Source organism: Streptomyces sp. NPDC006544, assembly GCF_040611715.1.
GTDB lineage: Bacteria > Actinomycetota > Actinomycetes > Streptomycetales > Streptomycetaceae > Streptomyces.
This window is the reverse complement of the sequence record NZ_JBEXOV010000055.1, coordinates 1-50,073: the sequence shown is the minus strand read 5'-3', so window position 1 is coordinate 50,073 and position 50,073 is coordinate 1. Positions and strand designations below refer to the sequence as shown.

Below are 50,073 nucleotides of genomic sequence, written 5' to 3'. Positions count from 1 at the left end.
GAGCTACCTCGCCGGCCTCCACCTCCGCGCCGCAATGATCTGGATCGACGACCTGCTGAAGGCTCCCGAATGATCACGACATCACACAGGCCCTAGCACGGCGGTGACACCGTTCTCCCGTCGGCTACAGGGCCGTCGGGAGCTTGCGCCACAGCTCCGGCCGGTCCGCGGACTCCCGCAGGGCCCGCACCACGGCCGGATGCGGGGCGGCATGGACCCCGGGGTAGTCGACCTCGCCGATGTCCGGGCGTACGGGGAAGGCCAGTTGCTCCTGGCCGAGGCTGAACCGGGCGTCCACGCCGGGCTTGTTGCCGCGCGGGTCCTGGCGGGACCAGTGCGCGCCGCCCGGCAGGCGCAGCGCGATCAGGCCGTGCACGAGCGGTGCGGAGCCGTCGTCATCGGCGAGCACCTGGTAGCAGAAGCCGGCCGGGACGCCCCGGGCCCGCAACAGGGCCACCAGCGCGTGGGACTTGGCGTGACAGATGCCGGTGCGCGTGCTCAGGACGTCGGAGGCGCGCCAGGTGACGCGCATGTCGCCGGAGTCGGCGGAGTGCGCGATCGTGTCGCGGACGAACTCGAAGGCCGCTCCGGCGTAGGCGTACGGGTCCCCGTGGGTGGCGGCCCACAGGGCGTCGGCGGTCTCGTGGACCACGGGGTGCCCGTGGTCCACGACGTCGTCCGCCGCGAGATAGTCGGCAAGGTCGGGCTGCTCCTGGATCAATTGCATGATCCGGAGCATATTTATGCGCGAGCTCGCATGGCTATCGATTTAGCGTGCGAGTTCTTCCTTGAGTGCCTGGAGGAAGCCGTCCACGTCCTCTTCCTGGGTGTCGAAACCGCACATCCAGCGCACGTCGCCGGCGATCTCGTCCCAGAAGTAGAAGCGGTACCGCTCCTGCAGCCGGCGCGACACGTCGTGCGGCAGCCGCGCGAACACGGCGTTGGCCTGCACCGGGTAGAGGATCTCCACCCCGTCGGCCGCGCGGACCCCGGCGGCCAGGCGCTGCGCCATCGCGTTGGCGTGCCGGGCGTTGCGCAGCCACAGGTCCTTCGCGAGCAGGGCCTCCAGCTGGACCGACACGAACCGCATCTTGGAGGCCAGCTGCATCGACATCTTGCGGATGTGCTTCATCTGTCGGACCGCGTCCGGGTCGAGCACCACCACGGCCTCGCCGAACATCATGCCGTTCTTGGTGCCGCCGTAGGACAGCACGTCCACGCCGACCGTGTTCGTGAAGGTGCGCATCGGCACGTCGAGGGAGGCCGCGGCGTTGGCTATCCGGGCCCCGTCGAGGTGGACCTTCATGCCCTTGCCGTGGGCGTGCTCGCAGATCGCGCGGATCTCCTCGGGCGTGTAGACCGTGCCGAGCTCGGTGTTCTGGGTGATCGAGACGACCTGGGGCATCGCCCGGTGCTCGTCCTCCCAGCCCCAGGCCTGCCGGTCGATGAGCTCGGGGGTGAGCTTGCCGTCCGGCGTGGGCACGGTGAGGAGCTTGAGGCCCGCCATCCGCTCGGGCGCGCCGCCCTCGTCGACGTTGATGTGCGCCGTCTCGGCGCACACCACGGCGCCCCAGCGGTCGGTCATCGCCTGGAGGGCGGTGACGTTGGCGCCCGTCCCGTTGAACACCGGGAAGGCCTCGGAATACGGACCGAAGTGGCTCCGGATGACCTTCTGGAGGTGCTCGGTGTACTCGTCCCCGCCGTAGGCGACCTGGTGGCCGCCGTTGGCCAGCGCGATCGCCTCCAGGATCTCGGGATGGACGCCCGCGTAGTTGTCGCTCGCGAAGCCCCGTACCGCCGGATCGTGGTGCCGACGGGCGTCGGTCCCTCCGGTCGCGGTCGCCGTCCTCACGGTTGCGGAGTGAGCCACAGACGCTGTCCGTTCACATCGATGGCGGGCCGCTCCCAGACGCCGGCGATGGCCTCGGCCAGTTCCTTGACGTCGGTGAAGCCCGCGAACTTCGCAGTGGGGCGCTCGGCGCGCATCGCGTCGTGCACCAGTGCCTTGATGACCAGGATCGCAGCCGCGGCGTTCGGGCCGTCCTCGCCCCCCGCCTTGCGGAAGGAGTCGGCGAGCGCCAGCGTCCACGCCTCGGCTGCCGCCTTGCCCGCGTTGTAGGCCGCGTTCGTGGCGATCGGCTTGTGCGCACCGGACTGGCTGACCAGGACGTAGCGCCCGCGGTCGCTGCGCAGCAGCCCGTCGTGGAAGGCGAGCGAGGTGTGCTGGACGGTGCGGATGAGGAGCTTCTCCAGGAAGTCCCAGTCCGCGAGGTCGGTCTCGGTGAAGGACGAGCTGCCGCGCCAGCCGCCGACGAGGTGCACGATGCCGTCGAGACGGCCGAAGTCCTTCTCCGTGCGCTCGGCCCAGGCCTTGGTGGCGGCGAGGTCGAGCAGGTCCACGGTGTCACCGGTGACGGTGGCGCCCCCGTGGGCGTAGCGGGCCGCGTCCACGGCTTCCGCCAGGCGCGCGGCGTCGGCGTCGGACGCGACGACCACCGCGCCCGCCTCCGCGAGGCGGGCGAGTACGGCGCGGCCCGCGGGCCCGCCGGCCCCGGCCACCGCCACTACCGCGCCACTGAGCTTCCCGTTGCCGTTCCCGGAGCCGATCATCTGTGCTGCCTCCTGTGTGCGAGTGCTCACGCGGCTGCCCGCGCGGTCTCGCGCTGCGCCGCGTCCCCTGCGGTGATTCCCTTGCAGGAGGCGATCACGCCCTTGAGCTTCTTGGCAAGGGCCTCATAGAACATGCTGAGCGGAAACTCGTCCGGAAGCACGTCGTCCACGAGCTTGCGCGGCGGCTGGGTGAGGTCGAGGGCGTCGGGGCCCTTGGCCCAGCGGGATCCCGGGTGGGGCGCGAGGTACTCGGCGACCAGGTCGTAGGCCTTGAACCAGTGGACGAGCTTGGGGCGGTCGATGCCGGCCCGGTAGAGGTCCTCGATCTCGGCGCACAGCTGGTTGGTGACCTGCGGGGCGCGCATCCAGTCGATCTTCAGCTTGTTGTCCGTCCAGCGCACGACGTCGTGCTTGTGGAGGTACGCGAAGAGGAGCTGGCCGCCGAGGCCGTCGTAGTTGCGGTTGCGGTCCCCGGAGACGGGGAAGCGGAACATTCGGTCGAAGAGGACGGCGTACTGCACGTCACGGCCGTGCTCGTTGCCCTCGGACTCCAGCTTCACGGCCTCCTTGAAGGCGGTGAGGTCGCAGCGCAGCTCTTCGAGGCCGTACATCCAGAACGGCTGGCGCTGCTTGATCATGAAGGGGTCGAACGGCAGGTCGCCGTGGCTGTGGGTGCGGTCGTGGACCATGTCCCACAGGACGAAGGCCTTCTCGCAGCGTCCCTGGTCCTCGACCATGGCGGCGATGTCCTCGGGGAGCTCGATGCCGAGCGTCTCCACGGCGGCAGCGGTGACCTTGCGGTAGCGGGCGGCCTCGCGGTCGCAGAAGATCCCGCCCCAGGTGAAGCGCTCGGGAGCCTCGCGGACCGCGATGGTCTCCGGGAAGAGCACCGCGGAGTGGGTGTCGTAGCCCGGAGTGAAGTCCTCGAAGGTGATGCCGAGGAAGAGCGGGTTGTCGTACCGGGTGCGCTCCAGCTCGGAGAGCCACTCGGGCCACACCATCTTCAGCACGACGGCTTCGAAGTTGCGGTCCGGGTTGCCGTTCTGGGTGTACATCGGGAAGACGACGAGGTGCTGGAGGCCGTCGGCGCGGTCGGCCGCCGGGTGGAAGGCCAGCAGGGAGTCGAGGAAGTCCGGTACGCCGAAGCCGCCGTCGGCCCACTTGCGCAGGTCCGCGATGAGAGCACGGTGGTACGCGCCCCCGTGCGGCAGCAGCGGCGACAGCGCCTCCACGGCCGAGACCACGCGCTCGACCGCGACCGCGACGGTGGCGCGGTCCGGCGCCCCCTCGGCCTCGAAGTCGATGGAGCCGTCGGCCGACTGCCAGGGCCGGATCTCCTCCACGGCGGCCTTGAGCTCGGGCCACGCAGGGTGGTCTACCACCCGCGCACCGGCGGTTATCACGGCCCCGCCGATACCCGGCACAAGAGTTTCCGTCATGTCACTTCCTCCACAGGAGAACCTCACGTCAGGACAGGGTTACACGCGAGGCTCTCCCGCTCAAGAGCAGATGCGGGAAATTATCCTGCGTCACCCCCAGTTTCACCGGAAGTCTTCCCGTTCTTACCCATGGAATCGATGGCTCCGCCCAGTCCCTCCATGGCCTGCCGGGCCTGGGGCAGTACGGCGGCCAGCGCGAGGAACCCGTGGAACATTCCCGGACGGACGTCGAGGACCGAAGGGACACCGGCTCCGACCAGCCGGCGGTGGTACGCCTCCCCCTCGTCCCGCAGCGGATCGCACCCGGCGACCAGCACGTGTGCCGGCGGCAGCCCGCGCGGGTCCGCGGCGAGCGGGGAGGCCAGCGGATCGCCGCCGTCCCCGCCGGGTCCCAGGTACTGCTCCCAGAACCAGCGCATGTGCGCCGCGGTCAGTAAGCAGCCCCGCGCGTCGGTCCGGTAGGACTCCGTGTCCTGCGCGGCGTCCAGGCAGGGATAGATCAGCACCTGGAGCGCGACGGCCGGACCCCCGTGCTCGCGGGCCAGCAGCAGAGAGGCGGCCGCGAGGTTCCCGCCGGCACTGTCCCCGGCCACCGCCAGGGCGGCCGGGTCCCCGCCCAGCTCCGCGACGTGCGCACCGGCCCAGCGCAGGACCGCGTACGCGTCGTGGACGGCGGCGGGGAAGCGCGCCTCGGGGGCCCGCCGGTAGCCGACGGAGACGAAGACGGCCCCGGAGGTCCGGCAGAGCGCCCGGACGGTGGCGTCGTGGGTGTCGAGGTCGCACAGCACCCAGCCCCCGCCGTGGCAGAACACCACGGTCGGCCGGGGTCCCGGCCGGAGCAGGGGGTCCGGGTAGTAGACGCGTACGGGGACCGGCGGCGCCCCCTCGGGTCCGGGGACCTCACGGTCCTCCACGGCGCCGACGACCGGCACGGGCCCGGCGGAGCCCGGCGCGGCGGCCAGGATCCGGCGGGCCTCGTCGGCGGTGGTGACGGCCCCGCCGAGGTCGGGGAAGAAGGCGGCCAGGGCGTCGGCGTAGGGCCGGGCGGCGGGATCGAGCCGCGACCCTTCGTCGGCATCGGTCACGGCGGCCGCCCCTACGCGTTCCGGCCGTGCTCGTTCGCGAAGTGCGGGATGACCTTCTCGCCCCACTGGCGCAGGGTCTCCAGACAGGCCTCCTGCGGGACGGTCCCCATCTGGATCAGGCACATGATCTCGTCGGCCCCCGCCTCCCTGAGCTGTTCGACGTAGGCGATCGCCTCGTCCGCGCTCCCGTAGGCGTGGTCGGCGTTGAAGGTGGCCGCGGAGGTGGGCCGCACCGGGATCTCCTGCTCGTGCAGCCGGGCCACCACCTGCTCCGCCGCCTCGCGCATCCGCGCCTCCTCGTCGGCTCCCGGGACCACCGCCTCGTCCGGGATGCCCGCGCCGCCGTACCAGTGGCCGATGGACTGCGCGAAGAACCGCTGCCCCCGGATGCCGATCCGGCGGGCCTCCTGCGGGTCGTCGAGCACGATGGTCGGGCAGAGCACGGAGAAGTGGTCGTTGACCGCGGTGGACACGAAGCGGGCGCCGTCGCGGGCGGCGATCGCGGCGTCGTAGACCGCGCGCATCCGCGCGATGGACTCCGGCCCCGCGAAGCCCATCACCAGCGCGCCCACGCCCAGCTCGGCGGCCTGCACCAGGGTCTCGCCGCGGCTGCACGCCAGGAACAGCGGCGGGTGCGGCGTCTGGGCCGGCCTCGGCAGGATCGGGTGCGGATCGATGTCCATGAGCTCCCCGTGGTACTCCAGCTCGTCATCCTGCCAGGCCTTCCCGATGATCCGCAGCGCCTCCTCGACCTCCGCCGTGGTGCGCTCCCGGTCCACCCCGCACAGCGAGGTCTCCTGCTCGGTCCCGCCGCGCCCGGCGCCGAGGTCGACCCGCCCGCCGGAGAGCAGGTCGAGCATCGCGGCCCGCTCGGCGACCCGCACCGGATGGTTGAAGGCGAAGGGCATGCAAACGACCCCGTGGCCGATGCGTATGGTGTCGGTCCTGGCCGCGACGAAGCTCAGGAAGATCTCCGGGGCGCTCATGTGGGCGTACCACTTCAGCGCCACTAAACGAGGGACTCCCCCACCTGCGTCGGCGCGGCGAGATGGCCCTCTGACCTGCATCTACGTGCCCTAGTCAGTACTAGTTCAGTTTTAGTTCTGTCGTAGTTAGGCAAGATCAACTCCCACCGGTTTCCCAGTTCCCCCACGGGAGGGCGATCGAAGCGGGGCGCCGCCCGGGGAGGCGTTGATGCACCCGCGCCTCGATCGCCCACCTACGGGCTCGAGCTCACCGACCAGGCTCGTCGTTTCTGCCGGTCGATCGATCGACGTTGATCACAAAATGCGGGATGCATCCCGCAGACAAAACGATCTTGATGTTTAAGTGTTCAGTGGGTGCAACCCGCTACACCGCAATGGATCCTTCAAGCCCGCGTCGACCTGGGCAATCGGATCCGCGACGCCCGCCTGCAGGCGGACCTCACACAGGAGAAGCTCGCCGAGCTGGCCGGGATCGACCGGACAACCCTGCAGAAGACCGAGGCCGGCAAGACCGACCCGAAGTTCAGCCAGATACTCCGCCTTGCGCGAGCCCTACGCCTCCCGGCGCGGGACCTGCTGCCATAACGCTGAGCGCATGGCCGGTTTCGGTCACACGCTCGATACGTATCCTGCCTGGCATATGCCGATCAGGGAAGGGTGTCTGCTGCATATATGCGCACGCAGAGTTCCCACGGGGTGTGAATGTGTGACCAATCCGCAAGCTCTGGCCAGGACTTACAGGCGGGACACACCTGTCGTGTGCCCCAGATTCGTGGGCGCAAATCAGCCAAACGCCAGCCCATCACGTCGCCCGCGGGTGATACCCGCCCCTCCCGCTGCCGCCGCTGCGGGAGAGGCGGGGGTCTAGGTGGTCGCCCCGTGCTGGGGGCAGGCGCGCGGGAACCAACGGAACGGACTGCCGGCCCGCCGCCCCCGACGTTCGCCGAGGTCGACCGCGGTCGCGTTGTCGAGGTGGACCCCGCAGCGGACGCAGGCGGCCCCACGGATCTGCTGCTCGGACAGGTCCCCGATCGGGGGGAGGTCTGCGGTGTGCGACTGGCTCATGTCCCGTACTCTGCCTGGACACTTGGGACGCTTGAAGTGTCCAGCGCGGACACCTGGGGACACTTCCCAGCGCGTCACCCGTATGCCGCAGGGGGGATCGTGAACACCGCACTTCGGGAGGCTGTCGCTGACGCCGGCATGTCTCCGTCTCTACTGGCCCGTAAAGTCGGCGTGGCTGGGAAGACGGTCGACCGGTGGCTGTCCGGGGAGCGGGCGCCACATGCCGATACGCGGATGAGGGTGGCTGAGGTGCTGGGTGTGAGCGCGGATTCCTTGTGGCCGCAGGCGGTGAAGTCGACGATCAAGCTCGGGCATGATCGCGAGATCGTCTCCACCTACCCGTTCCGGAGCCTTTGCCCGACGAGCGTGTGGGCCAGCCTCCTCGACGGGGCGAAGAAGCGCATCACGATGTCCGGGTACACGTCGTACTTCCTGTGGCAGGACCATCCGCGCATCGCTGACCGGCTGAAGGCCAAGGCTGCGGCCGGCTGTGAGATCCGCTTCCTGCTCGGCGATCCGGACGCGGAGATGACCCGGCAGCGGGAGGAGCTGGAGGGCGTCCCGCTGACGGTGTCGACTCGGATCCGGATCACGCTGGACCAGCTGGCGAAGATGGGGGTCACCCCGGGCGTCGAGGCCCGGTTCAGCGACTCGCCCGCGCACCTGTCGCAGTCCGTCTTCATCTTCGACGATCAGCTGCTGTACACGCCTCACATCGGCGACGGCCTCGGGCATGAGTCGCCGTTGTTCCATCTGCGGCGCCTCGAGGACGACGGCCTGTACGACCGGTTCGCCCAGCACGTGGACGTCCTGTGGGGCCGCGGCCGGCCGGTACCGATTGTGGGCGCCGACTCGTAAGATCGGACACATGTCCCCCTCCCTTCCCGCTGCTGGCCGGGTGCGCCCTCTCGCGGAGATCAACGCGGAGATCCGGGCGCTGGTTGCTGCGGGCGGGGCTGCGTCGCCGCGGTATGAGGAGCTCCTCGAGGAGTGGGCTGCGGCGATCCAGGCGCCTGTCAGACCTGCGGCTTAGGATCCGGGCGTGGCGATCGAACCTTCTGACGAACTGATCCAGCTCCAGCGTGCGGCCAATGCGGCCCGGGAGGCGGCGCTTGCCGGCGAGTACAGCGCGGAGGCGTGGCGGGACGCCGCCGACACGGTCCAGGCCGCGGTGACCGAGCATGCCGCGGCGACCGGGCAGAACCGGTACGAGGTCGAGATGGCCGTGAAGAAGGCGGCCCGGGAGGCTGCGGCCTGACAGCACTCCGCCCCACCGGGCGCTGATCCGGTGGGGCGGATTTTGTGCACCTGCAGCCCAGCAGCATCCCCGCAAGCTAGAGCCGATGTGGTCCGAACAGGCTATCTGCCCGCACTGACAACCGGGCGTTCACTCTTATGGGTTACACCCCTTGCCAACTTCGACATACGTATGTCAAAGTTGGGTCATCGCAAAGGGAGGGGAACCCGATGAACACCACCACCGCCGCCACCGAAGCCCACGTCACCGTCGCCACCATCCGCACCTGGTGCCGCCTCGGAGCCGTCGCCGCCACCAAGACCGCCGGCAAGTGGACCATCGACGCCACCTCCCTCGCCCGCCGCATCACCATCGGCGCCCGCCGCCTCGCCCGCAAGGCCAAGCAGGCCATCCTCACCCCCGAGGCCCTTACCGCCATCGGAGGCAGCCGCTGGCAGCGCGGCGACATGGACCGCGTCTACTTCAACAACTGGGCCACCCTCGCCGGCCTGGAACTGTCCCACTACGGCACCGGCAACATCTCGGGTGCCACCTGGCAGGGCGAGCTGATCTCCAACTCGCAGGGCTACAAGCTCGCCACCAGCATCGACAAGCTGTGGTTCGACGTCACCGACGGCAAGTTCCACGCCCACATGGGATTCAGCGAGTCCCGCGAGGCCACGCCCCGCGAGGTCTTCCAGAGCGCCATCGCCGGCATCCGCCAGGCCGTCGCGGCCATCTGATCCAACAGACCCGAAGGAGTCCATCATGGCCGTCACCACCGGCTACGGCAGCTGGTACAACGTTCAGGGCCACGAGCTCAGCGCCGCCAGCACCGTCCGCACCGCAGCCGGCGACTACCCGGACGACTACGACCTCGACGAGGTCGAGACCGCCTACCTCGTAGCCATCCAGGAAGCGCTGCCGCCCGGCGTGTACGTCAACGGCTTGGAGTTCATCGGCCCCTACAACGATGAGGACAAGAACTTCGACGGCTACCCCGCCGACGAGTACGGCGACCTCGATCTGACCGCCATCGTCGAGTCCGTCGATCTGATGGCGATCCTTGAGGAGCGCGAGCTCATCGACATCAACGAAGTGGCTTCCCGGCTCGGCTACAAGGGCCAGAAGCCGTCAGCCACGGCCCGCAAGACGCTCGCCCGCTGGGGCGTCGAGGCGGTCACGACCCGCCCCCACCCGGAGTCGAACCGGCCGCAGCACCTGTACAGCGCCCGCCAGGTCGAAGAGGCCATCAAGAACCGGCCCGGTCAGGGGCACCGCAGCGACAAGGTCAGCGCGTGACTGCCGACAGCACCCCAGAGATCCCGTTACGGGAGTGCCACGACTGCCCCCGGTACACCCGCACGCAGTACAGCCGATGCGAGGACTGCCGACGGAAGCGGCTCCGACCCGACCGCAAACGGCGCCATGCGATCTCGCGGGCCCTCTTCCCGAGAGTTCTGCGGGAGGCAGTGCTGCGGGAACTCCGCAAGGGCCGGCCGCTCGGGCAGGTCTGCCAGACGCTGCGGATCTTTCCGGCCCAGCTCCACGCTTTCGCCCGTATCAACCCGTGGTTCCAGGCGGAGCTGGACGAGGCGCTGATGGAGGGCCGCAACCCTGACCTGCTGCACGGCTCGGAATCTGCCTACCGGATGCATGGCTGCCGATGCCCCGAATGCCGCCGCGGCAGGGCGGCAAGGCGGTAGCCCGGCAACGGAGAAAGGCCCCCAGCCTGAGGCTGGGGGCCTTTCTCATCCCCGCATGCGCGGGGAGCGATGGCGGTGACATGCATCCTCGAAGACATGCCGCCATGTGCGGTGCGCCGCCCTGAGAGGAACAAACTACGGCGTCCCGCGTGAGCCACTATGCCACCGCCGGGTGAGGCTCGGGGGCGAATCCCGGGATGCCGCCGGCGCGCGGCAGCCCTCCCGTGGGTGGTCTACGGCTTCGGCGTCGCCTCGGTCTCAGCCTTGATTGACGTCAGCTCATCCTGGGCTCGCTTCAGGCGTTCGGCGGCCTTGCCGAGCTCCACGTAGAGAGTCGCCATGCGCTGCTCTTCCTCGGCGATCCGGCGTGAGGCTCGTCCCGCTCGCTCAGCGAGGAGTTCTCGGCGGGGCCGGGACGGAGTGCGAGGCCGACGCGGGGCCCTCGGGCGGGATGCGCGGTCGGCCAGCCACGCCTCCACCTCGGCTTGGACGTAGAGGCGAGGAGCCCGATTGTGAGTGCCTTGAACGGCAACGACCAGGGGGAACGTGGCTTCTCGCACAGTCCAGTTGGACACACCACCACGCGTGACACGGGCCAGCTCGGCAATCGCGTTTTGGTTGATCAGTTCGTCTTCACGGCCTTTGAAGTCGGGCCGGTGCCAGGTCACCAATGACATGTCCGTAAGGCTAGCCTGACAGCCGCCTGTCAGGCTAGCCTTACAGGCATGGATGACGGAGCCAGGACCCACCTCGCCGACTACATCGACCACCCTGAACAGACCGGCTTCAGCATGGACGCCCTCGTGTCCATCATCGGCAGCTACATCAAGCAGTACGACGACAACCGCCACGGCCCCGTGACCGCCCTGGAGGCACTCACTGCCGTGCGCCTCCTCGCAGAATCCATGACCGAGTCCCGCGGGTGGATCACAGGTGAAGCCCGGCGCGAGGGAAACTCCTGGGTTGAGATCGGGCAAGCGCTCGGAATGACCCGCCAGTCCGCATGGGAGTGGTTCAAGAAGTACGCCGAACAGGCCACCCCGGGCTTCGAGCACATGGCCGTGAGCGAACTGGCCGCGCTCGGAGAGAAGCCAGTGGACCAGTGAAGGCATGCCGGAATGACGTCGCTCGGCGGTGTAGGCGCGCGGCAGCCCTCCCGTGGGGAGCCGGGAGGGCGCTTGGCCCGGAGATGGTCCGGAGCCACACCATATGCACGCAGGTGGGCGGGCCGGTAGGCATATGACAGAGCAAGATTCAGGAAAACGAAAACGAAACGCCCGCCCCGAGCGTCACCAGGGGCGGGCGTTCCGACGCGCCCAGTGGGCCCGCGAGGCACCGGCAGCGGGCTGCGTTCACATGGCTTCGCGGTCCTCGCGGATTTCCCTGACGCTGGCGAGGAGAGTGCCTTCCGACTGCTCGTAGTGAGACAAGGCCAGGCCGAGCCCAAAGAACGTGGGGGCCCATTCCCCGATGAAGATGCCCCACCGGTCAGCGCGATCGAGGCCGGCACCAGGCTCGGCGGTGAGGGACGTCGCCCATGTGGCGATGGAGAGACCGATCGACGCGAAAGCCGCCATGTACGCGTGCTCGCTTCGAAGGCCCATCTCGTGAAGCTTCTTGATCATGGCTATCCCTTGCATGTGAGGGGTCGGGATCTCCTTCAGGGTCACCCGGCCGGCGCGTGCGCGCATCCCGGCGGTGGGTCGGCCGGGCGGCGAGGGGGCGCGGACGGTCCTGGAGATGCTGGCTCTACTCGATGACGCAGGCGCCCCGTAGGCATATGACAGAGCAAGATTCCGGGTATGAAGAAGCCCGCCCCCGGGCAGGACGGGGCGGGCATTTTGCGGTGGTCGCGGCGCCGGCGGCCGTCAGCTGCCCTCCAGCTGGACGTGCACCCGAACTTCGTCGTCGAACTCGTCCGGCATGAACCAGACGACCTCGACGACGCGTGCGACCTTCTCGCCACTGGCGATGATCTCGCCGACGCGGGGCGGCGCCGTCAGGTCAAGCTCCCACGTGCCGTCGACGATGACCTTCAACGACGCCTCCTTCGCATGGCTCCAGTGCGGCACGGCGGTCAGGTTCCGAACGCGGCCTCGAGGGTGCGGGCCATCGCCGCGTCGAATCCGGGCGTCACGTCGCCTGTGGTCAACTGCCCGGTCTTGTCCGTGCCGAAGTACGCGTCGATGTGCGCCACGGGCGCCCCGTCCTCTAGCGCTGCCCGCATCGCGACCTTCCGCAGGTCGTGCATGCTGACATGCAGGCGGGCCTGCTCCGTCTTCTCAGTGAAGACACGGCGCATCATGTCGCCGTGTTGGCGGTGGAAGCCGAACAGCAGCGGCTCGTCGGGTTCCGTGTCCTGTCCGCCGAGATAGGCGTCGAGGGAAGCGGCAGCCGATGGGGCAATGCGGATGTGACGGTTGCCGTCCACCGTGATGTGCGGCTCTGGGCCCGGCTCGTAGTCGGCGACGGTGAGCCGGCTGACCTCGCCCGGCCGGAGGCCGACCAGCAGCATCAGCGCTACTCCAGCGTGCAGCATCGGATCTTGCTCCACGCTGGGCAACACGGCACGGGCAACCGGGACGGACAGGGGCAAGCGGTCGAGCAGCGGCACGGTTCCTCCTCGGGGGGCTTCAGTGTGGCGGAGTTGTTCGGTTCGGCGCCGGATAACCGGACCGAACTACTACTGCTACCAGTCGATCTACCAGGCCGGCCGCGAGTAGTAGTTCAGCCCGACCCAGCGCATAACGTTCTGCGACTACTCGCTGGGCAGGAAGACGTCGACGACCCAGTTCGGCTCGTGTCCATCCAGCTCGCCCCAGCCGGCGCCCTGGCGCTCGAGGACGTCCACCGCTTTCTGCGCGATGATCCTGGCCTCGTTCCACTCGTCGTACTTGTCCTGGCCGGCGAACTTGGCGATGCCGGTGATGCGGACTGAGTTCTCCTCCGGGCCGGGCTCGACGGTGAAGCCGCTCGCCTTGAACCCGCGCGCCTCGCCTGCGGCCAGCGGGGTCAGGCCGACAGTGCGAAGGATGGAGACGGCGCGGTCTACGGCTGTGCTGGTCACTGGCCCTCCTGGGGCTGGAGCCGCTCGGCGAGTCCGGCGGCGAGAGTGTAGGCGGGGTGGTGCAGTTCGAGGTAGGCGATGGCCTGGCGCAGTCGATGCGGAGAGTCCTTCGCGTTCCCGAGAAGCAGGTTGCAGTGGTGGCACAGCAGGGCGCGGATCTTGCCCGTGGCGTGATCGTGGTCCACATGCATACGTCGCTCGGTGTCCGGCGCGTCCCCGCAGAGCGCGCACAGGTTTCCCTGCTCCGCCGCCATGCGGTTGTAGTCGCCGAGTGTGATGCCGTAGAGCCGCTTCAAGCTCTGCTCGAAGACCTTGTCCTTGCCGTTGGCCTGCTTGTATCGGTCGCGGTAGTACTCGCTCAGGCAGGCCTTGCAGCGCGGATGCCGGCGGCCCTGATGCATATAGAAGTCGGAGGCCGGCTTCGTGATTCCGCACTTGCGGCAGGCCTTGTCCGGCTCCGGCTCCCCGGTAGTCACGACGCCACCTCCGAGTATTGAGCATCGTGGGCGCGGAGGGCCTGGGAGATGGCGCCGACGCTGGGGTTCTTGCCCTTGCTCTTGCCCTCGGCGATGCGGAGGTGCGGCTGGATCTGGCGGATCGTGAAGCCTCGCTCACGCAAGGCGGCGGCCTGGATCGTCAGGGCTTCCGTCATCACCGGCTTCCGGCCGCCGACGCGGCCGAGCTTGCGGGCAGACTCAAGACCGTTGTTCGTCTTGCGCACGATGTCGCGTCGACGGTCTTCGGCAAGCGCGAGGGCCAGGTCCAGGATCAGAGAGCGTTCAGTGTGCTCGCCGGCCGCGATTCCTTCGAGCACCTTCACGGCGATGCCGCGCTCGAAGAGGTCGTTCAGGACGATGAGTCCCTCGAGGAGGTTGCGGCCGAGACGGTCGACTTCCTGTACGCAGAGCATGTCCCCTTCGCGCACGTACTCGATTGCGGCCATGAGGCCGGGCCGCTCTTCGGTGCGCAGCTTGCCGCTCATCTTCTCTTCGAAGACCTTGAGGCAGATGGGGCCGAGAGCGTCGTGCTGTCGTTGGGTGTTCTGCTTGTCCATGCTGACTCGGACGAGCCCGACTAGAGCCATTCAAGGTCCCTTCGTTCATCAAACGGTTCACCTTCAATCTGAACGCTAGCAGATAGATGAACGAGTTTCTGAACAACAGCCATGCTGGACAGGTCGGTTCGGGTCGGCCACTCAACCTGATTCATCAACCGACCGATTGATGAACAGGCCGCCATCGCCGGGGCTCGCTCTGACACACTCGCCCCATGACGAAATGCGACACCTGCCGCCAGGACTACGACGAGTCAGACGAGGCAGCCGTCCAGGAGCACAACGAGCCGGTGTTCTGTCTCTAGTCTTGTCGCTGCGTCGGGCGCCCGAGCTGCTACATGTGCCACGGCTCGTTCTGCTTCTGCATCTCGCACTGACCCCGCACAGAGGGGACGGGCCCACTCCACGAAGGAGCGGGCCCGCATACGGCATCTTATCGCCGGTCAACTTCACTCTGTTGGTTGGGGGGTCCCGCAAAAATGCGGGTCTCGTGACAGGCGTCCAGCCCCTGGCGCATGCTCGACTCATGACGACTGAAGAGCTGCTCGACTTGAGGCAGGCTGCAATCCTGACCAAGGTCGCCCTTGGATTCACCTATGAGGAGGCCGGCAAGGAGCACGGCATCGGGCGCAAACAGGTGCTCCAAGTCGTGGCCGCCGCAAAAAAGCGGCTCGGCGCAAGGTCACTTCCGCACGCGATCGGACTCGCAATCTTGAGCGGAGAAGTGGACTTGACCGGTGGCCCCTTGGACAGTCCGCACCAACCCGACTGGGTTCGGGGTCGGCGGGCATGACGAAAGCCCCCGCCCAGGAGGGCGGGGGCGGATCAGACTCCAGTTCGGTTGTACTCGTTGATCCGGTCCGGTGGCGCCGGGGGTTCGATGCCGGCCTGCCGCATCTGGGTCGTGAGGTCGCCGACGTAGAAGACGAACGCCCTCACGAGCGACCGGAGCGACCGGACTTCCTCGCGGGTCTCTGCCAGGTCGTCGGCCTGCTTGACGCGGATCTCGCGGAAGGCCTGTAGGTCGGCTGCCCGTTGGGCGGGTTCGCTCTGGACGACGGCCGCTACCTCTGTCGCGCGGGCGGTCGCTGCAGCAGCAGCCCTCGAGGAGCGCGCCGTGTACACCGCCCCAATGCACGTGAGCACGGCGGCCGCCACCGTGACCACTGCTGCCCAGACCCCTGTCATCCGCCCTCAGCTCTCCGGGCGCGCGGAGGCTTGGGCACTGAGTGCTCGGGCACCGTCGCGGCCCACATGATCACCCCCACGTGAGAGGTGAGGTACCAGACGGCGACCCAGGCGCCGCGCGAGTACTCCCCACCGATGACGGCGGAGAGGTAAGCAATCGCCCACACGGCCGGCGGCGCCAATGCAGCGATGAATCCGAAGCGGTCACGGCCCACCTTGAGGAAGGCCGAGACGATTGTGATCAGCCCCGCGATGACCCATAGCCAGGCCCAGCAGTGGAGCGGGGCGATGCGAGTGAGGAGCTGCAGGCCGGTCGTCGTGGGCGGGTCCACGATCATTCCGGCTCCCCAGCAGGTCTTGCCGATGCCGAGGATGAGGAGGAAGTGGCCGCGGCGGCCCAGCTGATGTCGGATCCGCCGGACCGCACGGCACCGCATCTACACGCCCGTGAGCGGGCGGGTGACCGCGGCGGCCGGCACGGGCGCGGTGATCTGCGTCCGGTCCCACATGGCGACGACGGCGGCCGCAGCGGCGAGGACGACGGCCTGCTGCTCGGCAGACCAGTCGAGGCCGAAGCCGACCGCGAGGGCGAGGGCGGCCTGGGCGAAGCCGAGGACGGCAGCGCCGACGGCGTCGTGAGCCATGACGGCAAGCGCGAGACCGACGACGGCTGCGGCGACAGCGTTGATCACGGCCTGCTGGTCGGCGGAGACGTCGAGGCCGAACGCTGCGAGGAGCTTGACGGCGATGGCGACGAGGCCCAGCCAGAGAGCCGGTTCACGATTGAAGAGCTTCATGGGTGTTCCCTTCAGGCCTTGCGGATGGCGTTGTCGACGGTGGCGACGTCGAGCCAGTCGCCGTCGTACTGCTGGCCGGCGGGGACGGTGTAGTCGATGGTGACGTTGTCCCATCGGCTGAGCTCGGCCTTGGTGGCGCGGCGGATGAACCCGTTCGGGAAGATCGCGAAGATCGTCGCGTCGGTGGCGCCGCTGGACGAGCCGCGGCCGCCGCCCGCCGACTTGAGGAGCAGGACGCCGGCGGGGCGCGGAATGGGGGCGGGGGTGGTCATGGTCAGACTCCGATCATTCGGAAGGCCAGCGGCCGGACGTACTCCGGCGGCGGAGGAGGGGTGGGCGGGGTCGCGGGCGGATCGACCGGCATGGTCGGCTTGCCGGAGACGATCTCCTTGGCGTATGCGATGACCAGGTCCATCCGCGTGTTGCCGGGGTCGCCGTGGTCGTTGCCGTCGGGGACGTGCATGTGCCCGCAGTGGCCCGTGAAGTTGTGCCATTCGTCGAGCGTCATGCGGGCCTTGCTGTTCCCGTAGCTGCCGGGGTAGGCCAGCCATGGCCGCGTGGTCGAGACGAGGGGCACGCCGTGCTCGGTCCACAGCCAGGCGATGTACTGGGCGTAGGCGCGGAGCAGCCAGTCCGGGGCGTCGGGCCAGTAGATGTAGTCGACGCCGGCGCGGAGCTTGTTCCAGCTGACGCTCCGGTTCGGGTCGCAGCTGCCGACGAGCTCGACCTGGTGGCAGTTGTTGCGGTTGGTGCGGACCTCGGTGTCGGGATTGTCGACGAGGGCTCGGGCGGACATGTCCGCGGGGAAGTGGCAGTAGACCTTGATCCGCTTGTTCCCGATGTCCGGCAGGATCGTGGTGTTGGGCGCCAACGCGCCACCGTCGTAGTCGGGCAGGCTGGTGCCCTCGGTGGTGTGGGTCACGCAGCAGTTGATCTCCTGCATGAGCCCCTTGTAGGTGCCGCTGTACAGGTAGGCGGTCGACGCCCCTGGGTAGTACTGCGCGCCGGTGGACACGTTGCCTCCTGGGCGGTTGTCAGGTGAGGGGGATGTCTTCGTCGCCGCTGGTCACGGCGAAGGAGTTGTAGTGGCGGAGGACGACTTCGTGGCCGGCCCAGCGCAGGGCCTGGGCGACGTCGCGCGGGTGCTGCAGGCCGCCCGTGTAGTGGTCGAGGTTGTACGGCCAGCCGGGGATGTCGTCTTCGCTGGTGAGCGCGTACACCTGCCACTCGCCGGGATCCCGGGACGGGCGGGGTACGGCCAGCAGCCACAGCTCGCCGACGGCGGCCGGCTGCCCGGACTGCGCGGGGGCGATCTGCCCGGCCCGGCCGCCCGTGAACTCCGCAGCCGCCAGCGGGGACAGGCGCTCGGCCAGCTCCTCCGGCGTGTGGGCGATGAGCGTGGTCAGGGTGCGCACGGTGCTCCTAGGTGATGACGCGGATCAGCTGGATCTGGGCGTGCACCGACCCGGTGCCCGAGGTCCGTTGGCCTTCGATGTCCAGTCGCCACTGCCCGCCGATGGGGATGATGGCCGGCAGGTCCTCCGTGTGGTCCAAGCTGTCGCCGGCGGCCACGGTCGGACCCCATTGAGCGCCGTCGATCGTCAGCCGGATGTCTCCCACGGCGGTCCCGGACACGGCGGTCGCCAGGATGACCCGCAGCTGGGACTTCCACCGCAGGTTGTTGGAGCGGGCGATGGCTGTCCAGGCGGCTTGGTCGGTCTGGGGCCAGCGGGCCGGGTCCAGGTCGTGGGGGGCGAGGAGGGAGTCCGCGGCAGCCATGTCGCCGGCGGTCGCGCGGAGTTCGTCGAGGTCGCGTCGGAGCTTGGCTACCTGCTCGGCGAGGAAACTCGGATCGCGTGGCAGCTGGTCGGTGCGGACGCTCATTCGTCCTCCAGCAGGATCGGCGTGACTTTGTCTCCGGCTGGGTCGAGGGTCCAGGCGTAGGCGCGGGCCACGACGTCGATTCCTGCCGGGTGTCGGAGGGAACCCGTGCCCGCGACCACGTCCCGGGGGGCGACCGAGAGTTGGATGGTGTCGCCGAGCCCCCAGGCCTCGCCCAGACGAGGGGCTGCGGAGGCGACGGCCTCGAGGCTCCACGCCCGGGAGCCGGTCGTCATCAAAGCGAGCGCTTCGGTGGCGTGCCGGTCGAGCTGCTCCGGGTCGGTGATGCCCTGCGCGGGCGTGTATCGGTGCTCCCACAAAGCCCAGCCGTCGGCGATCGCCGCATCCGCGGTGTGCAGTTCAGAGGTCGCGCGGACCCCGTCGGACTGGTCGCCGCGGGCGACGACTGAGGTTGCCCCGCGGCCCTTCTCGTAGGACTCGGCGAGCGTGTACGAGGCGACGCAGCCGGGAAAGTCGAACACGGCCTCGGGGCTGATGGCGGTGACGCCGATCGTGGGCCGGATCCGCAGGACCAGGGCGAATGCCCGGTGTGTGCCGTCCGCCCAGACGACATCGATCGTCCACTCGGGGCCCCCGGACATGCCGGAGATCTCCTGGAGCGCGGACAGGATCGTCCGGTCGTCGCTGTCGGCCATCGTGTAGTCGATGGCGACGCCGGTGGAGGTGGCGTCGACGGTGAGGGGCGGCCCGTCGGTGAGGGCGGCGGTGGCCAGGGCCGTCATGACGTCGGTCTGGTCGGCGCCCTCGATCACGTAGTCGCCGGGGTAGCGTCGGTCTAGGTACGCCTCGGGGCTGGCCGCGGCGAGCTGTACCTGCTGGTCGGAGCCGCCGATCCGGTTGAGGACGATGCCCGCCCACAGGGGGGTGTCCGTAGCGGTGTCGACGCCGACGAGCATGGTTCGCCCCTCGTCGGTAGCGGCCTCCCACTCCGCTGGTGCGCCAGCCAGGTCGAGAGCGAAGGTCGCCGAGGTAACCGCACCGAGCTTGCGGCCGATCGTCCCGGACGGTGTCAGAGACGGCAGCTCCTCGGCGATGACGCCGGTCCGCAGGTTGCAGCCGTACCAGGCGAGCTCGAGGGTGGTCACGCGATCTCGTAGGTCATGGTCGCGGAGAGATTGTTGCCGGTCGCCCAGGTGCCGGGATTGCCGGGGCCTAGGAGTACGCCCGGCGACGACGCCACCAGGATGACGATCTTGTTGGCGAACCCGGCATTTGACTGGCAGAAGGGCAGGCCGGCGTACCCGGACCCGGTCGACAGGTAGGCGCCGCCCGCGAAGCCCTCGTTGGTGTCGACGGCGGAGGCCTGGTTGAACGGCAAGGCCCAGGCCCAAGTGCCGGTTCCCTGCGTCGTCGTCGACCCGATCTTCATGAAGACCTGGATCGTGCAGTGCTTGCCGACCAGCGAATAGCGCCCCTTGAGCAAGCCGTTGCCCAGCGACGGAGGAGTCGTGCTGGCCGTCCACGTCGGCGTGTACGTCACCCAGTCCCCGGGCGCCGCCCACGCCGACCCGTTCCACGTCTCGAGCTGGCCGCCGACCCCGGACCGGGTGGAGTTGTGGCGGACCTGGCCCGTGTACTTGCCGGTGATTGCAATGTCGGCCGCCGAGGAGACGGGCAGGATTCCGCCCGGCGCGACAGTGAGCTGCCGGACCGCGCTCGACACTGTCGCCGCACCTGTGCCGCCACCGCCCGTAGACGGCACGGTGATCGTCGCCAGCGGAATGTAGATCTCGGTACCGCCCGGAGTCGGCGCGACCGGAGACCCTGACGCCGTACCCGCCAGGTAGACCGTGTCCGCCTTGTAGAGGCCGGACGCGTCGACCGAGTGATCCCAGACGCGCAGGTAGACCAAGTCGATGCGCGAAAACGTCGCGTTGGCCGCACTCAGAGTTCCCGGACTGGTCGCCGCCATCCTCACCCGGTACGCGCCCTGGCTGGCGCGAGGCACCCAGGCCGGGCCAGCCGAGACGTTGACGGTCGTACCCGCCAGGCTGACGGTAAGGCCTGTATCGCCAGGACGGATGCCGCCTCGGGAGCCCTCTGCGGTGCCGTCTGACATGACGAGCACGGAGTCCATCTTCCGCAGCTCGCCCTCGTCGTAAGAGACCCCAGGGACCCACAGGGGGTCGGTCGATGCCACGATGCGCTCTCCTTACATCCAGGCGCTGCGGCAAGTGCCGGTCAGCAGGGCGGCAGAGTCATACGAGGAAGCCGTCCACTGGACGGTGACAGTCGAGGTCGGCGGGATAACCGGCCACCTCGCGACCGACAGATAGCCGCGGCGGGACACACTTCCGTTGAGGACCACAGAGCGAGCCGCCGTGTCGATGACGAGCTGGTCGCCGGCGCCGAGCGTGTCCGAGAAGGCGAGCTGGACGACCGTGGAATCGGGATACTGGACCACGATCACCGGGTCGGCGACGGGGCCGTCGATCGTGAAGGTCGGGCGGGTGCTCATTGAGCCCGCGTTCGACAGGGAGATCTGTCCGGATGATGTGCCCGCCGTGATGGTGAGCGGCATTGTGAGCGGCAGAGTCACACCGCCTGTCACCGACGGCAGGCCGGCGGACTGGGCCTGCAGGTCTGTGCTGTACCGGCGTGGGTCGGCGGCCGTAACGAGAACGGAGTACTCGGCTATCCGGTCAGTGATCGGCTTGATCAGCGGGGGCCCGGATCGGCGGACGGTCGCCTGCTTTGGAATGCTCTCGTATACCGTCAGCGTCGTGTCGGCGAAGGAAGACGCTGCGATCAGCTGCTCGATCGCGGCATCCAGGGCCGTCACGCCGGAAGCCTCGATCTTTCCGGTGATCGTGACGGGACGCTGTCGAAGGTAGACAGGCGCGGCCCACGCACCATGGTCCGCCTCCCGTGGCTGGTACCCGGCGCTGAGGTCCGACCCGTCCCAACCGTCGAGGCCCTGGAGATGCCAGGCGACGCCAGCCGCATCTACTGCGCCCAGCGTGACGGATCCGAGGTCCGCCCTGCGACCTCCCAATGAAGCGCCGGGAATGTACGGCACGAGCGTCACCCGCCTCTCTCAGCCCACGAATTGCAGGTGTCGCTGTATCTCCGCTGCCTGCTCCGCGGAGGACTGCTTCGAGCCGTTCATGACGATCGTGTAGTGCTTGGTGATCTGCTGGACGGGCTGGCCTCCGGATCCACCTGACCCGAACCGGGCCGCAGGCCGGGCGGCGTAGCCCGCGGCCTGAAGTCGTCCCGAGTTCAGCTCGTTCAGGAACGGCACGCCGTACTGACGGACCGAGGCGGCCTTGATGACGTACTCGCCGTTGCTGACGCGGGCGAGGATGCTGTCGGAGGTCCCGGATCCGGGACCGCGAACAGAACCGCCCGTCGGGTAGCCGCGGATCGGCCCGCCGCTGGCGTACCCGATCAGACCACCGTCGCGACGCTGTGCCTGGATGAGGTCGGGGACGCCGTTGGCGTCCCGGTCGGATGCAGTGGCGCGCAGATAGACGCCGACTCCGATCTGCGTGCCGCTCATGTTGTTGATGCGACCCTGAATGGTGTCGATGGCCGCAGACGGCGGACCGGTGGGAATGGAGACGGTGACGTGTCCGTCAGGCAGACGGACCACGTTGAAGCCGAGGTCGCGCAGGTTCTTTTCTGCCTGCGCGGTAAGGGCGTCGATCGTGATCTGCTTGCCGTTGGTCTTGAGGATCTCGCCCTGTACCCGCTGCAAGTCGCTGACGGCCTTGTCGGTTTCGGCCTTGATGTCGGTGACGACCTGCGTGGGTACCTGGGCGTAGGCGCCGATAAGTTCCTCGACGGCCTTGGTGGAGAATCCCGCGGCGAGCATCTGTCGTTTCAGTACGGCGATGTCCTGCTCGAGGGCCGCGTTACCCTTCTCGACCGAGCCCGTCTGCTCGGAGATCGCCTGGGCGTGCGCCATAGCCGCCTGGGCGGCGTCCAGGAATGAGCTCTTGACCTTCCGCCCGCTTTCCGATGTGACGTCGAGCGAGTGACCTGACTCTTTCACCGTATCGGAGAGGTCCTGGAGGCTTGCCCGGAAGGAAATCTCCTTCTCGGCTGCGGAGATCGCCACCCCGTTCAGGCCGGCCAAAGAGTCCTTGAGCTTGTCGGCCGCACTGCGCGTGTCTGCGATCTGGTCGGCCGTCATCTCTGCCGAGTCGCCCAGCTCTTTCTGTGAGCCCGCGGCCAGCTTGCTCTGAGTGGACGTCGCGGCCAGGGCGCTGTCGTAGCGGGGCAGGATGCTCAGCAGCTTCTCGGACGATGTGCCATGCTTCTCCGCCTCCGCGGCCAGCCGCTCGAAGTTCGCTGCCGCTTCCTCGGTCGCACCGCCGGAGACGAGTCCAGCCAGAGCCTCGTCAAGACTCTTGATCTTCTCGCGAGCCGCTTCCAGACTTGGGCCCGCGTCCGCGTTCGGGTCGAAGGTGGAGAAGAAATCTTCCATCCGGTCGAGAGCATCCGGATGGGCGATGCGGGCGGCCGCCTCGCCGACCTTGTCGAGGTCCTTGCCGAAAATGCGAGCCATCTCCCCAGACACTTTGCCCTGCTGGGCAAAGTCGACCAGAGATTCGGCCAGCCGGTTGACCTCGGGCGGCGCCGCTCGGAACCGTTCGGTCAGCTTGCCGATGCCGACAGCGATGGCGCCGAGAGTGGCAAGGATGACCGTCAGGCCACCCAAGCCCATCATGGCCCCGCGGACTCGGGCGGCCGTGACACCGAGGGCGACCAGCTCGGTTCTCACTGCCATGATGCGCGGCAGCATCAACAGCAAGCTGGAGCCGACGAGCCCCAGGATGCCGATGAGACCAGCGAGGATCGTGACGTTGGACTGCACCGACGGGGACAGCTGGTTGTACCAGTTCACGACCCCGGAGAGAGCCTGTGCCATCTCACGCAGAACCTTGTTCCCGGAGGATCCCGAGCTGATCAGGGCTGTCTCGAGGGCTCCCTTGAGGCGCTCCAGGTCCCCGGACAGGTTGTCGGTCATCGTGGCGGCCACGCGGGTGGCGTACCCGGTGTCGTTGACGGCAGAGACCCACTGATCGACTCCCTCGGCGCCGGCCTTGTAGAGGATCGTCGCGGCCCGCACGGCATCGCTGCCGAAGATCGTTGCCATGGCGGCGTTGCGGGCCTCCGGCGTGAGCTTCGAGAAACTCGATTTCATGACGTCCGCAAGCGCCGACAGGCCGATGAAGTTCCCTGAGGCGTCGTAGGCGGAGAACCCGATCGCATCCATTGCGGCCTTGGCCTCTTTGGATTGCGGAACCAGGCGCTGCAGCATGACCTTGAGGGATGTGCCCGCATCCGAGCCGGTCAGAGCGTTCTGCGCGAACATCGACAAGGTGCCGACAGTCTGCTCCAGGGACAGGCCCGTCTGCGAGGACAGGAGCGCGGCCTGGCGGAAGGCCATGCCCATGTGGTGCACGTTCGTGGCACTCTTGCCCGCGCCGGCGGAGATGACGTCAGCGATGTGACCGACGTCAGAGCCCTTCAGCTTGAAAGCGTTCATGGCCTGGGCGGAGATGATCGCGGACTCGCCGAGCTCCAGCTGCCCGGAGGCTGCGAGGTCGAGGGATCCCTTCAGGGCGCCGCCAATGATGTCCGCGGTCGAGATGCCGGCGCGAGCCAGCTCCGCCTCCGCGTTCGCGGCCTGGGTGGCCGAATACACCGTGGCCCGGCCGGCCTCGAGCGCGGCCGTCGACAGCGCCTTCATGTCATCGGCCGAGCCGCCGGTTACGGCGCGGACCTCCGACATTGCCTTGTCGAAGCGTGCGGCAGCGGCAGCGGCCAACCCGAAGACTGCCACCAGCCCGAGCGATGCCGCCTGTGCCGCCTTGAGAGACTTCGTGGACGTGTTGGCGATCTCCATCATGCTGGTGCCGACAGTGGTCGCCGCGAAACGCATGCCGCCGCCGATAGCCGCAGCCGCGGACGACCATGCAGAAGCCAGCCGCCCAGCATCAGCAGCAGACGCCGCGCGCGCTGCAGCCGAGACTCGCGTTACCGCCCCGCCGGCGCCGGTGAACTGCCGGGCGGTAGTAGCCGCAGCAGCAGCGGCAGCGGACCCTACAGACGCCACGTCTGTAGCAGCCCGAGCGGCACCCGCACCCACCTGGTTCAGGGAAGCCGCGCCGCTCGTGCCGACACGCCGCATCTGCGACTCGGTCACCGATGCCGTGCGGTTCAGGCTCGCCGCAGCACGGGCCCCCTGCGCCTCCGCGGTACGCGCCATGTTCTGGAGTGCGGCCGACGACGAGTTCGTGGCCGCCCGCATCGACGTCTCGATCTGCCGAGATGCCGCCTGGGTAGCCCGCGCCGCCTGCTGGGTGGCGCTGATGTACGGCGTGGCCGTGCCGGTCAGGACGACGTTCACGGTACGAGTGGCCACGTTCTACCCCCGTCTCGTGATGCTGACGTGCAGACCTCTGGGGTCGCCGTTCGCTTCCTGGAACTGCTGACTCGCGCGTGCGCCGGTCGCGCAGGCGTGACATCGGAGCAGCGCTACGTCGTACTGGTACTCGCTCTCGGCAGCGGACGCCTCAGACCACGGATGGCCGCAATCGGGGCACGAGTCCCGCTCGACCTCGGCCAGGGCCAAAGCCCACTCGCGGTCCTCATCCAGCCAGAGCGGCTCGCCTGGAGCGATGATGCGTCCAAGGAACACGGAGCGCGGCACGCCCCAGGCGCGGGCCGTCTCTACTTCGCGCCGGTGAGGGAGTCCAGGATCCCGGAGGCGGCCAATGAGAAAGGGATGCCCGTGGCCTCCGTGTTGACGTCGAACGCCCCCTGCCAGAGCGCATCACGCTGCGCATGGTTGAGGACGTCGAAGAGCGCCGCGACCTGCTCTGCGGTCATGACGGGATCGACAGCACACGCGGCGATGAGGGCCGGGGCGAAGGACTCCGGGTCAAAGGCGTGACCCTTCTCCCTGGGTGGATGGGCGGCCACGAGGTCCGACCACGCCCTGTCGCCGAGCGCCTCAAACCGGAACTCGGTTTCGGAGTCCCGGACGGCCTGGCGAACAGCCGAGACCTGTTCCGCGAGCTTCTTGCGCGGGTCGGTCTCGGCGAGGCTCCCCGGCGCCCAGGCGTCCCCGAGCGCCGAGAGTTCCTTCTCCAGGCGCTCGAGCTCGGCCAGCTTGTCGCCAGCGAGCGCCAGGAAGACGCTCTTCTGGCGCCGCTTGGCCTTCTTGAGGATGTCGGTGATGTCGGGCATCAGGCCACCGTGGCCGCGGTCGCCGGCTGCGTCGACACCATCATCGGTGAGGCGAACTTCATGACCTCGTTGGCGGCCGGAGGGGAGTTCTTCGGTTCGCCGCAGGTCGTGGGGTACACCTCCACCTTCTGGCCGACGGTCCAGGCGGTGGCGTAGTCGATGCCGCGGCGGACGATGAGGTAGCCGGTCACGCCCCACTTGAGAGTGGTGTACGGCAGGTCGTCCTGCGTGGTGTTACCCCGCTTGAATGTCACCTCGTTGTCGAGGCTGATCCGGCCCGCCGTGGAAGTGTCGTAGGTGCTGGCCAACGACGAGGTGTCCACGGACGCCGTCGACGGGTCGATCTTGAGGCCGTCCGGGGTGACGCGCTGCGTGAAGTCCGCCGCAGCATTCAGCTCGGCGACGGTCGGGGCGTTGATGTTCGCGATGCTGCCGGCCCACGCCACGCGGGTCTTGCCATCGCTGATCAGGTCAGACATGGGCCCTCCTCAGGGCATAAAAAAAGCCCCAGGCGGGGCGGGCGGGAGAGAGGGAGATCAGATCACGAGACTGGCGACCGTCACGGACGCGGTGGACGAGTAGGTGACCGCGCAGGTGCCATCCGAAGCGCTGGCGAACAGGTCGCTGGTGATCGGTCCGATCATCTTGTCGCCGGTGGTCGCGGCGACGGTGATGACGACGTCGGCAGCCAGCTGGCCGCGAACCCTGGCCGTCGATGTGAGCGTGACCGTCATGCTGCTGCCGGCGGTGTTCTTGACGTGGAGGAAGGACCGCTCGCCGCACGTCACCGTGGTGGACGCGGCGGCAGCCGAGTAGGTCGGGGTCAGGCCGCTCAGTGCGACCACCTGCTGCGCGAGGAGCGCCATGAGAATCTCCGATCAGGACGTGGACTGCAGCCGGTACTGCACCGGCAGGTAGTAGAGGGGTGGGGAGACGTCGTCGTCGCGCTGCATCGGCGGCCCGCCCAGCTCCTCCGGCCGCCACGCAGTACGTCCAGCGACAGCCAGGGGTGCATGGAGCGCCATCCGGGCCCGTTGGGCAGCCCACCGGCACTTCTCCTGCGTGGGTCCCACGCAGGTGATCTGGAAGGACAGCGTGAAGTCGGTCCGCGCGTCGGCGAGCGACTCCGACAAGGATTGGCCCGGGTCGACGTAGAGGGCGACATAGATGCGGGTGGAGGGCACGGATGCCGGGGCGCCGCCATCCCCTACCGCAAGCCCGCCCGCAGTGAGGGCCGCCATGATGGCGTCCAGGTGCGGCTTGATGTCCGGGGCCGCCACTAGCCAGGCCCCAGACGATCGGTGATCGCGGCGACCTGGGCTATGAAGCGCGGCTCCTCGGCCTGCAGGGCACGGCCGCCGTCGTTGTGAGGCCCATTGTTGATCGAGCCAAACTCCAGCAGGTTGCCGAGGGCGCCCTGGGGCTTCTCCTTGTCGGGGCCGATCTCAGCCGTCGCGCCGCCCGGCATCACGGTGACGTCGTAGCTGATCGAATTCGGGTACAGGCGGGCGTGACGGCCTGCGCTCGTTCGCGCGTTGTCCCGCCAGTCGTTCTTGACGTTGAGCGCGCCGCGCGTGACCACCGCCACGATGCTGCGCTCGGCCTCCGGAATGTGCGCCTCGAGGACCACGGCAAGCTGCACCAGTTCACGGATGTCCGCTGTCATGACCGGTCCTCCCCCGTGATCCGCCACGCCGTGGCCGTCGAGCTGTACTGGACACCCGTCACCCACAGTCGCAAGCCGACCATGCGAGCATCGGGCGATGCCGTCACGTCCATGAGGTCTCCAACTGCAGGCTGAGTGCTCACCACGGTGTCCCACGGAACCGAGACGGTGTACTCGCGCAAGGTCACATTCTGCTCGCCGGCATCGACCTCCTCACCGCGAGACTGCGCAGCCGGCTTCACCCGGGCGGGACCCGAGTAGATCGCCGTGGCAGGTCCTGGAGTGTCCGTGCCCGAGCCCCAGTCGAAGCCGTCGTCGCCCGGCCGGTACAGGGTGATCGTCTCTCGCTGCAGTTCCAGCGCCGCCAGACGGCCAGCGGCGAGAGCCGCCTCCAGGTCGCTCACCGCAGGCCCACCGTTCCGATGCGGCGCCGGTAGCCGGACAGCATCTCGCGGTGGGCAGGCGACAGGACTCCGGAGCCGAGAGTCTCGGAGGCGAAGACCCGCCGATAGTCGTCGATCGCGACCTCACGCAGGCCGCCCGGGTTGGTGAGGCTCATAGCTGCCAGGTCGAGGCACACGGCACGTATCTCGTCGGGCACCTCGTCGTAGCCGTGCGTGTAGGTGACCTCGACCAGGCCGGGATCTGGGTACGTCGTGGTGCCGGGCAGCCGACGCCAGCCGCCCGTCCGCAGGAGCCGGTCGCCGGAGAGCACCCAGTCCAGCAGGATCAGACTGTTCACCCGAACCTGCGAGACGGACTCCACCGGCCGCTGCGGCAGGATCAATTCGTCCACAGTGAGCACCCGCAGCGTCACCACGTCATCGGTCACACGGGTGATCGACTGCCGAGTCCATCTCCGGATGACGGCTGAAGCCGAAGCCAGCGCCAGATCGGCAGACTCCACGCTCAGGTCAGTGCGCTGGGTGGCGGCAGCAAGGTCGGCCGCCGTTGCGAAAGCCGGGAGAGCCACGGCGACCTCCCTTCGTCAGAGCAGGCCCGCGGCCTTGCGAGCCGTGGCGGCTGCGTCCTTGTCGGTCTCCGGGGTCGGCTTCCCGGCAACAACGCCGGCCACGGTGTAGTGCTCGTTGGGTGTCGGATCGGTCTCGACGCCGTAGAAGCCCTGTGCCTGCGCCTTGTCGGTGGCGGCCTGAACGGAGGCGGCCACCTCGTCGCCGGCGGGAACCGGCTGGTTCTGCGGCTCCCCGGCCGGCTTGCTGTCGTCCTTGCGTGCTGCTGCAGCCATGACGGCCTCCTTAGTTCCGGGAGAGGGTGACGCGGACGAGGCCGCCCGGGTCGGTGATGCCGGTGCCGATGTGGATGGACCGCCACAGGAGCGTGTCGCCGGCGGCGAGCACGAGGTTCGCCGGCGTGACCGAGAGAGTGATCGCCTTCTCGTTGTTCGCGGACGCGGTGACGGCGCCGGAGTCGAAGGCCAGCGATGCGACGGTCGTGCTGCCGCTACCTGCCTGCCCCTTGTTGACCAGGGAGAAGGTGCGGTGGTTGGTGGCCGCGCCGGTGATGGCGGCCTCCGGGACGTACTCGACGAGCAGGACGGTGCAGTCGAACGGCGCCTGCGTGATGACGGTGTCGTCGTCGTTGCCGGCGGTCGCGACTGCGGGCACGTCGGCCTCGAGGACCCGCACGTAAGGGGCGGTGTCAGCCATGTTTGTGTCTCCTTCGTGGGGTGGGTTAGGCGCCGACGGTCTTGAGGACGCCGACCGGGTAGCGGGAGCCCTCGGTGGGCTGCTCGTTGTTGATCCGGTTGGAGACCTGCCAGCCCACGCGGAAGGTGAGGCGCACGGCGGTCATATCCTGTTGCGCGAGGTTGTAGATGATCGCGCCGGTGTTGTCCTGGATGACGGCCTGGTCGAGGATCTTCATCGAGATGTCCGAGCGGACACCGATGACGAACTCGTCCCAGTCGCCGCCGAAGAGACGGACGCCGTCCACGCCGACGCCGCCGGCGAGGGGGAACATGCCCTTCATGGCGTACTCGATCGGGTAGCCGTCGAGCATGCGCAGATCGCCGGAGGCTCGGGCTTCGTCGAGCTTGCGGCCCTGGGAGTCGCGGGCGCGGCGGAGCTTGCTCTTCGCGGAGGTTGCGGCGACCCAGCCGTTGACCTCGAAGCCGTCGGCCTCGACCTTCTCGTACAGGTTGTCGATGTCGCCGTAGAACCCGCCCTGCGCGGCGGTGCTGCCCTCGTTGACGCTGTTCCCGGCCGCGGTGGCCGCGGCGAGGATGTTGGTCGGGAAGGAGCTCGGCGCGTTCGTGCCGAAGAAGATGGTGGAGTCGAGGAGCCGGCCGAAGGCTTCTCGCACGAGCGGCTCCGCCTCGTCCCACAGGTCCGCGTCGGTGTCGGCGAGGACGTTGTCGGGGAACGGGACGATCGTCGCCATTTCCTCGACGTTGAGGAACTTGTTCGCCCAGTTGACTTCGGTGGTCTGCTTCAGACCGGTGTCGCCGGACACCCAGTAGGCGACCGGGAGGGCGGACAGCACCGGCAGTCGCAGCTGACCGCGCGCGACCGGGATCCGCTTGAACATCTTGAGGGCCGCAGAGTCCTCCACGGCCTTGCCGAGCATCTCCTTGGAGACCTCTTCGGGGATGAAGGCCGCGGCGTCGGTGCGGCTCGTCAGGTTGTTGTAGGCCACGGCTTCGTGCCTGCCTTCCTTTGGAATGGCCGGCCGGTACGAGCCGGGCCGGATGTGGTTACTTGGCCGCCTTCTGGCGGATCAGGTCGTTCATCGAGGTGGGCTTGTCTGCGGTCCGCCGGGCGCCCCCGTCGAACGACGGCGGGGCGGCCTCCTTCGCGAGGTGGGGCTTGCGCTTGAGGAGGTCGGCGAGGTCCTTCTCGATGGCCTTCTCGTCGATCTCGCCGGAGTCGTCGATGTAGTCCCCGAGGTTCAGGAATGCCGCGGCGTCGGACGGGTCCGCGAAGCCCTTCGCCGCCAGGGCCCGAACTTCGGCCTTGACGGCCCGCTGAACCAGCGCAGTGGCCTTGCCTTCGGCGGCCGCGGCCCGTTCCGCCAGCTTCTCCGCCTCCGTCTTGGATGCGGCTTCCAGCTCATCGAAGCGCTTGGCCTTGTCGGCGTTCGCCTTGGCCCGTTCCTCCTGCTTGCGGGAGAGGGACTGCCACTTGTCGCGCTCGGCTTCGAGCGTTGCGAGACGCTCCTCCGCGGTGGGCTCCGGGCCCGTTGCGGGCGGTTCCGGCGCCGGAGCGGGAGGGGCGTCGGGGGTGGTTTCGGACATGAGGGACTCCCGTTTCGGGATGGAGGGTTCGACCGGCGCGTTTCGCGTGGTCAGGTCATGTAGCCGAAGCGGTGCAGCATGGCGATGGCCTGGCTGCGGTCGCCTGCGGCGAGTCGGTAGATCTCCTCCGGCCGCAGCCGGGGGCTCGTGAGACGGAACCCGCGGCCCGAGGACGGCACGAGGCCACGCTCAATGGCTCGGCGGCGCTCATTCTGGAACCAGACACCGCGGCGCGTAGCCGAATCACGGGTGGCCCGCACAGATCGTCCGTAGGCGGAGGCCGTGTACATGCCGCGGCGGGCATTGACCACGCTGGACATGCTGGCGCCGTCGCGAATGGCCTGAGCGCCCGCCTTGGTGAAGATCCGGTTCTGCTCGGCATGCGACAAGGACTGGAAGTACTTGTCCGCATCGACGATGCCCCGAGGGCCGCCCCGGCTGGTCGTCGGGAACATCTCTTCTCGCTGCAGGTGACCGCGCCGGAGACTGCTGCGAGCAATCAGCGTGGCAGGCATGTGGACGCAGTCGCAGCGGGGGTGGCGCTGAAAGCCGGCGTTCCAGCCGAACTCCTTCCCCGTCAAGATCGCGCATCGGGCACAGCAAGGCGAGGTCGCGATACGGATGTAGCCCTGGATGGTCCGATTCCCTGCAATCGAGGCGCCAGTGGCGGTACGGCCCGCGTCCGCCACTTCAGTGGAGACGGCTCGCAGGAGCTTTTCGAGACCGCCGATCATCGCGTCGACTTCGGCCTGCCCCACCTCCTCGAGCAGCCACCGCGCCTCGAGGACGGACTCGTAGGCCAAGGATTTCAGCGGCCTCCCGTCAGCAGCTACGCCGGCGAACGCCGTCGGAGCCAGCTTGCCTTCTGGTTGAGAGGTCAGGCCGTCCGCAGCGATGACGGCGCCGACGTAGGCGTCCGAATGGGCCGCGGCCTCCGCCTGGCCAGCCGTGAAAGCCTGGACGAGGCCTGTAGAGAGCCCCAGTTGCCAGGAGGCCTCCGCGTTCCTGAGATCCAGTCGGCGCCAGGCTCTTTGCGCCTGCTCCACGGACCGGCGAACGATCCGCTGCTGACGCACGTAGTAGGCCAGCGCGACCCCCCCTGCCTCGGCGGCCACTACTCATCCGCCAGAGGCGTTTCGGTGCCATCTCCAGGCTTCGGCCCGTATTCGGCAGCCAGATCACCGGCCATCGCCCGCTGCAGCGCGCTCTCGTTGAGAAGGCGCCAGCGCTCAATCTCCTGTGGCGTCGCCCCCCAGCGCTCCCACAGCACCTCACGCGGGACGCCGAGCGACGACATCTTCACCAACGCGTCTACCAGCTCACCTTCGGTCCGCCACTCGGGACTCTTCCAGACGATCCGAGCCTGCGACGACGCGATCCCCGCCAGTCGCATCGTCCGCTCCAGCCCCTCCTCGAGGAACCGGCGCCGCTGGTAGATCTTGTGGATCAGGCCGGCCTCGGCTGCCTTCAGGGCCTCTGCGGACAGGTTGACCATGGAGCCGAGCAGGTAGTGCGGCGGGGTAGAGGTGATGGCAGCGATGTCGTGGACGTCGGCTTCCTTGCCCTTGAGGTAGCCCGTAAGGTCGGCGGCGGCAAACTGGCCGAACTTGGCGCCGTTCTCCTCCGCGATCAGGATCTTGTTGACGGCGACGTCGAACGGCTCGATGTCCTGGCCGTTCTCGTCGACCGGAATCTCCATGCCCGTGACCCACTTCTGTGGGAAGGCCGCGAACTCCTGGGTCATCATCCGGTCAGCGATCGTCTTGTTGATGCGGTCCTGGATGCCGGTGACCGAGCGGAGCTCGCTCGCACCCGGCTTCAGCATCCGCGGACGGTTCGAGAGCTCGCCGAACGGCACCTCGCCCAGGACGTTCTTCCCGCCCCACACCTCGCCCGCGACCTCACGGCGAGCCCAGACCGGCTTGCCCCCGGTCTTCGGCTCCGGGGCGTCGAACTTGTAGATGTTGCCCGGGAGGTAGACCGTGCAGCACATCCGGCCCGTCCAGTCGTCCATCCACAGCTTCAGCGCGGCAGCCAGCTCCCCCGGCGAACCGGGCGGCGCCTCCGTGATGACCTGCGTCGGATGCTCCGGCGTGATCCGGTACCCGCCGCCGGCCAGAGGCGCCACCATCAGGTACGAGGTGCCCCTGATCGCCGCCTCCAAGAAGCCCAGCTGGCTCCCCCCGTCGAGGTTGTTGTCCTGCCACAGTGCCCACGCTTGATCGTCCGAGCCGCCCTCAGCGTCCGACTGGAACCCAGCGACCTCAAGGCGCCCCACGAGCGCGTCGACGACGAGCTCCATGTAGTTCGCGCGGGACATCTTCAGCAGTCGTCGAAACGGGTCCCGGGCCTTCTCGTGCAGGAAGGGCAGAGGGTGCTGGCACTCGTAATAGTCGTCGAAGACGTTCGTTTGCTCCGTCCGCTTGCACAGCGCGGCGTACAGCCGGTCGCGCCACCACTCCGGCGACTGAACGGCAGGGGGCTGCGGCATCTGGCCCCCTCTCGGTCAGAAGCCGCGGGCGCGGCGGCGTTTCGGCTTGGCAGCGCCGGCAGCAATCGCGTCGCCGGCCGCTTCATGGGCGAGGACGCTGGTGACGGCAACGTCGATCTTCTGGTGCACAGCCGCCTTGCGGAGCACATAGCGAGCCGACGGTCGGGCCGCCTTGCGTGCGTTACGGACGTGGATTGAGGCGAACTCGCAGCCGTCGTGACTAAAGCCGCCGCTCGCTTTCGTCACGTCCGTGACCAGGCGCTCGCAGGCCGCGTGCATCTGCACCACGCGGTTCGTGTACCAGCGGACGATGCGCTTTTCCCCATACTTCGCAGCCCACCCGTCGACCTCCGTCTCCCAATAGGGAGGGTCGGCGTACATGCGGATCACGTCGTACTTGGTCATCAGCTCATCCACCGCGGCGCCGACCTCAAGCCGAGGTACCTGGCCACCCCAGTCCGCCGGATCCCAGATCGTCGGACGATCATCCGGCCCATAGGCCGGCGTCCACTGGTAGCCGTCGAGGGTCTCGGCGCGAATCGCGGTCCAGTCATCGACGTCACTGCCATCGAACCCCAGGACGATCTGAGTCTTGGGCTGCGGCGCCTCGGCCGCCACCGCCAGAGCATCCCAGCGGTCCTGGGTGAGCCAGGACCCCATGCCGGCGACGATCCTGTTGCCGTAGAAGCGCTCCGCCTCGGCCGGCTCCTTCTCCAGGAGTTCGGCCGCCTCACCCTCGATGGCGTCGAGGTCGATGTGACGGCTGCCCGCATAGACGAACGCGTGGATCCTCCGGCGCTCCGCCTTGTTCGTGTACGACAGGCCGCCTGGTGGCAGGCGGTGATAGCGGTAAATGTCCTCCCGTTTGGACTCGGCGGTCTTCTGAGCCACCGAGTTCTCGCTTGGGTCCCAACCGTTCGTGGTCTCCAGCGACCGACCCTGCATGCCGCCCAGGCCGCGACGTTGCGTCGTTGCCACGCTGTTCATCCGGTTCCCGACAGTCCAGATGCCCGTCTCGTCCTGAGGCACGAAGGTCACGGGGTTGCCCAGTCGGGACTGCGCAGATGACGTCACCACGTCGATACGGCCGTCGTTCGGCAAGCGGATGAACTGCTCTCCGACCTTCATCTGCTCGGCCAAGTAGCCGTCCCGCACCATAGCCTGGAGGGGACGGTAGACGTTGTCAGTCTGATCCTCAGACGTCGCCGTGATCTGAATCAACGGTTGGTTCCAGGGGCGCCCCATGGGCTCGCCCGGCTCGTACTCGTAGATCCAGCCGCAGCCGCAGCCGTGATGGCGGCAGTCGTATCGCTCGCCGCCTTGAGCCCAGCCGGCGAAGAGAACGGGCCCGACAGCCTCGGCGGCCACGAGACCGGCTGTCCACGGCCCCTTGCCCGACTTCTGGGGGGCCACGACCTGGGCCCGCCGGTAGTGGAAGGCTGTCGACAGCTGGCCGAGCTGCGCGGTCGGCCGGACCCGGTAGAAGTTCGCGGTCGCCCGGAGCTGCCAGTCATACATCTCGAACGGCTTCGGGCTGTTGTCCACTCCGCCGACCGACCGGATGCGACAGTGCTGGGCAATCCAGTCCGGGACGATGAACAGCGTTGGGAAGTCCAGCGTCCAGGACCCGTCATCAGCCGCTACCACCCGGCACCGCCCTCAGCCTGGCCCGGGCCGAGTTCGTCACGGCCGGTACAGGCTTGGCCGGGCCAGATTCGTCACTCTCGCTCCGATCGATGCGCCACCGGTTGGCTCGCATCCCTGGTGTCGTCAGACCCAGCGAGTCCGACATCTGCCGGACCAGCGTCGAGAGGTTCACGAAGCTTTTCGGCTCCTCCGCCTCAGCCAGGCGGCGCGCGTACAGGGCGACTTCGACCTCCTGGCCAAAGCGTTCCCACATCAGGGCCTGCGGCTTACGCCACAGGGCTGCCCAGAGCTCGGCCTCGCGGTCGTTGGGCCCGGTCAGTGGCCAATCGGGGGCCGCACCTTCACGACCTTCCGCTGGCAGGATCGTCCACTCGCCGGCGTCCCTCTCGCGCCGTAGGGCAGTCGGATCGGGGGCCGGTCCTGAACGCGATCGCGCTCCACCTTTCGGCATTTACATCTCCTCCGGTCGCGCCGTTGCGGCGCCTGCGCGGCCGGGCGTTGCGCTCAGCCGGTCAAGAGGGGTCCGTCGTCCATCAGCCGATCGCCCTTCGAGCTGTTGCAGCCGAGATGGGCAAGGAAGACGTTCGACGGGTCATGCGCGCCGCCTTTCGAGAGCGGCACGCGGTGATCCAGGCTTGGACTCAGCGAGTCTGGCCACGCCACCGCGGGGTCTATGGGGTGCGTGCAGAGACTGCACTGCCAGGCATCGCGCTCGGCGATGGCCGCCAGCAGCACCGGTTCGCCAGTCGAGGCGGCCCGCTTCTGAGCCCGCCGCCGGTGATAGCGATCTCGTCGAGCATCGCTCCACGGCGGCGGCTTCTGCCGGCCGTCAGCTCGCGACTGCCGGTTCCAGAGTGCTTTTCCGTGCTTCTCAGAACAGCAGCGCTGCATGGCGCGGCGAGGTTGGAACACGACTCCGCAGTCCGCAAGCTCGCAGATCTTCTCTGGCAATGCCTCCGCTCGCCTCACTCCCGAAGCGATCTCCCGACAGCGCGTTGAGCAGTACTTCGCCTGCATGGGCTTGCCGGCCATGCCTCCTGAACAACCCACGCAGGACCTCTGCGTCGGTCGTATCTGCCCCGGGTGAAGGTGGACCCAGACCCTGCAGGCGTCACTGCACCACTTCTTCGGGTTTCGTTCGCGGGGCCCCGGTTCGATTGTGGCCGGACAACCCTGACATTGGCGGCCCTTGGCCGTAGGCATAGCAGTCACATTCCGTAGCGTAGACAGGATGCGTTGATCATTTTCAGGACTTCTGAACCTGCCGCACTGGTTCGCGCCCTCCCCGGCGGTCCTGGCCGGCGTGATCAAGGGGGTCTCCCCCCAGGGTGATCACGGCCGGCGGTCACTCAAGGTGACATGATCAGACCCGCTCCCGCTCCGTCATGATCGCTGCGATGGACAGCCACGAGGCGGCCAGGTCGTCCAGCCGCTCCATGAGAGGCAGATTGGTGAGCTCCAGCTCGGCCTGGGCCAGCAGCCGGGCCGCGTGACCGATGGCTTCGTCGGCCGTCACGTCGGCTCCTTGGTCTGCTGGCCTAGGTAGGAGATGGCCGCGTCCACTTCGCTGCACAACTTCCGTAGCTCTGCGATGACGTCCGCCGTGGCGCCATGCCCGATGATCCACTCGTCGCATTGGTGCGGCAGGTAGGCGGCAGCCTGCTCTTGGTTCACCTCGTAGAAGCTCTCGACCCGCTCGCCTGTCGCAGGGTCGTATGCGTCGTTGGCGCCTGCCAGCTTGACGAGCAGCCGATGCGGATAGCCGTTCACGCGTGCCACCCTCCCGGCTGGTGCTGTGCTGTCTCGCTGCTGTGGCACGGCTGGCACAGACCGCGCCCGTGCTTCGGATCGTTGGGGTCGAGGCCCTGCTCGACGAGCTCACGCCGGCTGAGCGGATGGTGGTCGGCGTGAACAGCAGGCGCCTGTCGGCACAGCACGCAGGTTCGGTCTCGCGACAGCACGCCGGGCCTGAATGTCTGTTCGTGTTCGCGCCCGTACCCTCGCTGCCTCGCGCTGCCGCGCTTGGCCTCGGCTTGCTGTCGGTGGTCGGCGCAGCGGCCAGCCTGGTCGGTCCACTCTGGGCACCCGGGCTTACTGCACACCCGCCATCCTGTCCGTCTGGCCATCGCGCTCGCCTCCGTGGGTCTAGCCTGTGGCGCCTGAGCTAAGGGGTGGGCATGAGCGAGCAGCAGAAGCCGGACTGGGCCAAGGGTCTGGCGGCGGCGGGGATCGCGCTACTGATCATCGGGGCACTGCTTGGGTTCCTCCTGGTCCCGATGATCCTTGGCGGGTTGATCCTCTTGTGCGTAGGGGTGGCCACTGGGCGCGTCCGGCGAGACTCCGAACGACAGGAAGACCGACCCTGGCGGAACCGCACCAAGGACTAGGCCGCCAGCTCCCGTATCGCCGCGACGACTCGACTGGCCAGGTACGTGTGGCCTGCGTCTGTCGGATGGGTCGCGTCGGTGCCGATGTAGATGTCAGCGTTGCCGCTGCCGGTGGTGGCTCCGACTCGTCCGGTCCCTGTGATCCACGGTCCGTGTGTGGCGATCAGTGTGCCGGTGCTGTCGTAGATCCCGCCGGTGAGTGGCGAGATGAACGGCAGCGCGGCCGCCGCAGCCGCGGCCTTGAGGGTGTTGTCGGTGTTGGTGATCGACGCGGCTGGGGAGCCGCTGGGTGACCAGCATCCGATGACGTAGATCTTCGCGCTGGGCAGGCCTGCCTTGATGGCGCTGTACAGGCTGGCTGCGGCCGACGAGATCGACGGCTGGCTACCGCCGTTGTCGTTGTAGCCCGCCGAGATGATCAGTACGTCGGGATTGTTCGGGATGACGTCGATCGGTGCGCGGGTGCCGAGGGTCGCGGTGGTGCTAGGCGTGATGTACCCGGTGCCGCCGAGGGCTTCGTTCCAGATATCGCTGTAGCCGAGGAGCCTGGCAGCTCGGGGGAGCCAGGTTCCGGCGCCGCCGCCCGTGTTCAGGCTGCTGCCGCCGGGGATGCTGTCACCAAGCACCATGATCCGACTGGCGGGCGCTGGGGGCTTCCACATGGTCGCACCAGGCGGTAGATAGACGCCGCCGAAGGGGGCGACGGCGAAGTCGAACCTGATCACCCTCGGCTGCGCGACACCTAGGTTAATGGTCATCAGGTGCGTGCTGCCGAGCGTGGTGCCGCCCAGGGACTGCATGAGGTCGGTCATGCGGCGTCCGTCAACCCAGAGCCGGTAGCTGCCGCCGGTCTGCCAGTTGAATCGCAGCTGGAAGGCGGTGGCATCCGTGCCGAACTCGATGCTGTAGATCGACTGACTGCTGCTCAGTGTGCCGCGCGTGTTGGGGTAGCGGGTGGTCGGGAGGACGTAGGTCGAGTCCGGGGTGCCGGTGCCGATCTGGAATCCGCCAGCGCCTAGGTAGCTGAACGGGCCGGTCACGTCGCTGCCTGACAGGGTCACGCCTGCGGGCGCGTACTTGATGTAGCCCGACGTTGGCGTGCTGGTCTGGGCGACGCTGATCCCGTTTGGCGCGGGCGCGGGCCCGATGTTGGTCAGGGTGAGCCGGAACGGGTAGCCGGAGAAGGCGTAGATGCGGCCGGCGCCAGTGCCCTGGTTGGCGAGGGCCACGGTTGCTTGGCCGCCGGACAGGTGGCCGGCGGCGACGGTGAAGAGGATGCCGGAGCTGGCCTTGCCGAAGCTGGTGCTGGGGTAGAACTCGGGGTTGCCCTCGGTGAGCGGGCTGCCGGTTTGCGTGCCTGCGTACAGGTTGATCGCGCCGGCTGAGTCCAGCAGGACCGCGTCGAGGTAGCGCGTGCCGGAGTACAGCATTCCGACGTCGACCCTGATTCGATCGCCAACCTCGGCCGGGATCGAGCACTTGAGCTGCGTTCCGACGCTGGTCGCGGCGATCGTCCAGGCGGCGGCGCTGGCCAGGTCCTGCACTGCACCGTCGGTGATCCGGACCTCGTTGGTGCGGAATCCCGGTACGTCGCCGGGGAAGGGCGAGGCGGCGTTCCCGATGGCGGTGAAGCGAATGTCGTCGCCGGCCGCGACCGTGCCGGTTGCGGTTCCCACGGAGAGTACGGCTGCTCCGCCGAGGCCGAGGCTGGTCCGCGCTGTGGCCGCGTTGTTGACGTCGGACAGGTTGGCCGTCTTCGCCAGGTACTTGCTGGCGGCGTCGGCTCGGTCTCCGTGCGGGTCGGCCGCGCCAGCATGCGTCGTGACCTTCGAGGTGGCGTCGGTGGCGGCGGTGGAGATCGCCGCAGCCTGTGCAGCGTCCGCCTTCGACTGGGCGCCGGCCGCGGTCTCGAGGAGGGCGGTATTCGCGATCCCGTGGACTGCGGTGGTGTCGGCCTCGTGGGTCGCGACCTTGGAGGTGGCGTCCGCAGCGGCAGTCGAGGCGGCTGCAGCCTGAGCCGCGTCGGCTTTGGCCTGCGCGCCGGTCTGGGTCTCTAGGGCCGCGGTGTTGGTGATGCCGTGCACGGATGTCGTGTCGGCTTCGTGGGAGGCGAGCGCTGCGGCTGCTGCGGCCCGGTCGCCATGTGGGTCCGTCGCGACAGCATGCGCCGCCACAACCGCCGCTGCGGTGCCCTCGGGGTCGGCATCAACGTCTTCGGCGTCCAGGACGACAGCGCCGGTCTGCCCGTTGACGGAAGACACGGCTCCCGTACCGGCGCCGTTGCTCGGGCCCCCTCCGGGAGCGGGAATCGGCACCAGGTCGTCGAAGTGGACGGTTCCGGTGCCATTGACCTCGGCGAAGAACTGGACGCGCTTGCCGCCGGTCGGCTGGAGGTCGAAGAACCACTTCCAGCCCTCGGGCTGCACGCCGACCGTGTCACTGGGGAGGAGGACAACGGAGAATGTCCCGTCGCCGGCGAAGGTGACGCTGCCGCCGCCGGGGTAGACCGCGTGCCGACTCGAATCGATAAGGTACGCGGAGGGCTTCGCCACGAGCTTGCCCGCATAGGCGGTGCCCGCAACCGCGGAGGGGATCTTGCCAACCAGCGTGACCGTAGGAGTGCCGACAGGGAAGCTCATAAAGGCACCTCCTTGCTGGTCAGGCCGAGTACTGCCAGTTCATCTGCTGCACGGAGACTCGGTCGCCGGTCCGCTGGAACACGGGCTCGATCCGGACCGCGCCTTCCGGTGCGCCCTCGATCTCGAGGGTGACGACGGTGCCGCCCGAATAGTCGAGGGCCGGCCGATGCGCCCGCTCCCGAGCACGAAGCGCGGGCAGCATCGCCTGCAGCTCAGGTAGGACTTCGTTCGCGACCAGCATGTCGACGAGAGCCACGAGCACCTCCTCGTCAGGCGGCTTTGGGGTTCCGCTGCGGCATCGGCCGGTAGCTGGCGGCCTGTTCCTCAATCTCCGGGAGTGCGTACATGGTCTTATGTTCGCGCCCGTTGCCTGAGTACTCGCCGGGCCGGCCCTTGAATCGTCGGATCTTCCCGCGGCGTGCCCACTGGCGGATGACCGTTCCCGGGACGCCGGTCGCTTTGGTCGCTTCGTTCTCGAAGACGAGGTCGTCGGGATAGATCTCGTGAAGCTCCACGCCACCCCCAGGAACGCGAAAAGCCCCCGGCGAGGCTGGGGGCTTAGAGGATGCGGACACACGAGTATCTCGCTGAGGGCACTGTGACATATGGCGGATCTTGGCGTCAAGAACGCGCCACATGCGCGCAATCACGCCTCGATGGAATCCCATGCGCCTCCGCGGACAGAATGTAGAAACTCGGCAGGCCCCGTGAAGGCGAACTTGTGACGTCCACAACCGCCGAGACCCCTGTGCCCGGCATGATGCCCGCATGGGGGTCTCTTTCGGTGTCGCGGCTGATTCGGCGCAGGAGTGCGCGGAGGCCCTGGCGCTGCTTGCCCTGTTGCGGCAGTTCGGTGTCGAGGTCACGGTGACGTTGCCACCGGCGCAGGTCGGCGGCCACCGTTGGGTCGCGCGAGCCGTACCCACGCCGAAGGCCCCCGCGGGTGGCGAGGGCCTGGCGGTCGAGCTGTAGGTCACTCGGAATTCAGTGGGTGGTCCTGTCGGTTACCGGCGCTGCGGGTCCGTGGCTGCCAGGACCGCGTCAGCCTGGTCCCGGGCGCGCTGGAGGTCGGCTGCCCGCTGGGCGGCCATTTCGGCGAACATCTTCGCCTGGAGTGCTGCCTCGCGGTCGATCTGCTCCTGGTTGCTCATCAGGGTCTCCTTCGTCTGTGTCGGTTCAGTGCGGGTGTTGGGGCTTGCTGGCGTGCGTGGGCTTACTGGTTCTCGGGCTGCTGCGAGAGTCGGTGCAGCGTTTCGGATAGGGCCCTCTCGGATGCCTCTTGGGCTTCCATCGCCTTGCGGAGTGCTTCCATCTGTTCCTGCGAGGTCGTTTCGCTCATCGCTCGTCTCCTTTCAGTGGATGCGGCCGCGGATCTGGCCGCCGATGGTGATGGTGCGGCCGGCGCCGTTCTCGAAGACGGTGGGCCGGCTCTCGCTGCTGTCCTTCTTCGGTGCAGGGCTGGACGTGGTGCTCTGCGTGGTCTGGCTGGTGGTGTTCTTCTTGGCGGACATGGCGTCTCCCCGTTGGTCGGGTGCTACGGCTGGCTGGACTGGGGTGGAATGACGGGGCGAGCTGTAGGTCAGGCGGCGTGCTTGACGAGTTCACTCAGGCCGGGCGCCATGCCCGGCTGGGGGCGCTTGATTCCGCAGCCGGTGCAGACGAGGTGGACGTTGCCGGACCGGTCCTGCTCGAGGCGTGCGGTACCGCCGTTGTGCTTGTACTCCTTGCTGACTGCTTTGCTGCTCATTCGAGTTCCCTTTCGGTTGGCGTTCGGGGCGTTGAGATGACTGTCGTGTGTAGCGACGTCTTGTTGTGCACTGCGCTGTGCGCATGAGTGGTGGCCTGCGTCACTGCTTGTTGACCGTCTTGGCGAACAGGCCGCGGGTTTCTGTGATGGCGGTGCGGCGTTCCTGATGAACGGGCCCGCTGTAGTGGTTGTGCTCCACCTTGATGCCCTGCAGCCCGCGGCTGGCTGCCCGGACAAGGGATCCGACGGCGAGGACTAGGGCGACGGGGCCGGCTGCTCCGATGGCGAGGGCGACCGGGTCAACGTGGCCGAGCGTGTACAGGACGAGCGACGTCGCGCCGCCGATCGGTAGCGAGGCGGCGCCGGCGGCAAGCATGAGTGCGCTGACGTCGGTCGCCTTCTGGGACATGGGCGGCCGCCCTGGCTGGGCTACAGGCGGTGCGCTGCCGGTGGCGGGAAGCGGACTGGGGTCCCGGTAGGCGGTGGCGGGCTGCAGGGCCTCGTTGACGGCGTCGATGAGGCGTTCGGCGTCAGTGGTCATGGCCGGCCCTACTTGCTGGAGACGGAGTTGACCGTCTGACTGGCGGTCTGCACGCCGGTACCGATGATCTCCTGGACCTTGGCGACGCCCTCGGCCCCCCAAGGGGTGGCGACGACGAGGATCCAGAACACGGAGACGGCGAAGAACTCGCGCTTGCGGAATGAGGCGTCCTTCTTGAACCAGACGCCGAGGCCGATGGCGGCGAGCAGGAAGAGGCCGGAGAGGGTGATGGTCATGACTGGGCTCCTGACGGGGTGAGGGTTTCGGTGTCGAGCAGTTCGGCGGTGTGCCAGTCGCGTTCGATCTTGCGGAGCTTGTCGAGGCGTTCCAGTCGCGCAGTGGCGTTGGCGACGTTGGTGGGCTTGAGGCCGGTGACGTCGGCGATGGCCTTGTTGCGGCGGGCGCCGCTGTCGACGGCTTCCCAGACGAGCTGCGATCGGGTGGGCGGGACGAGGTCGTCGAGGTCGTCGTCGTCGACGGCGGGTGCGGTCCGGGTGTCGATGACGGTGGTGTTCTTGGGCTTCTTGGCCTGCTCTTCCTTGGCGAGTTCACGGAGGAAGGCGTCTTCGCCGTCGGCGTCGAGGTGCCGGTATTCGGCGCGGCGGAGGTAGGCGGGGCCGGCGGTCTCCGCCTCGCGGTCGGTCAGGGAGGTCAGCGGGTACTGCCGGCTGAGGCGGGCGGGGTTGCTGTGGAAGGCGACCCGGGACTGTGTGTACTGGGCTGTGCCGTCGGCCATGTAGAACAGGCCTCCGGTTTCGGAGCCGTCCGGAAAGCGTTCGGGCAGCGGGGCGAGCTTGAACTGCGGTTTGCGGGAGCCCAGGGACATGGCGTCGACATCGGCGCGGGCGGTACGGAAGAGGGCGATGTTCCCGGACTGGAGCATGTCGCGGACAGCGTTCGCGGAGGCGTTCGATCCGATGGCGTCGAGGTTGGGGATCTGCAGCCAGATGCGGGCCGACACGCCTGCCGCGCGAGAGAGGCGGCCGATGCTGGACACGCCGCCAAGCAGCGGCTTGACGTGGTCGGCCTGCGGATCCTTGAGGATCATTTCGTTGAACTCGTCCCACGTCAGCGACATCGGGGCGAACGGCTCGAACGGCACGAAGAAGGACCGCCCGTTCTCGGTGTAGCCCTCCTCGTCAAGCCATTGCATCTTCATCTGCTCGGCGTAGCGGAACTCGGAGACGGCGGTGCCGGCTTGCGCCATGACCATCGCTCCGTAGGGGCTCTTGAGGATCCAGTCGATGTCGTTCATCCACGGGGCGTATCCGGCGCCACCCTTGCCGTCAGCGAGCCAGGAGACGAATCCGTTGGCTCGCTGGGCGATCTGCAGGTCTTCCTCGAGGCTGGTCTTTCCAGCGCCGGTGGTCCCGGATCCGAAGGAGTGGTTGGCGGAGGCAGAGGGCCTGCCGGACAGGCCGCGGCGCTTGGCGTCGAACTTGAGGAGCCTCCACCTGGCAGGGTTGTCGTAGAGGTCGCGGCCGATGGTGATGTAGCCCTGGTCGTCCATGATCAGAGCGTCCAGGTCGAGCTTCACGCCGCCGGCGAGCGGGTTGATCGCCATGTCGTTGACCTCGATGCGGCGGGCGTCAATGACACGCAGGTGCAGTCGTTCTTCGGCGGCGACGCCTGGGGTGTCGAGGGCTTTCATGTCGAGGGCTTGGGCGATGGCGCGGGCAGTGACCTGCCCGACGTCGGTGCCCCGCCGAGGAAGGAGGATCTTGAATTTGCGGCCGAACTGGGTCTTCTCGGCGTCGTACAGCTCGCTGTGGGGGTAGGGGCTGAACTCCTGCCACACCGCGGGAAGGTCGTTCTCGTCGAGCCCGGAGGTCACGGCTCGAAGCCGGACGGTGAGCTTGGCGCGGGAGGCGGCCATGTCGTCGGGTCGGTGGATGTTGACGGCGCGCGGGGGTACGTCGAACGCGATCGACACGGAGTCCTGGTCGAGCCCGGCGGCGGGCCTGGCGGTGGTAGAGACGACGACGGCGGTAAGTCGGTCCGCGTCCAGTTCGACGCTGACCAGCTTGGATCCGGACAGCGGCCCTTGGTCGCAGGCGATCCACTCTGCCCAGCGGGCGAGGTACCAGTCTTCGCCGGCGAGCTGCTGCTCTGTGGGGGCCGGGGCCGGGGCGGGCTTGCACCAAACCCACTTTCCCCAGGTCGCGGCGATGGAGCCGATGAGGAGGTGTGCCCACCAGGGCATGTTGAGGTGGCCGGTGATGGGGACGGCGGTGAGTGGTCCAGCGCGCAGGGCCATCTCGGTGGCCGAGTAGCGCCGCCACCAGCCGTTTTGCCAGCTGGGCAGCACCTTGATCCAGGCGGCTCGCAGGAGTTCGCAGCGGGCCCGGCGGGCTCCGGCAGTCGCCTCGCGGACCAGGGTGGGGCGTTGGGCGTGGCCGTACCAGCCACCGGCGATGCCGAGCACCGGAACGAGGAGTCCGTTCATGCCTGTGGTTGGGGCTTGTGTGTGGTCCTTGGCGAGGCGGCGGCGCATGCGGCGCACGGTGCGCCGGTAGCCGCGGCGGCTGGAGCGGCACATCCACTCCCACGGCTCACCCTGGCCGGGTAGCCAGCGCCAGGGGCCGGGGTTCATGCCGAGAAGAGCCCAGCCCGCGGTAACGCCTGCGGCGCCGAGAGTGGAACAGAGGAGCGGGTCGCCGGCCAGCAGCGCGGACGCGGCCCCGAGGGCTGCTCCGGCGTACAGGCCGGGGGTGTCGAAGGCGGCGCGGAGCCGGGTGGGCTCCTTGGCGGGGGCTTCTTCGGTGGTGGCTTTGGGTACGGTCGCGGTTGCCATCGGGTCTCTCCGGGTCTGCGGTGGTGGAGGGCGGGCCATGGCCGTGGCCCGCCCTCGTGGTGTGGGGTCAGCGCCGCTGGATGAAGACCGGTTCGGCCATCTCCACGTCGTGGCTGCGGTTGCCGTCGGCCATGCGGCTGTGCTGGCCGCGGGTCTCGTCGTCGAGGCCCTGGGCTGCAACGGACAGGGCGTCGGCGGCTGAGACGATCCCGCCCACGTTGTCGGCCATGGCGGTGGAGAGGGTCGCGACCTCCATGTAGGCGGTCGTGGTCGGCGCGTCGACCACAAGGAGGGTCATGCCCTCGGAGAGGTAGCGGGCGGAGTCGGCCCGGTCGCTGAAGCGGGTCTGCAGCCGGCTGACGGCTTCGCGGGTTCGGGCTGCGCGGACTCCGTAAGCGGCGGCTCGGGCAAGAACGCCGGCGTAGGTGGCACTCATAGTCAGGCTCCCTGGGTCTCGTAGATCTCGGACTCGGCGCCGACGTCTTCGCCGTCGACCTGGTCGGAGGTGTAGAACTCGCGGTCCTCGACCGTCTCCATGTCGGCGGCGATGCCGGCGTAGAAGCCCTGGCCGGACTCAAGGCAGGCCTTGGCTTTCGTCACGGCCTCGCTCTGGGCGATCGTGTTGGACTTCAGGTCATCGAGCTGGGCGAGGATCACCCGGTACTGCTCGGCACATCGGCTGATCCACGCCTGCATTCCGGGGCTCCGCAGTTGCGCGACGAGCTCGTCGGCTCGCCCGATCTCCCGCTCACAGCGGTCCCTGATCCGGTCGTAGGCTAGGAGGTCGTCCTCGCACATGGCGGAGAGCTCGGCGCTCTCGTCCAGTACCGACTCGTAGCTGATGTCTGCAGCCATGCGGCCGACTCCGTTCTCGTGGGGCTGGGCTAGGGCTATGGGCTCGGGGGCTTTGGCGGGTGCGGCGGGAGCTTCCGGCTCCCGGGGCCCCGGTACGGGTGCGGGCACGGTCTCCGGCGCAGGGGCCTCGACGAAACGGGCGGGGGCCGGACGCGCCGGTGCGGTCGGGGCTTCGGGCTTGACCAGGGCCACTCCGCCGGGAACGCCCACCGTGGGCGGTTCCGTGGGCATGGACGGCATGACCGGCGGGGCGATGATCGGGGCCGGATCGGGCAGTCCGGCGGCCTTGCGGCTCTTGCGGTATTCCCGGACCGCAGACCGGCCGGTGTCCCTTGCCCAGTGCACGCCCCGAGCCGTCAGGTTCCCCGCGTGTCGACCCAGAGGGGTTGCGACGCGGGCAACGACGGCGTGGCCTCGGTAGCCGGCCCGGAACGCCTCAGGCAGCGTGACCGGACTGGTTGTCACCGTCGGCTCACCCTCTGGCGAATCGTCCACGTGGTCGGAGGTGGCCGTGCCGTGCTTCTCGGCGATCCTGCGGACGGCCCGCTCGTGGCGGACCCGCTCCCGCCTCAGATCTCGCTCGGCTGGGCTGACGCCCAGCTTCGCTTGCTCGCTCTGTGCTCCTGCGGCCCACGCCAGGAGGCAAGCGGCGATCAGTACTTCCATCGCTTCCCCTCACGTTCTGCGACGGGGAGGGGTGAACGGCTGACTGTGCGCGCACGTGCGCGCGTAGCAGATCCGCCGGTTCATCTCTACCCGGGTGAATGAACGAGTGAATGATTACCGTGTGTAGCGTTCGGTGATGCGCTGGAGGGCGTCCGCGGCTTCCTGCCAGGCCCGGTTCGCGATCACCGGATCTACCTGCTGCAGAGTGCTGCGGAGGCGGTCCATGCGGCGGGTCGCCCCGGTCTTGGGGGACGCGGCGTCTGCACGCTTGATCTCTTTGGTCCAGTAGTTCGAGCTCATGTCGTCATCCCTTCGACTGGAGGGAAGGGCTTGCCGGGTCTGCTTGCCGGGTCTGCGAACGGTCCGCTCCCCGGGTCACTCCTCGGCTGGCCTGTGGGTTTGTGGTTCCGACTGCTTCCGGCAGTCTCGGCAAGGTCCAGAGGCTGATGCCGCTGGGCCCTGCCGGCTGTGCCGGGCGCGGGGTTAGACGGGTACGGCTTCGGCTTCGCGGGTCTCGATCTCGCCCCAGGTCCGGCGGACGCGGTTCTCACGGGCCTGGAACCCGGCCTCCTTGAACGCGGCATACGCCTGGCGGTAGGAGCGGGGCGGTTTCATCGCGTACCGGAGCCAGCGCACGACTACTTCGAGCTGCTCGTCGGTGAGGGTCACACCCGGCTCGGGAACCTCGAGGCCGCCTGCTACGGCGAGTTCCTCCAGGGTCATGGCGCCCTCGACGAGGGTCTGCTCTACCCCGTCCTCGCTGTCCGTTTCGTCACAGTCCGCGGGCGGGATGGCCACGGCTTCGATTTCCGGGATGACCTGCGTGGCCACCGTGTGGCCACCCTGCTCGAGCGGGGCGTGGCCAGCGGGCGTGGCCACGGGGCGCGGCCCAACCGCCAGGAGCTCCCGGGACATGAACGCGGCGGCCTTCTCACCGTGCTTCCTGTCGGCCTTGGCGAGGATCTCCTCAGCCTTCGCGCGGGCCTTGCTGATCTCCTTCTCGCCGGCGGTCAGGACTTCAGCGCGGGCGATTTGGCGGTCCAGCGCGGCGAGGTGCCCGGCAGTCTCGGTTAGGACTTCGGTGCGGGCTTCCGACCGCAAGTGCCGGGCGTCGGCTGCGGCGAGGGCTCGCATGTTGCGGTCCTCGGCAGACCGCTCGGCAATCCGGGCCGCGGTCGTAGGGTCCGCCAACATGTTGTCGGTGAAGAGCCGGAGTCCCATGAAGAGGGCGGCCGCGGCCGGTACGCCAGCGAAGAGCTGGGCGTGGCCGAGCTTCCATAGGATGAACGTGGAGAATCCGACGGCTGCTGCCGTGAAGCCGAACATCACGGCCATGCCCATCCGGGAACGCTGCCGGATCGCGACCTCGGACTTCTGCAGGGCGCCGATCCACAGCGCGTCGTACACGAGGGCGATCGACCAGCCGATGATCGTGGCTGCGTCGCCTTCCAGGCCCAGCCTCTGGCCCAGCTGGCCGCCGACCGTGAGGGCCACCAGAACGAGGGCGGCCAGCGTGAGCAGCTTCTCGATGACGGCGAACATGCTAAGGCGGCCAACGGTGGTGCGAACGGTCTTGAAGTTCATGATTCCTCCTCGCCTTGAGGTCGGTCAGGCGGCGTCGGCGTACCGGCGGGTGCGGAGGGCGTCGAGTTCGTCCTTGAGGCTGGTCTCCCCGTGCTTGGCGAGCTCGGTGGCGTCGGCGAGGACAGCGGCCTTCGCCACGTTGTCGCCGTTGAGGTGGGCGGTCAGGTACTCGGCGACGCCGGCGATGTCCCGCCAGGCGAGGTTCTCCTGCTTGCGACGGGCGGCGAGGCTGGTGACGGTTTCGGGCATGACGGTGGTCCTTCCGGTGGTCAGGCGGGGCGGATGACGAGTTCGTGCGGGTAGTGGGCGCTTGAGAGGCCGTCCTCGTCCTCGATGTAGACGAAGCCGCGGGCGAGGCGGCAGACGGTGCCGGTGTCGCCCTGGCGGTGCTCGAAGCCTTCCTGCGGGCTGGTCACCTCGACGCGGTCGCCCAGGATGAAGGGCATGGCTGTACTCCTCGGTGGTCAGGCGGGGTGGATCTGGCGGGCGGCGAGGGCGTCGAGGTTGTCCTTGTACTGGCGGCGGAAAGCGGCGATCTCCGCGTCGCTGATGCCTTCGCGCTTCTGTGCGGCCACAGCGTTGGCGAACGACTGCTGCTGGTCCGCCGTGAGCGGGCCGGACTGCTCCATGTAGTCCTTGATGTGGGCGTAAGCGGCGACCCACTCCAGTACGCGAGTGCGCTCGGCGGTGTCGGTCTCGGGCATGACGGTGCTCCTCGGTGGTCGGGCGGGAGGGGTTCAGACGGTCGGGCGGGGCCCGCACTGGCGGGCGAGGAATGCGCTGGCCTTCAGCAGGTGGAGGATCTCGTCGAGGGTCCGCTGGGGCTTTTCGGCCCAGACCTCGTAGTCGACGTAGGGGGCCCCGGTCGCGGTGCGGAGGGCGGCCTCCATCACCTGGCGGGCGATGTGGCTGGTGTCGGCGTCGCCTCGCCCGTCCATTGCGGTGTGACGGAGCGCGTCCCGGATCTGTCGGTCGGAGCCGAGGCCGTACAGCTGGGGGTTCCAGCCGTCGCGACGCATGAGCTCGGCCGTTGCGAACAGGTGCTGCGCGACGGCCTCGCCGGGGACGAGGGGTCCGCTGAGACCGAACCAGTCGAGCGTCTTCATCTGGGGAGCCGCCGACATGTAGCTGGTTTCGGGCATGACTGTCCTCCGGTTGGTCGTGCCGGGGTGGGATGGGTCTAGTTGCGGTGGGTGTGCTGCTGGCCGGTACCGAGGGCGGCGGTCGCATTCCGGGCGTCGGCTGCGGCCTGCGTGGCCTGGGCCGGCGGCCGGTAATCAGCGGCGCACTGCTGCGGCGTGGCCGGGGTGTCGACGATGGAATGCTGCTGCTCGGCCATCACGACCCCTCCGTCAGCTCGTCGATCACGCGGAGGGCCTGGTCGAGGGCGATCTCCAGCCGGCCGATGTTGTGGCACAGGTCGCGGTCGGTGGCGGCGCCGATGCTCATCTGGTGTGACGCGGTGAGAGCCTGCCGGGCGCGGCTCACGTCGCTCTGCTGGCCCGGGGTAAGGGAGGCCATCACGTCATCGCCGGGCGGCGGACGTGGGAGGCGGCAGCGTGCGCGGCCAGGTCGGCGGCGACGAGGCGGAGCAGGCCGGCCAGGTCGCCGATCGTGATGCCGGCGAGCAGCCCGTCGAGGTCGTCGATGGCGTCCTCGACCAGCTTGTCAACCTGCTGCCGGGCGACGTAGACGCGGGACCGGGCGTCGAACAGGGCGCGGTCTGCAGCGTCGAGCGCGTCGTGCTGCTCCTGGCTGGGCGCCTGGTAGAGGATTCCGTCCCGCTCACGCTCGGCCTTGGTGGCTGCCTGCTGAAGCGGGTCGATGAGCTGACTGGCGGCCCGGCCGAGGAACAGGCGCAGGATGCGGTCGTTGACGGCGGCCTCGGCCGCGAAGGCCGTGCCGTCCGCGATGGTCGCGGCGGTCTCGACCAGGTCTCGCATGGACGGGATCAGCTGGCCGAAGCCGTACTTGAGCTCGAGGAGCGCCAGGCGCCGGACCGGGTTGGGGGCGGTGGTGGTCGTGGTCATCGGGACTCCTCGTTCAGCGGGAGAGCGGAGGCGGCGAGGTATGCGGTGACGGCGGTCTCCGGGATGCGAAGCCCGCGGCGGCGGATCGTTCCGATGCCAACCTGAATGGATCCGGGGAAGCGGCCGGCCGTGGCGAGGCGGAGGACGGTGCTGCGGCTGACCTTGAGGCGTTCCGCTACCTGTGCGGAGGTGAGGAAGTCGGGGGCGGGCATGGGGTCCTGGGGACCTCCAGTGGGCTGGGGGCTCATGTCATCCATAGAAGCAGACTTATCTGTACTTGCCTAGTCATCTGTACGAGTAGAGACGGGATTCGGCCATCAAAAAGCCCCCGCCTTTGTACTTCAGTTCAAGAGGTCGTTGCAACACCCGTCCGTAGGGAGTTGCAGTGGACTTCGATGTCAGGGAAGACCGGAGGCCGCAGGGGCCCAGGAAGC

Annotated in this window: 74 protein-coding genes; 10 read left to right on the top strand and 64 right to left on the bottom strand. The window is 68.5% G+C overall.

Annotated elements, in window-relative coordinates; translation table 11 throughout:
- Nucleotides 1-124 precede the first annotated feature (124 nt).
- From ABZY44_RS24085 to ABZY44_RS24060, 6 genes are all read right to left on the bottom strand, one after another.
- Nucleotides 125-727: a transglutaminase family protein gene (locus ABZY44_RS24085; protein WP_356657108.1), complete on the bottom strand. Its 603-nt coding sequence runs from the start codon at nt 725-727 to the stop codon at nt 125-127.
- Nucleotides 728-769: 42 nt separating this feature from the next.
- Nucleotides 770-1,852: a low specificity L-threonine aldolase gene (locus tag ABZY44_RS24080; RefSeq protein WP_356657106.1), complete on the bottom strand. Its 1,083-nt coding sequence runs from the start codon at nt 1,850-1,852 to the stop codon at nt 770-772.
- Entirely contained in the window at nt 1,849-2,610 is a 762-nt protein-coding gene (locus tag ABZY44_RS24075) for an SDR family NAD(P)-dependent oxidoreductase (RefSeq protein WP_356657112.1), read from the bottom strand. The genes ABZY44_RS24080 and ABZY44_RS24075 overlap by 4 nt, the downstream gene beginning before the upstream one ends.
- A 26-nt stretch (nt 2,611-2,636) precedes the next feature.
- The gene (locus ABZY44_RS24070) at nt 2,637-4,049 is read right to left on the bottom strand and encodes a DUF6421 family protein (protein ID WP_356657104.1); all 1,413 of its coding nucleotides are present in this window, start codon (nt 4,047-4,049) and stop codon (nt 2,637-2,639) included.
- Nucleotides 4,050-4,129: 80 nt separating this feature from the next.
- Entirely contained in the window at nt 4,130-5,134 is a 1,005-nt protein-coding gene (locus ABZY44_RS24065) for an alpha/beta hydrolase (RefSeq protein WP_356657102.1), read from the bottom strand.
- Nucleotides 5,135-5,145: 11 nt separating this feature from the next.
- Entirely contained in the window at nt 5,146-6,120 is a 975-nt protein-coding gene (locus tag ABZY44_RS24060) for an LLM class flavin-dependent oxidoreductase (protein ID WP_356657110.1), read from the bottom strand.
- 354 nt (nt 6,121-6,474) lie between these two features.
- Between ABZY44_RS24060 and ABZY44_RS24055 the strand changes: the two genes are divergently transcribed.
- Nucleotides 6,475-6,705 (top strand): helix-turn-helix transcriptional regulator, encoded by a 231-nt coding sequence (locus ABZY44_RS24055; RefSeq protein ID WP_356657100.1) that lies wholly within the window; start codon nt 6,475-6,477, stop codon nt 6,703-6,705.
- Nucleotides 6,706-6,984: 279 nt separating this feature from the next.
- On the opposite strand, the gene ABZY44_RS24050 is transcribed toward ABZY44_RS24055, so the two are convergent.
- Nucleotides 6,985-7,185: a hypothetical protein gene (locus ABZY44_RS24050; RefSeq protein WP_356657098.1), complete on the bottom strand. Its 201-nt coding sequence runs from the start codon at nt 7,183-7,185 to the stop codon at nt 6,985-6,987.
- Here ABZY44_RS24050 and ABZY44_RS24045 point away from each other — a divergent pair.
- From ABZY44_RS24045 to ABZY44_RS24025, 5 genes are all read left to right on the top strand, one after another.
- Nucleotides 7,093-8,043, top strand: a complete 951-nt coding sequence (locus tag ABZY44_RS24045; RefSeq protein ID WP_356657096.1) for a helix-turn-helix domain-containing protein — start codon at nt 7,093-7,095, stop codon at nt 8,041-8,043. The two genes, ABZY44_RS24050 and ABZY44_RS24045, sit on opposite strands and share 93 nt — an antisense overlap.
- Nucleotides 8,044-8,227: 184 nt before the next feature.
- Nucleotides 8,228-8,443: a hypothetical protein gene (locus ABZY44_RS24040; RefSeq protein WP_356657094.1), complete on the top strand. Its 216-nt coding sequence runs from the start codon at nt 8,228-8,230 to the stop codon at nt 8,441-8,443.
- A 209-nt stretch (nt 8,444-8,652) separates the two neighbouring features.
- On the top strand, nt 8,653-9,165 hold the full coding sequence (locus ABZY44_RS24035; protein WP_356657092.1) for a hypothetical protein: 513 nt from the start codon (nt 8,653-8,655) through the stop codon (nt 9,163-9,165).
- A gap of 25 nt (nt 9,166-9,190) precedes the next feature.
- The gene (locus ABZY44_RS24030) at nt 9,191-9,724 is read left to right on the top strand and encodes a hypothetical protein (RefSeq protein WP_356657090.1); all 534 of its coding nucleotides are present in this window, start codon (nt 9,191-9,193) and stop codon (nt 9,722-9,724) included.
- Nucleotides 9,725-9,894: 170 nt separating this feature from the next.
- Entirely contained in the window at nt 9,895-10,128 is a 234-nt protein-coding gene (locus tag ABZY44_RS24025; protein ID WP_356657088.1) for a hypothetical protein, read from the top strand.
- Nucleotides 10,129-10,361: 233 nt separating this feature from the next.
- Here the strand turns inward: ABZY44_RS24025 and ABZY44_RS24020 are convergent, their stop codons facing one another.
- Entirely contained in the window at nt 10,362-10,805 is a 444-nt protein-coding gene (locus ABZY44_RS24020; RefSeq protein WP_356657086.1) for a hypothetical protein, read from the bottom strand.
- Nucleotides 10,806-10,853: 48 nt separating this feature from the next.
- On the opposite strand from ABZY44_RS24020, the gene ABZY44_RS24015 reads away from it, so the two are divergent.
- On the top strand, nt 10,854-11,234 hold the full coding sequence (locus tag ABZY44_RS24015) for a hypothetical protein (RefSeq protein ID WP_356657084.1): 381 nt from the start codon (nt 10,854-10,856) through the stop codon (nt 11,232-11,234).
- A gap of 246 nt (nt 11,235-11,480) precedes the next feature.
- On the opposite strand, the gene ABZY44_RS24010 is transcribed toward ABZY44_RS24015, so the two are convergent.
- The 6 genes from ABZY44_RS24010 to ABZY44_RS23985 form a co-directional block, all read right to left on the bottom strand.
- Entirely contained in the window at nt 11,481-11,753 is a 273-nt protein-coding gene (locus ABZY44_RS24010; protein ID WP_356657082.1) for a hypothetical protein, read from the bottom strand.
- A 243-nt stretch (nt 11,754-11,996) separates the two neighbouring features.
- The gene (locus tag ABZY44_RS24005; protein WP_356657080.1) at nt 11,997-12,200 is read right to left on the bottom strand and encodes a hypothetical protein; all 204 of its coding nucleotides are present in this window, start codon (nt 12,198-12,200) and stop codon (nt 11,997-11,999) included.
- 5 nt (nt 12,201-12,205) lie between these two features.
- Nucleotides 12,206-12,742, bottom strand: coding sequence for a hypothetical protein (locus ABZY44_RS24000; protein WP_356657078.1), 537 nt, complete (start codon nt 12,740-12,742; stop codon nt 12,206-12,208).
- A gap of 144 nt (nt 12,743-12,886) precedes the next feature.
- The gene (locus ABZY44_RS23995) at nt 12,887-13,195 is read right to left on the bottom strand and encodes a hypothetical protein (RefSeq protein ID WP_356657076.1); all 309 of its coding nucleotides are present in this window, start codon (nt 13,193-13,195) and stop codon (nt 12,887-12,889) included.
- A complete protein-coding gene (locus ABZY44_RS23990; RefSeq protein WP_356657074.1) occupies nt 13,192-13,671 on the bottom strand; it encodes an endonuclease domain-containing protein in 480 nt (159 codons plus the stop codon). Before ABZY44_RS23990 ends, ABZY44_RS23995 begins: the two co-directional genes overlap by 4 nt.
- Nucleotides 13,668-14,279: a recombinase family protein gene (locus ABZY44_RS23985; protein WP_356657072.1), complete on the bottom strand. Its 612-nt coding sequence runs from the start codon at nt 14,277-14,279 to the stop codon at nt 13,668-13,670. Before ABZY44_RS23985 ends, ABZY44_RS23990 begins: the two co-directional genes overlap by 4 nt.
- Before the next feature lie 496 nt (nt 14,280-14,775).
- Between ABZY44_RS23985 and ABZY44_RS23980 the strand changes: the two genes are divergently transcribed.
- Complete coding sequence (locus ABZY44_RS23980) at nt 14,776-15,042, top strand: hypothetical protein (protein ID WP_356657070.1); 267 nt, start codon at nt 14,776-14,778, stop codon at nt 15,040-15,042.
- A gap of 32 nt (nt 15,043-15,074) precedes the next feature.
- Here ABZY44_RS23980 and ABZY44_RS23975 read toward each other — a convergent pair whose 3' ends face one another.
- From ABZY44_RS23975 to ABZY44_RS23840, 28 genes are all read right to left on the bottom strand, one after another.
- Nucleotides 15,075-15,416: a hypothetical protein gene (locus tag ABZY44_RS23975; protein WP_356657068.1), complete on the bottom strand. Its 342-nt coding sequence runs from the start codon at nt 15,414-15,416 to the stop codon at nt 15,075-15,077.
- A gap of 17 nt (nt 15,417-15,433) precedes the next feature.
- Nucleotides 15,434-15,874 (bottom strand): hypothetical protein, encoded by a 441-nt coding sequence (locus ABZY44_RS23970; RefSeq protein ID WP_356657066.1) that lies wholly within the window; start codon nt 15,872-15,874, stop codon nt 15,434-15,436.
- A complete protein-coding gene (locus ABZY44_RS23965) occupies nt 15,875-16,234 on the bottom strand; it encodes a hypothetical protein (RefSeq protein ID WP_356657064.1) in 360 nt (119 codons plus the stop codon). It abuts the gene before it with no gap.
- Nucleotides 16,235-16,245: 11 nt separating this feature from the next.
- Nucleotides 16,246-16,506, bottom strand: coding sequence for a hypothetical protein (locus ABZY44_RS23960; RefSeq protein WP_356657062.1), 261 nt, complete (start codon nt 16,504-16,506; stop codon nt 16,246-16,248).
- 2 nt (nt 16,507-16,508) lie between these two features.
- A complete protein-coding gene (locus ABZY44_RS23955; protein WP_356657060.1) occupies nt 16,509-17,249 on the bottom strand; it encodes a hypothetical protein in 741 nt (246 codons plus the stop codon).
- A 19-nt stretch (nt 17,250-17,268) separates the two neighbouring features.
- Nucleotides 17,269-17,649 (bottom strand): hypothetical protein, encoded by a 381-nt coding sequence (locus ABZY44_RS23950; RefSeq protein ID WP_356657058.1) that lies wholly within the window; start codon nt 17,647-17,649, stop codon nt 17,269-17,271.
- Between the two features lie 7 nt (nt 17,650-17,656).
- Entirely contained in the window at nt 17,657-18,118 is a 462-nt protein-coding gene (locus ABZY44_RS23945) for a hypothetical protein (protein ID WP_356657056.1), read from the bottom strand.
- Nucleotides 18,115-19,221 carry a hypothetical protein gene (locus ABZY44_RS23940; protein ID WP_356657054.1) on the bottom strand — a complete coding sequence of 369 codons (1,107 nt, stop codon included), beginning with the start codon at nt 19,219-19,221 and terminating at the stop codon, nt 18,115-18,117. The genes ABZY44_RS23945 and ABZY44_RS23940 overlap by 4 nt, the downstream gene beginning before the upstream one ends.
- A complete protein-coding gene (locus ABZY44_RS23935; protein WP_356657052.1) occupies nt 19,218-20,276 on the bottom strand; it encodes a hypothetical protein in 1,059 nt (352 codons plus the stop codon). The genes ABZY44_RS23940 and ABZY44_RS23935 overlap by 4 nt, the downstream gene beginning before the upstream one ends.
- Before the next feature lie 12 nt (nt 20,277-20,288).
- Nucleotides 20,289-21,164, bottom strand: a complete 876-nt coding sequence (locus ABZY44_RS23930) for a hypothetical protein (RefSeq protein ID WP_356657050.1) — start codon at nt 21,162-21,164, stop codon at nt 20,289-20,291.
- Between the two features lie 9 nt (nt 21,165-21,173).
- Complete coding sequence (locus tag ABZY44_RS23925; protein WP_356657048.1) at nt 21,174-24,497, bottom strand: phage tail tape measure protein; 3,324 nt, start codon at nt 24,495-24,497, stop codon at nt 21,174-21,176.
- 323 nt (nt 24,498-24,820) lie between these two features.
- Nucleotides 24,821-25,339: a hypothetical protein gene (locus tag ABZY44_RS23920; protein ID WP_356657046.1), complete on the bottom strand. Its 519-nt coding sequence runs from the start codon at nt 25,337-25,339 to the stop codon at nt 24,821-24,823.
- A complete protein-coding gene (locus tag ABZY44_RS23915) occupies nt 25,339-25,818 on the bottom strand; it encodes a hypothetical protein (RefSeq protein ID WP_356657044.1) in 480 nt (159 codons plus the stop codon). Before ABZY44_RS23915 ends, ABZY44_RS23920 begins: the two co-directional genes overlap by 1 nt.
- Before the next feature lie 57 nt (nt 25,819-25,875).
- Entirely contained in the window at nt 25,876-26,205 is a 330-nt protein-coding gene (locus ABZY44_RS23910; protein ID WP_356657042.1) for a hypothetical protein, read from the bottom strand.
- A gap of 12 nt (nt 26,206-26,217) precedes the next feature.
- Nucleotides 26,218-26,619 carry a hypothetical protein gene (locus tag ABZY44_RS23905; RefSeq protein ID WP_356657040.1) on the bottom strand — a complete coding sequence of 134 codons (402 nt, stop codon included), beginning with the start codon at nt 26,617-26,619 and terminating at the stop codon, nt 26,218-26,220.
- Nucleotides 26,619-27,005, bottom strand: a complete 387-nt coding sequence (locus tag ABZY44_RS23900; RefSeq protein ID WP_356657038.1) for a hypothetical protein — start codon at nt 27,003-27,005, stop codon at nt 26,619-26,621. Before ABZY44_RS23900 ends, ABZY44_RS23905 begins: the two co-directional genes overlap by 1 nt.
- On the bottom strand, nt 27,002-27,409 hold the full coding sequence (locus ABZY44_RS23895; RefSeq protein ID WP_356657036.1) for a DUF6093 family protein: 408 nt from the start codon (nt 27,407-27,409) through the stop codon (nt 27,002-27,004). Before ABZY44_RS23895 ends, ABZY44_RS23900 begins: the two co-directional genes overlap by 4 nt.
- Complete coding sequence (locus ABZY44_RS23890; protein WP_356657034.1) at nt 27,406-27,837, bottom strand: hypothetical protein; 432 nt, start codon at nt 27,835-27,837, stop codon at nt 27,406-27,408. The genes ABZY44_RS23895 and ABZY44_RS23890 overlap by 4 nt, the downstream gene beginning before the upstream one ends.
- A gap of 156 nt (nt 27,838-27,993) precedes the next feature.
- A complete protein-coding gene (locus ABZY44_RS23885) occupies nt 27,994-28,251 on the bottom strand; it encodes a hypothetical protein (RefSeq protein ID WP_356657032.1) in 258 nt (85 codons plus the stop codon).
- Nucleotides 28,252-28,261: 10 nt separating this feature from the next.
- A complete protein-coding gene (locus tag ABZY44_RS23880; RefSeq protein WP_356657030.1) occupies nt 28,262-28,672 on the bottom strand; it encodes a hypothetical protein in 411 nt (136 codons plus the stop codon).
- A gap of 25 nt (nt 28,673-28,697) precedes the next feature.
- Nucleotides 28,698-29,660 (bottom strand): phage major capsid protein, encoded by a 963-nt coding sequence (locus ABZY44_RS23875; RefSeq protein WP_356657028.1) that lies wholly within the window; start codon nt 29,658-29,660, stop codon nt 28,698-28,700.
- A 58-nt stretch (nt 29,661-29,718) separates the two neighbouring features.
- Complete coding sequence (locus tag ABZY44_RS23870) at nt 29,719-30,258, bottom strand: hypothetical protein (protein ID WP_356657026.1); 540 nt, start codon at nt 30,256-30,258, stop codon at nt 29,719-29,721.
- 50 nt (nt 30,259-30,308) lie between these two features.
- A complete protein-coding gene (locus ABZY44_RS23865) occupies nt 30,309-31,373 on the bottom strand; it encodes a hypothetical protein (RefSeq protein ID WP_356657024.1) in 1,065 nt (354 codons plus the stop codon).
- The gene (locus ABZY44_RS23860) at nt 31,373-32,749 is read right to left on the bottom strand and encodes a phage portal protein (RefSeq protein WP_356657022.1); all 1,377 of its coding nucleotides are present in this window, start codon (nt 32,747-32,749) and stop codon (nt 31,373-31,375) included. The genes ABZY44_RS23865 and ABZY44_RS23860 overlap by 1 nt, the downstream gene beginning before the upstream one ends.
- 15 nt (nt 32,750-32,764) lie before the next feature.
- A complete protein-coding gene (locus ABZY44_RS23855; protein ID WP_356657020.1) occupies nt 32,765-34,396 on the bottom strand; it encodes a hypothetical protein in 1,632 nt (543 codons plus the stop codon).
- A gap of 504 nt (nt 34,397-34,900) precedes the next feature.
- Complete coding sequence (locus tag ABZY44_RS23850) at nt 34,901-35,428, bottom strand: HNH endonuclease signature motif containing protein (protein WP_356657018.1); 528 nt, start codon at nt 35,426-35,428, stop codon at nt 34,901-34,903.
- A 331-nt stretch (nt 35,429-35,759) separates the two neighbouring features.
- A complete protein-coding gene (locus ABZY44_RS23845; protein ID WP_356657016.1) occupies nt 35,760-35,912 on the bottom strand; it encodes a hypothetical protein in 153 nt (50 codons plus the stop codon).
- On the bottom strand, nt 35,909-36,166 hold the full coding sequence (locus ABZY44_RS23840; RefSeq protein ID WP_356657014.1) for a hypothetical protein: 258 nt from the start codon (nt 36,164-36,166) through the stop codon (nt 35,909-35,911). Before ABZY44_RS23840 ends, ABZY44_RS23845 begins: the two co-directional genes overlap by 4 nt.
- Nucleotides 36,167-36,573: 407 nt before the next feature.
- Between ABZY44_RS23840 and ABZY44_RS23835 the strand changes: the two genes are divergently transcribed.
- Nucleotides 36,574-36,783 carry a hypothetical protein gene (locus ABZY44_RS23835; RefSeq protein WP_356657012.1) on the top strand — a complete coding sequence of 70 codons (210 nt, stop codon included), beginning with the start codon at nt 36,574-36,576 and terminating at the stop codon, nt 36,781-36,783.
- Here the strand turns inward: ABZY44_RS23835 and ABZY44_RS23830 are convergent.
- Genes ABZY44_RS23830 through ABZY44_RS23820 form a run of 3 tightly spaced genes read right to left on the bottom strand, consistent with a single transcriptional unit; the run spans nt 36,780 to nt 39,937 of the window.
- Nucleotides 36,780-39,422, bottom strand: a complete 2,643-nt coding sequence (locus tag ABZY44_RS23830; protein WP_356657010.1) for an SGNH/GDSL hydrolase family protein — start codon at nt 39,420-39,422, stop codon at nt 36,780-36,782. The genes ABZY44_RS23835 and ABZY44_RS23830 overlap by 4 nt on opposite strands.
- A gap of 19 nt (nt 39,423-39,441) precedes the next feature.
- The gene (locus ABZY44_RS23825; RefSeq protein ID WP_356657008.1) at nt 39,442-39,678 is read right to left on the bottom strand and encodes a hypothetical protein; all 237 of its coding nucleotides are present in this window, start codon (nt 39,676-39,678) and stop codon (nt 39,442-39,444) included.
- A 13-nt stretch (nt 39,679-39,691) separates the two neighbouring features.
- Nucleotides 39,692-39,937, bottom strand: coding sequence for a hypothetical protein (locus tag ABZY44_RS23820; protein WP_356657006.1), 246 nt, complete (start codon nt 39,935-39,937; stop codon nt 39,692-39,694).
- Between the two features lie 253 nt (nt 39,938-40,190).
- Between ABZY44_RS23820 and ABZY44_RS23815 the strand changes: the two genes are divergently transcribed.
- Entirely contained in the window at nt 40,191-40,394 is a 204-nt protein-coding gene (locus ABZY44_RS23815) for a hypothetical protein (RefSeq protein WP_356657005.1), read from the top strand.
- 32 nt (nt 40,395-40,426) lie between these two features.
- On the opposite strand, the gene ABZY44_RS23810 is transcribed toward ABZY44_RS23815, so the two are convergent.
- The 19 genes from ABZY44_RS23810 to ABZY44_RS23720 all read right to left on the bottom strand — a co-directional run bounded on the left by ABZY44_RS23810 (nt 40,427) and on the right by ABZY44_RS23720 (nt 49,887).
- Nucleotides 40,427-40,573, bottom strand: coding sequence for a hypothetical protein (locus tag ABZY44_RS23810; RefSeq protein WP_356657003.1), 147 nt, complete (start codon nt 40,571-40,573; stop codon nt 40,427-40,429).
- Between the two features lie 62 nt (nt 40,574-40,635).
- A complete protein-coding gene (locus tag ABZY44_RS23805) occupies nt 40,636-40,761 on the bottom strand; it encodes a hypothetical protein (protein ID WP_356657001.1) in 126 nt (41 codons plus the stop codon).
- A gap of 13 nt (nt 40,762-40,774) precedes the next feature.
- Entirely contained in the window at nt 40,775-40,933 is a 159-nt protein-coding gene (locus ABZY44_RS23800; protein WP_356656999.1) for a hypothetical protein, read from the bottom strand.
- A 68-nt stretch (nt 40,934-41,001) separates the two neighbouring features.
- A complete protein-coding gene (locus ABZY44_RS23795; protein ID WP_356656997.1) occupies nt 41,002-41,169 on the bottom strand; it encodes a hypothetical protein in 168 nt (55 codons plus the stop codon).
- A gap of 100 nt (nt 41,170-41,269) precedes the next feature.
- The gene (locus tag ABZY44_RS23790; RefSeq protein ID WP_356656995.1) at nt 41,270-41,710 is read right to left on the bottom strand and encodes a hypothetical protein; all 441 of its coding nucleotides are present in this window, start codon (nt 41,708-41,710) and stop codon (nt 41,270-41,272) included.
- 8 nt (nt 41,711-41,718) lie between these two features.
- Entirely contained in the window at nt 41,719-41,946 is a 228-nt protein-coding gene (locus tag ABZY44_RS23785) for a hypothetical protein (protein WP_356656993.1), read from the bottom strand.
- Nucleotides 41,943-44,504, bottom strand: coding sequence for a hypothetical protein (locus tag ABZY44_RS23780; RefSeq protein ID WP_356656991.1), 2,562 nt, complete (start codon nt 44,502-44,504; stop codon nt 41,943-41,945). Before ABZY44_RS23780 ends, ABZY44_RS23785 begins: the two co-directional genes overlap by 4 nt.
- Nucleotides 44,505-44,571: 67 nt before the next feature.
- Nucleotides 44,572-44,940, bottom strand: coding sequence for a hypothetical protein (locus ABZY44_RS23775; protein ID WP_356656989.1), 369 nt, complete (start codon nt 44,938-44,940; stop codon nt 44,572-44,574).
- Between the two features lie 2 nt (nt 44,941-44,942).
- Complete coding sequence (locus ABZY44_RS23770; RefSeq protein WP_356656987.1) at nt 44,943-45,704, bottom strand: hypothetical protein; 762 nt, start codon at nt 45,702-45,704, stop codon at nt 44,943-44,945.
- 435 nt (nt 45,705-46,139) lie between these two features.
- Nucleotides 46,140-46,325, bottom strand: coding sequence for a hypothetical protein (locus tag ABZY44_RS23765; RefSeq protein ID WP_356656985.1), 186 nt, complete (start codon nt 46,323-46,325; stop codon nt 46,140-46,142).
- 183 nt (nt 46,326-46,508) lie between these two features.
- Nucleotides 46,509-47,609 carry a hypothetical protein gene (locus ABZY44_RS23760; protein WP_356656983.1) on the bottom strand — a complete coding sequence of 367 codons (1,101 nt, stop codon included), beginning with the start codon at nt 47,607-47,609 and terminating at the stop codon, nt 46,509-46,511.
- Nucleotides 47,610-47,633: 24 nt separating this feature from the next.
- A complete protein-coding gene (locus ABZY44_RS23755) occupies nt 47,634-47,858 on the bottom strand; it encodes a hypothetical protein (RefSeq protein WP_356656981.1) in 225 nt (74 codons plus the stop codon).
- Between the two features lie 20 nt (nt 47,859-47,878).
- Entirely contained in the window at nt 47,879-48,055 is a 177-nt protein-coding gene (locus ABZY44_RS23750; protein ID WP_356656979.1) for a hypothetical protein, read from the bottom strand.
- 18 nt (nt 48,056-48,073) lie between these two features.
- Entirely contained in the window at nt 48,074-48,313 is a 240-nt protein-coding gene (locus tag ABZY44_RS23745; protein ID WP_356656978.1) for a hypothetical protein, read from the bottom strand.
- 33 nt (nt 48,314-48,346) lie between these two features.
- Nucleotides 48,347-48,751, bottom strand: a complete 405-nt coding sequence (locus tag ABZY44_RS23740) for a hypothetical protein (protein WP_356656976.1) — start codon at nt 48,749-48,751, stop codon at nt 48,347-48,349.
- A gap of 38 nt (nt 48,752-48,789) precedes the next feature.
- A complete protein-coding gene (locus ABZY44_RS23735) occupies nt 48,790-48,948 on the bottom strand; it encodes a hypothetical protein (protein ID WP_356656974.1) in 159 nt (52 codons plus the stop codon).
- Nucleotides 48,948-49,130, bottom strand: coding sequence for a hypothetical protein (locus ABZY44_RS23730; protein WP_356656972.1), 183 nt, complete (start codon nt 49,128-49,130; stop codon nt 48,948-48,950). Before ABZY44_RS23730 ends, ABZY44_RS23735 begins: the two co-directional genes overlap by 1 nt.
- Nucleotides 49,130-49,639, bottom strand: a complete 510-nt coding sequence (locus ABZY44_RS23725) for a hypothetical protein (RefSeq protein WP_356656970.1) — start codon at nt 49,637-49,639, stop codon at nt 49,130-49,132. The genes ABZY44_RS23730 and ABZY44_RS23725 overlap by 1 nt, the downstream gene beginning before the upstream one ends.
- The gene (locus ABZY44_RS23720; RefSeq protein ID WP_356656968.1) at nt 49,636-49,887 is read right to left on the bottom strand and encodes a helix-turn-helix domain-containing protein; all 252 of its coding nucleotides are present in this window, start codon (nt 49,885-49,887) and stop codon (nt 49,636-49,638) included. The genes ABZY44_RS23725 and ABZY44_RS23720 overlap by 4 nt, the downstream gene beginning before the upstream one ends.
- Nucleotides 49,888-50,073: the final 186 nt, after the last annotated feature.

Bases quoted from the DNA above. Each gene is read 5' to 3' on its own strand.
- ABZY44_RS23720 (WP_356656968.1), bottom strand. From the start codon at position 49,887: ATGAGCCCCCAGCCCACTGGAGGTCCCCAGGACCCCATGCCCGCCCCC.
- ABZY44_RS23730 (WP_356656972.1), bottom strand. From the start codon at position 49,130: ATGGCCTCCCTTACCCCGGGCCAGCAGAGCGACGTGAGCCGCGCCCGG.
- ABZY44_RS23885 (WP_356657032.1), bottom strand. From the start codon at position 28,251: ATGGCTGCAGCAGCACGCAAGGACGACAGCAAGCCGGCCGGGGAGCCG.
- ABZY44_RS23815 (WP_356657005.1), top strand. From the start codon at position 40,191: ATGGGGGTCTCTTTCGGTGTCGCGGCTGATTCGGCGCAGGAGTGCGCG.
- ABZY44_RS23830 (WP_356657010.1), bottom strand. From the start codon at position 39,422: ATGAGCTTCCCTGTCGGCACTCCTACGGTCACGCTGGTTGGCAAGATC.
- ABZY44_RS23880 (WP_356657030.1), bottom strand. From the start codon at position 28,672: ATGGCTGACACCGCCCCTTACGTGCGGGTCCTCGAGGCCGACGTGCCC.
- ABZY44_RS23945 (WP_356657056.1), bottom strand. From the start codon at position 18,118: ATGAGCGTCCGCACCGACCAGCTGCCACGCGATCCGAGTTTCCTCGCC.
- ABZY44_RS23920 (WP_356657046.1), bottom strand. From the start codon at position 25,339: ATGCCCGACATCACCGACATCCTCAAGAAGGCCAAGCGGCGCCAGAAG.
- ABZY44_RS23780 (WP_356656991.1), bottom strand. From the start codon at position 44,504: ATGGCAACCGCGACCGTACCCAAAGCCACCACCGAAGAAGCCCCCGCC.
- ABZY44_RS24030 (WP_356657090.1), top strand. From the start codon at position 9,191: ATGGCCGTCACCACCGGCTACGGCAGCTGGTACAACGTTCAGGGCCAC.
- ABZY44_RS23835 (WP_356657012.1), top strand. From the start codon at position 36,574: ATGAGCGAGCAGCAGAAGCCGGACTGGGCCAAGGGTCTGGCGGCGGCG.
- ABZY44_RS23795 (WP_356656997.1), bottom strand. From the start codon at position 41,169: ATGAGCAGCAAAGCAGTCAGCAAGGAGTACAAGCACAACGGCGGTACC.
- ABZY44_RS24085 (WP_356657108.1), bottom strand. From the start codon at position 727: ATGCAATTGATCCAGGAGCAGCCCGACCTTGCCGACTATCTCGCGGCG.
- ABZY44_RS23785 (WP_356656993.1), bottom strand. From the start codon at position 41,946: ATGACCATCACCCTCTCCGGCCTCTTCCTGCTCGCCGCCATCGGCCTC.
- ABZY44_RS23725 (WP_356656970.1), bottom strand. From the start codon at position 49,639: ATGACCACGACCACCACCGCCCCCAACCCGGTCCGGCGCCTGGCGCTC.
- ABZY44_RS23740 (WP_356656976.1), bottom strand. From the start codon at position 48,751: ATGCCCGAAACCAGCTACATGTCGGCGGCTCCCCAGATGAAGACGCTC.
- ABZY44_RS23980 (WP_356657070.1), top strand. From the start codon at position 14,776: ATGACGACTGAAGAGCTGCTCGACTTGAGGCAGGCTGCAATCCTGACC.
- ABZY44_RS23810 (WP_356657003.1), bottom strand. From the start codon at position 40,573: ATGAGCAACCAGGAGCAGATCGACCGCGAGGCAGCACTCCAGGCGAAG.
- ABZY44_RS24020 (WP_356657086.1), bottom strand. From the start codon at position 10,805: ATGTCATTGGTGACCTGGCACCGGCCCGACTTCAAAGGCCGTGAAGAC.
- ABZY44_RS23775 (WP_356656989.1), bottom strand. From the start codon at position 44,940: ATGAGTGCCACCTACGCCGGCGTTCTTGCCCGAGCCGCCGCTTACGGA.
- ABZY44_RS23755 (WP_356656981.1), bottom strand. From the start codon at position 47,858: ATGCCCGAAACCGTCACCAGCCTCGCCGCCCGTCGCAAGCAGGAGAAC.
- ABZY44_RS23790 (WP_356656995.1), bottom strand. From the start codon at position 41,710: ATGACCACTGACGCCGAACGCCTCATCGACGCCGTCAACGAGGCCCTG.
- ABZY44_RS23860 (WP_356657022.1), bottom strand. From the start codon at position 32,749: ATGCCGCAGCCCCCTGCCGTTCAGTCGCCGGAGTGGTGGCGCGACCGG.
- ABZY44_RS23870 (WP_356657026.1), bottom strand. From the start codon at position 30,258: ATGTCCGAAACCACCCCCGACGCCCCTCCCGCTCCGGCGCCGGAACCG.
- ABZY44_RS24010 (WP_356657082.1), bottom strand. From the start codon at position 11,753: ATGATCAAGAAGCTTCACGAGATGGGCCTTCGAAGCGAGCACGCGTAC.
- ABZY44_RS24075 (WP_356657112.1), bottom strand. From the start codon at position 2,610: ATGATCGGCTCCGGGAACGGCAACGGGAAGCTCAGTGGCGCGGTAGTG.
- ABZY44_RS23970 (WP_356657066.1), bottom strand. From the start codon at position 15,874: ATGCGGTGCCGTGCGGTCCGGCGGATCCGACATCAGCTGGGCCGCCGC.
- ABZY44_RS23910 (WP_356657042.1), bottom strand. From the start codon at position 26,205: ATGGCGCTCCTCGCGCAGCAGGTGGTCGCACTGAGCGGCCTGACCCCG.
- ABZY44_RS24015 (WP_356657084.1), top strand. From the start codon at position 10,854: ATGGATGACGGAGCCAGGACCCACCTCGCCGACTACATCGACCACCCT.
- ABZY44_RS24070 (WP_356657104.1), bottom strand. From the start codon at position 4,049: ATGACGGAAACTCTTGTGCCGGGTATCGGCGGGGCCGTGATAACCGCC.
- ABZY44_RS24035 (WP_356657092.1), top strand. From the start codon at position 8,653: ATGAACACCACCACCGCCGCCACCGAAGCCCACGTCACCGTCGCCACC.
- ABZY44_RS23765 (WP_356656985.1), bottom strand. From the start codon at position 46,325: ATGAGCTCGAACTACTGGACCAAAGAGATCAAGCGTGCAGACGCCGCG.
- ABZY44_RS24060 (WP_356657110.1), bottom strand. From the start codon at position 6,120: ATGAGCGCCCCGGAGATCTTCCTGAGCTTCGTCGCGGCCAGGACCGAC.
- ABZY44_RS23985 (WP_356657072.1), bottom strand. From the start codon at position 14,279: ATGGCTCTAGTCGGGCTCGTCCGAGTCAGCATGGACAAGCAGAACACC.
- ABZY44_RS23915 (WP_356657044.1), bottom strand. From the start codon at position 25,818: ATGTCTGACCTGATCAGCGATGGCAAGACCCGCGTGGCGTGGGCCGGC.
- ABZY44_RS23805 (WP_356657001.1), bottom strand. From the start codon at position 40,761: ATGAGCGAAACGACCTCGCAGGAACAGATGGAAGCACTCCGCAAGGCG.
- ABZY44_RS23960 (WP_356657062.1), bottom strand. From the start codon at position 16,506: ATGACCACCCCCGCCCCCATTCCGCGCCCCGCCGGCGTCCTGCTCCTC.
- ABZY44_RS23965 (WP_356657064.1), bottom strand. From the start codon at position 16,234: ATGAAGCTCTTCAATCGTGAACCGGCTCTCTGGCTGGGCCTCGTCGCC.
- ABZY44_RS23800 (WP_356656999.1), bottom strand. From the start codon at position 40,933: ATGTCCGCCAAGAAGAACACCACCAGCCAGACCACGCAGAGCACCACG.
- ABZY44_RS23760 (WP_356656983.1), bottom strand. From the start codon at position 47,609: ATGAACTTCAAGACCGTTCGCACCACCGTTGGCCGCCTTAGCATGTTC.
- ABZY44_RS23850 (WP_356657018.1), bottom strand. From the start codon at position 35,428: ATGGCCGGCAAGCCCATGCAGGCGAAGTACTGCTCAACGCGCTGTCGG.
- ABZY44_RS23745 (WP_356656978.1), bottom strand. From the start codon at position 48,313: ATGCCCGAGACCGACACCGCCGAGCGCACTCGCGTACTGGAGTGGGTC.
- ABZY44_RS23900 (WP_356657038.1), bottom strand. From the start codon at position 27,005: ATGACAGCGGACATCCGTGAACTGGTGCAGCTTGCCGTGGTCCTCGAG.
- ABZY44_RS24050 (WP_356657098.1), bottom strand. From the start codon at position 7,185: ATGAGCCAGTCGCACACCGCAGACCTCCCCCCGATCGGGGACCTGTCC.
- ABZY44_RS23735 (WP_356656974.1), bottom strand. From the start codon at position 48,948: ATGGCCGAGCAGCAGCATTCCATCGTCGACACCCCGGCCACGCCGCAG.
- ABZY44_RS23750 (WP_356656979.1), bottom strand. From the start codon at position 48,055: ATGCCCTTCATCCTGGGCGACCGCGTCGAGGTGACCAGCCCGCAGGAA.